At 58.3% G+C, this 57,671-nt stretch carries 52 protein-coding genes (1 of these 52 running past the window's edge); 35 read left to right on the top strand and 17 right to left on the bottom strand.

The features are described 5' to 3' along the window. The 4 genes from smc to HY29_RS05605 all read right to left on the bottom strand — a co-directional run. Positions 1-2,127, bottom strand: partial view of a chromosome segregation protein SMC gene (gene smc / locus HY29_RS05620; RefSeq protein WP_034793824.1) — the 5' portion only. 1,335 nt of this gene lie to the left of the window's left edge; the window shows 2,127 of its 3,462 coding nt (coding positions 1-2,127); its start codon is at positions 2,125-2,127; its stop codon lies beyond the left edge, outside the window. A gap of 17 nt (positions 2,128-2,144) precedes the next feature. Continuing rightward, entirely contained in the window at positions 2,145-2,867 is a 723-nt protein-coding gene (locus HY29_RS05615) for a thioredoxin domain-containing protein (RefSeq protein WP_162176678.1), read from the bottom strand. A 74-nt stretch (positions 2,868-2,941) separates the two neighbouring features. Continuing rightward, entirely contained in the window at positions 2,942-3,577 is a 636-nt protein-coding gene (locus HY29_RS05610) for a DsbA family protein (protein WP_051601174.1), read from the bottom strand. 25 nt (positions 3,578-3,602) lie between these two features. Further along, positions 3,603-4,190 (bottom strand): DUF721 domain-containing protein, encoded by a 588-nt coding sequence (locus HY29_RS05605; protein WP_081811246.1) that lies wholly within the window; start codon positions 4,188-4,190, stop codon positions 3,603-3,605. A gap of 38 nt (positions 4,191-4,228) precedes the next feature. Between HY29_RS05605 and mutY the strand changes: the two genes are divergently transcribed. Next, on the top strand, positions 4,229-5,275 hold the full coding sequence (mutY, locus tag HY29_RS05600) for an A/G-specific adenine glycosylase (RefSeq protein ID WP_034793818.1): 1,047 nt from the start codon (positions 4,229-4,231) through the stop codon (positions 5,273-5,275). A gap of 77 nt (positions 5,276-5,352) precedes the next feature. Next, the gene (locus HY29_RS05595) at positions 5,353-7,299 is read left to right on the top strand and encodes a sialate O-acetylesterase (RefSeq protein WP_034793815.1); all 1,947 of its coding nucleotides are present in this window, start codon (positions 5,353-5,355) and stop codon (positions 7,297-7,299) included. Between the two features lie 3 nt (positions 7,300-7,302). On the opposite strand, the gene HY29_RS05590 is transcribed toward HY29_RS05595, so the two are convergent. Then, the gene (locus tag HY29_RS05590) at positions 7,303-8,220 is read right to left on the bottom strand and encodes a fatty acid desaturase family protein (protein ID WP_034793812.1); all 918 of its coding nucleotides are present in this window, start codon (positions 8,218-8,220) and stop codon (positions 7,303-7,305) included. A gap of 51 nt (positions 8,221-8,271) precedes the next feature. Between HY29_RS05590 and HY29_RS05585 the strand changes: the two genes are divergently transcribed. After that, complete coding sequence (locus tag HY29_RS05585; protein WP_241765140.1) at positions 8,272-9,111, top strand: hypothetical protein; 840 nt, start codon at positions 8,272-8,274, stop codon at positions 9,109-9,111. A 39-nt stretch (positions 9,112-9,150) separates the two neighbouring features. On the opposite strand, the gene HY29_RS05580 is transcribed toward HY29_RS05585, so the two are convergent. Beyond that, positions 9,151-10,233, bottom strand: coding sequence for a site-specific DNA-methyltransferase (locus tag HY29_RS05580; RefSeq protein ID WP_034793809.1), 1,083 nt, complete (start codon positions 10,231-10,233; stop codon positions 9,151-9,153). A 337-nt stretch (positions 10,234-10,570) separates the two neighbouring features. Here HY29_RS05580 and HY29_RS05575 point away from each other — a divergent pair, with 337 nt between their 5' ends. Next, on the top strand, positions 10,571-11,551 hold the full coding sequence (locus HY29_RS05575) for a GAF domain-containing protein (RefSeq protein WP_034793808.1): 981 nt from the start codon (positions 10,571-10,573) through the stop codon (positions 11,549-11,551). A gap of 146 nt (positions 11,552-11,697) precedes the next feature. Next, positions 11,698-13,221, top strand: a complete 1,524-nt coding sequence (gene adh, locus HY29_RS05570) for an aldehyde dehydrogenase (protein WP_034793806.1) — start codon at positions 11,698-11,700, stop codon at positions 13,219-13,221. A 174-nt stretch (positions 13,222-13,395) separates the two neighbouring features. Here adh and HY29_RS05565 read toward each other — a convergent pair whose 3' ends face one another. Continuing rightward, complete coding sequence (locus tag HY29_RS05565; protein WP_155838214.1) at positions 13,396-14,160, bottom strand: YoaK family protein; 765 nt, start codon at positions 14,158-14,160, stop codon at positions 13,396-13,398. A 160-nt stretch (positions 14,161-14,320) separates the two neighbouring features. Here HY29_RS05565 and HY29_RS05560 point away from each other — a divergent pair, with 160 nt between their 5' ends. Beyond that, positions 14,321-14,704 (top strand): DUF779 domain-containing protein, encoded by a 384-nt coding sequence (locus HY29_RS05560; protein ID WP_034793801.1) that lies wholly within the window; start codon positions 14,321-14,323, stop codon positions 14,702-14,704. Between the two features lie 6 nt (positions 14,705-14,710). Here the strand turns inward: HY29_RS05560 and HY29_RS05555 are convergent, their stop codons facing one another. The 4 genes from HY29_RS05555 to HY29_RS05540 all read right to left on the bottom strand — a co-directional run bounded on the left by HY29_RS05555 (position 14,711) and on the right by HY29_RS05540 (position 17,689). After that, positions 14,711-15,844 (bottom strand): PA0069 family radical SAM protein, encoded by a 1,134-nt coding sequence (locus tag HY29_RS05555; protein ID WP_051601173.1) that lies wholly within the window; start codon positions 15,842-15,844, stop codon positions 14,711-14,713. A 72-nt stretch (positions 15,845-15,916) separates the two neighbouring features. Then, on the bottom strand, positions 15,917-16,324 hold the full coding sequence (locus HY29_RS05550; RefSeq protein WP_051601172.1) for a BLUF domain-containing protein: 408 nt from the start codon (positions 16,322-16,324) through the stop codon (positions 15,917-15,919). An 85-nt stretch (positions 16,325-16,409) separates the two neighbouring features. Next, the gene (locus HY29_RS05545) at positions 16,410-17,006 is read right to left on the bottom strand and encodes a TIGR04282 family arsenosugar biosynthesis glycosyltransferase (protein ID WP_034793799.1); all 597 of its coding nucleotides are present in this window, start codon (positions 17,004-17,006) and stop codon (positions 16,410-16,412) included. Beyond that, positions 17,006-17,689 carry a TIGR04283 family arsenosugar biosynthesis glycosyltransferase gene (locus tag HY29_RS05540; protein ID WP_034793797.1) on the bottom strand — a complete coding sequence of 228 codons (684 nt, stop codon included), beginning with the start codon at positions 17,687-17,689 and terminating at the stop codon, positions 17,006-17,008. Before HY29_RS05540 ends, HY29_RS05545 begins: the two co-directional genes overlap by 1 nt. Before the next feature lie 84 nt (positions 17,690-17,773). Here HY29_RS05540 and HY29_RS05535 point away from each other — a divergent pair, with 84 nt between their 5' ends. Beyond that, positions 17,774-18,250, top strand: a complete 477-nt coding sequence (locus HY29_RS05535) for a hemerythrin domain-containing protein (RefSeq protein ID WP_034793795.1) — start codon at positions 17,774-17,776, stop codon at positions 18,248-18,250. A 3-nt stretch (positions 18,251-18,253) separates the two neighbouring features. On the opposite strand, the gene HY29_RS05530 is transcribed toward HY29_RS05535, so the two are convergent. Beyond that, the gene (locus tag HY29_RS05530; protein ID WP_034793788.1) at positions 18,254-19,042 is read right to left on the bottom strand and encodes a uracil-DNA glycosylase; all 789 of its coding nucleotides are present in this window, start codon (positions 19,040-19,042) and stop codon (positions 18,254-18,256) included. Between the two features lie 93 nt (positions 19,043-19,135). Here HY29_RS05530 and HY29_RS05525 point away from each other — a divergent pair, with 93 nt between their 5' ends. The 8 genes from HY29_RS05525 to HY29_RS05490 all read left to right on the top strand — a co-directional run bounded on the left by HY29_RS05525 (position 19,136) and on the right by HY29_RS05490 (position 32,873). Further along, entirely contained in the window at positions 19,136-20,818 is a 1,683-nt protein-coding gene (locus tag HY29_RS05525; protein ID WP_034793787.1) for an electron transfer flavoprotein-ubiquinone oxidoreductase, read from the top strand. A gap of 136 nt (positions 20,819-20,954) precedes the next feature. Next, positions 20,955-22,871 (top strand): tetratricopeptide repeat protein, encoded by a 1,917-nt coding sequence (locus HY29_RS05520; RefSeq protein WP_034793785.1) that lies wholly within the window; start codon positions 20,955-20,957, stop codon positions 22,869-22,871. A gap of 101 nt (positions 22,872-22,972) precedes the next feature. Continuing rightward, complete coding sequence (locus HY29_RS05515; protein WP_155838213.1) at positions 22,973-25,624, top strand: penicillin-binding protein 1A; 2,652 nt, start codon at positions 22,973-22,975, stop codon at positions 25,622-25,624. 90 nt (positions 25,625-25,714) lie between these two features. Continuing rightward, a protein-coding gene (gene prfB, locus HY29_RS05510; protein ID WP_155838212.1) for a peptide chain release factor 2 occupies positions 25,715-26,828 on the top strand; the annotation gives its coding sequence in 2 pieces (ribosomal slippage) (positions 25,715-25,783 and positions 25,785-26,828; 1,113 coding nt in all). A gap of 142 nt (positions 26,829-26,970) precedes the next feature. Then, complete coding sequence (locus tag HY29_RS05505; protein ID WP_034793780.1) at positions 26,971-27,600, top strand: TetR/AcrR family transcriptional regulator; 630 nt, start codon at positions 26,971-26,973, stop codon at positions 27,598-27,600. 99 nt (positions 27,601-27,699) lie between these two features. Beyond that, positions 27,700-29,958: a TonB-dependent receptor gene (locus tag HY29_RS05500; protein ID WP_034793777.1), complete on the top strand. Its 2,259-nt coding sequence runs from the start codon at positions 27,700-27,702 to the stop codon at positions 29,956-29,958. Positions 29,959-30,124: 166 nt separating this feature from the next. Further along, on the top strand, positions 30,125-31,453 hold the full coding sequence (locus HY29_RS05495; protein ID WP_162176676.1) for a serine hydrolase domain-containing protein: 1,329 nt from the start codon (positions 30,125-30,127) through the stop codon (positions 31,451-31,453). Between the two features lie 277 nt (positions 31,454-31,730). After that, positions 31,731-32,873: a PepSY domain-containing protein gene (locus HY29_RS05490; RefSeq protein WP_081811242.1), complete on the top strand. Its 1,143-nt coding sequence runs from the start codon at positions 31,731-31,733 to the stop codon at positions 32,871-32,873. Positions 32,874-32,884: 11 nt separating this feature from the next. On the opposite strand, the gene HY29_RS05485 is transcribed toward HY29_RS05490, so the two are convergent. Further along, on the bottom strand, positions 32,885-33,184 hold the full coding sequence (locus HY29_RS05485; protein WP_034793771.1) for a hypothetical protein: 300 nt from the start codon (positions 33,182-33,184) through the stop codon (positions 32,885-32,887). Positions 33,185-33,352: 168 nt separating this feature from the next. On the opposite strand from HY29_RS05485, the gene HY29_RS18315 reads away from it, so the two are divergent. The 20 genes from HY29_RS18315 to HY29_RS05385 all read left to right on the top strand — a co-directional run bounded on the left by HY29_RS18315 (position 33,353) and on the right by HY29_RS05385 (position 54,592). Then, positions 33,353-33,703: a helix-turn-helix domain-containing protein gene (locus HY29_RS18315; RefSeq protein ID WP_051601169.1), complete on the top strand. Its 351-nt coding sequence runs from the start codon at positions 33,353-33,355 to the stop codon at positions 33,701-33,703. 6 nt (positions 33,704-33,709) lie between these two features. Continuing rightward, positions 33,710-34,576 carry a TolB-like translocation protein gene (locus HY29_RS05475; RefSeq protein ID WP_034793768.1) on the top strand — a complete coding sequence of 289 codons (867 nt, stop codon included), beginning with the start codon at positions 33,710-33,712 and terminating at the stop codon, positions 34,574-34,576. 328 nt (positions 34,577-34,904) lie between these two features. Next, the gene (locus HY29_RS05470; protein ID WP_081811241.1) at positions 34,905-37,796 is read left to right on the top strand and encodes a hypothetical protein; all 2,892 of its coding nucleotides are present in this window, start codon (positions 34,905-34,907) and stop codon (positions 37,794-37,796) included. A gap of 114 nt (positions 37,797-37,910) precedes the next feature. Beyond that, the gene (locus HY29_RS05465) at positions 37,911-40,517 is read left to right on the top strand and encodes a TonB-dependent receptor domain-containing protein (RefSeq protein WP_051601166.1); all 2,607 of its coding nucleotides are present in this window, start codon (positions 37,911-37,913) and stop codon (positions 40,515-40,517) included. A 104-nt stretch (positions 40,518-40,621) separates the two neighbouring features. Beyond that, the gene (locus tag HY29_RS05460) at positions 40,622-41,482 is read left to right on the top strand and encodes a type II secretion system protein N (protein ID WP_034793765.1); all 861 of its coding nucleotides are present in this window, start codon (positions 40,622-40,624) and stop codon (positions 41,480-41,482) included. Between the two features lie 2 nt (positions 41,483-41,484). Next, complete coding sequence (gene gspD, locus HY29_RS05455) at positions 41,485-43,437, top strand: type II secretion system secretin GspD (protein ID WP_034793762.1); 1,953 nt, start codon at positions 41,485-41,487, stop codon at positions 43,435-43,437. Next, positions 43,434-44,933, top strand: coding sequence for a GspE/PulE family protein (locus HY29_RS05450; protein WP_162176675.1), 1,500 nt, complete (start codon positions 43,434-43,436; stop codon positions 44,931-44,933). Before gspD ends, HY29_RS05450 begins: the two co-directional genes overlap by 4 nt. Next, positions 44,920-46,128, top strand: a complete 1,209-nt coding sequence (locus tag HY29_RS05445) for a type II secretion system F family protein (protein ID WP_034793759.1) — start codon at positions 44,920-44,922, stop codon at positions 46,126-46,128. Before HY29_RS05450 ends, HY29_RS05445 begins: the two co-directional genes overlap by 14 nt. 43 nt (positions 46,129-46,171) lie before the next feature. After that, positions 46,172-46,600, top strand: coding sequence for a type II secretion system major pseudopilin GspG (gspG, locus tag HY29_RS05440; protein WP_034793915.1), 429 nt, complete (start codon positions 46,172-46,174; stop codon positions 46,598-46,600). Then, positions 46,600-47,061 carry a prepilin-type N-terminal cleavage/methylation domain-containing protein gene (locus HY29_RS18305; RefSeq protein WP_051601165.1) on the top strand — a complete coding sequence of 154 codons (462 nt, stop codon included), beginning with the start codon at positions 46,600-46,602 and terminating at the stop codon, positions 47,059-47,061. The genes gspG and HY29_RS18305 overlap by 1 nt, the downstream gene beginning before the upstream one ends. A 1-nt stretch (position 47,062) precedes the next feature. After that, positions 47,063-47,464 carry a type II secretion system minor pseudopilin GspI gene (gspI, locus tag HY29_RS18300; protein ID WP_051601164.1) on the top strand — a complete coding sequence of 134 codons (402 nt, stop codon included), beginning with the start codon at positions 47,063-47,065 and terminating at the stop codon, positions 47,462-47,464. Further along, complete coding sequence (gene gspJ, locus HY29_RS05425; RefSeq protein ID WP_034793751.1) at positions 47,461-48,057, top strand: type II secretion system minor pseudopilin GspJ; 597 nt, start codon at positions 47,461-47,463, stop codon at positions 48,055-48,057. Before gspI ends, gspJ begins: the two co-directional genes overlap by 4 nt. Further along, a complete protein-coding gene (gene gspK / locus HY29_RS05420; RefSeq protein ID WP_034793749.1) occupies positions 48,054-49,037 on the top strand; it encodes a type II secretion system minor pseudopilin GspK in 984 nt (327 codons plus the stop codon). Before gspJ ends, gspK begins: the two co-directional genes overlap by 4 nt. After that, positions 49,037-50,140, top strand: coding sequence for a type II secretion system protein GspL (gene gspL, locus HY29_RS05415; RefSeq protein WP_034793747.1), 1,104 nt, complete (start codon positions 49,037-49,039; stop codon positions 50,138-50,140). The genes gspK and gspL overlap by 1 nt, the downstream gene beginning before the upstream one ends. Continuing rightward, positions 50,137-50,616, top strand: coding sequence for a type II secretion system protein GspM (gene gspM / locus HY29_RS05410; RefSeq protein ID WP_081811238.1), 480 nt, complete (start codon positions 50,137-50,139; stop codon positions 50,614-50,616). Before gspL ends, gspM begins: the two co-directional genes overlap by 4 nt. Further along, positions 50,613-51,359 carry a type II secretion system protein N gene (gene gspN / locus HY29_RS05405; RefSeq protein WP_034793743.1) on the top strand — a complete coding sequence of 249 codons (747 nt, stop codon included), beginning with the start codon at positions 50,613-50,615 and terminating at the stop codon, positions 51,357-51,359. Before gspM ends, gspN begins: the two co-directional genes overlap by 4 nt. Continuing rightward, complete coding sequence (locus HY29_RS05400; RefSeq protein WP_155838211.1) at positions 51,356-51,835, top strand: hypothetical protein; 480 nt, start codon at positions 51,356-51,358, stop codon at positions 51,833-51,835. Before gspN ends, HY29_RS05400 begins: the two co-directional genes overlap by 4 nt. A 126-nt stretch (positions 51,836-51,961) precedes the next feature. Then, positions 51,962-52,756, top strand: coding sequence for a CAP domain-containing protein (locus HY29_RS05395; protein WP_162176674.1), 795 nt, complete (start codon positions 51,962-51,964; stop codon positions 52,754-52,756). A gap of 237 nt (positions 52,757-52,993) precedes the next feature. Further along, positions 52,994-53,797 (top strand): formylglycine-generating enzyme family protein, encoded by an 804-nt coding sequence (locus HY29_RS05390; protein WP_034793737.1) that lies wholly within the window; start codon positions 52,994-52,996, stop codon positions 53,795-53,797. A gap of 321 nt (positions 53,798-54,118) precedes the next feature. Further along, the gene (locus HY29_RS05385; RefSeq protein WP_034793734.1) at positions 54,119-54,592 is read left to right on the top strand and encodes a hypothetical protein; all 474 of its coding nucleotides are present in this window, start codon (positions 54,119-54,121) and stop codon (positions 54,590-54,592) included. A 24-nt stretch (positions 54,593-54,616) separates the two neighbouring features. On the opposite strand, the gene HY29_RS05380 is transcribed toward HY29_RS05385, so the two are convergent. The 4 genes from HY29_RS05380 to HY29_RS19350 form a co-directional block, all read right to left on the bottom strand. After that, a complete protein-coding gene (locus HY29_RS05380; protein WP_034793731.1) occupies positions 54,617-55,489 on the bottom strand; it encodes a hypothetical protein in 873 nt (290 codons plus the stop codon). Positions 55,490-55,666: 177 nt separating this feature from the next. Beyond that, complete coding sequence (locus HY29_RS05375) at positions 55,667-56,884, bottom strand: Swt1 family HEPN domain-containing protein (protein ID WP_155838210.1); 1,218 nt, start codon at positions 56,882-56,884, stop codon at positions 55,667-55,669. Between the two features lie 132 nt (positions 56,885-57,016). Then, a complete protein-coding gene (locus tag HY29_RS05370) occupies positions 57,017-57,427 on the bottom strand; it encodes a hypothetical protein (protein WP_051601163.1) in 411 nt (136 codons plus the stop codon). Between the two features lie 6 nt (positions 57,428-57,433). Then, a partial coding sequence (locus HY29_RS19350) for a hypothetical protein (RefSeq protein WP_034793726.1) occupies positions 57,434-57,671 on the bottom strand: 238 nt, incomplete at its 5' end.

Raw genomic sequence — 57,671 nt, 5'->3', positions numbered from 1 at the left:
GCTTGTGTCGCGCTTCATGGCAGCACGTTCAGAGGCTTGCGCCTCCTGAGAGACCTTGTTGCGGGCTTCGCTGAGCGCGCGCTGGGCCGGGGCGATGGCCTGGCGATGCTCTTTCAGAGTGCGCTCTGTTGCCTCGCGGCGCTCCCGCGCTGTGACCAGCTCCGCTTCGCGGGCCTCGAAGGCCTGTTGCAGGGGAATCAGTTCTGCTTCGGCGGCCTCAAGACGGGCCTGCTGTTCAAGACGTGCCGCAGCGCTGACCGGAGCGTCTGGTGTGCGCGTGAACCCGTCCCAGCGCCAGAGATGGCCTTCGACGGAGACGAGGCGCTGGCCTGGCTTCAGCTCTGCCATCAGGCGTTCGCCCTCGGCGAGGTCCACGACGCCGCACTGAGAGAGGCGCGCGGCAAGCTCGCCCGGCGCTTCGGTAACTTCTGTCAGCGGTGTTGCGCCCATGGGCAGGGACTGGCTGGCTAGTGACGCGCCGCCCCAGAACATGGCCGCATTGCGATCGGTCGGCGCTTCGATGTCGTCGCCAAGGGCCGCTGCCACGGCCTTCTCGTAGCCATCCTTGGTGCGGATGCGTTCGACGACCGGCGGGGCGGTGGGGCCTTCGGCCTTGCGCAGCAATTTATGCAGGCCGGCAATCTCTGCTTCCAGCGCGCGCAGTTCCTGCTGGGCGGCATCACGCGGAGCCTGAGCCGAGGTTTCCGCGTCTCGGGCCGTAACCAGATCGGCTTCAGCGGTCTCGACGGCGCGTTCGGCATCCTGCAGCGCGGTCTCTGCCTGATCCTGTGCGTCTTTCGCCTCTTTCAGGCGGCGCACCAGGGTTACGGCATCTTCCAGACCGGACATTTCGCGCTGGAGGCGCTCAATTTCCGCGGTCAGCTGGGATTTGCGACGGTTTTGGGCTGCGGCGTTTTCTTCAGAGGCACGGCGCTGTGCGCGGACTTCGGAGAGACGCTCCTGCGCTTCATCGGCGCTCTTTTCGGCAGCAGCCAGACGCGTGCGGGCATTTTCCAATGCGGTGCGCGTTTCGGCCTCGATCTCTTCATTGCGGGCTTCATCCAGCACCGGCAGGGAGGAGAGTTCGAATTTGGCGTGGGCGAGCGCATCTTCGGCCTCCAGCTTGGTGGCCTGTTCGCGCTCAATGTCTTCCATCAGGCGGGTGGCCTCGGCATCGAGACGTTCAAATGTGTCGGCAGCAACCTGGCGCTCGGTTTCCAGCTTGGCGAGGGCAATACGGGCCTGGCCAAGTTTGGCGGCGGCAACGCTTTCGGCTTCGCGCAGCGGGTTCAGGCCTTCGCTGGCCTCGATCCGCTCGCGTTCGCGCATGGCGTCTTCGCGGGTCTTCTCTTCGACAGCGCGGCGGGCCTGTTCAAGATTCTCTCGCGCGGTTTCGCAGGCAAGCTTGGCCTCGTGCCAGCGCAGATGCGCGATCAGCGCGTCGAGGGCGTGGATCTCTTCGGAGAGGCGCTTGTATTTGCGGGCCTTGCTGGCCTGGCGCTTCAGGCTGGCGAGCTGGCGTTCGACTTCGGCAGAGACTTCCGTCAGGCGTTCGAGATTGGTCTCGGCGCCGTTCAGCTTCAGCTCTGCCTCGTGCCGGCGTGTATTGAGCCCCGAAATGCCGGCGGCCTCTTCCAGAATGCGGCGGCGGTTCTGGGGCTTGGAGCCGATCAGTTCCGAGATCTGGCCCTGACGGACAAGCGCCGGGGAGTTGGCGCCCGTGGAGGCATCCGCGAACAATAGCTGCACATCCTTGCCGCGTACGGTGCGGCCGTTCAGCTTGTAGGTGGAGCCCGCGCCGCGCTTCAGGCGGCGGATGATTTCCAGCGTGTCGGCAGAATTGAATTCCGGCGGCGCGGTGCGCTTGGAATTGTCCAGCACCAGCGTGACCTCTGCCGTCTCGCGGGCCGGACGACCGTCCGCCCCGGAGAAGATCAGATCGTCCATCTCTCCCCCGCGCATGGCACGGGCAGAGCTGGCGCCCATGGCCCAGCGCAGGGCTTCGAGCAAATTGGACTTGCCGCAGCCATTCGGGCCGACAATGCCTGTCAGCCCTGGCTCTACGGGAAAATTCTGCGGGTCAACGAATGACTTGAAGCCAGCAATACGGAGTTCAGTTATCTGCATTCCGGCTCCTTTCCCGTCTATTCGCTATCGGTCGTGTCTGTATCGCCTGATTCTGCCGGATCTGCAGCGGCAGGCGCATCAACGCCCTTGGCTGCGAGCGCTTCATTCAGGCTCGCCTTAACGCGGTCAGCCGAATTCATGCGTTCGAATTGCTGTACATTGCCATCGATCACGAAGGTTGGCGTGCCGGTGACATTGTATTTCTCGGCGGTGGCGTAGATGTCGGCCATCTGCGTGCGCAGGCTGGTATCATTCATGCACGCATCGAACTGCTCTTCTGTCTCGATGCCGTGACGCTTGCCGATGGTCTGCAGGGCCGCTTTCAGAACGCCATTCTGGGCAGCGTTCACGATGCCGGACTGGTATTCGAACAGCTCGTCCAGAACGTCGAAATACTTGTCCTCGCCTGCGCACATGGCGACCAGATAGGCCGGTACATCAGGCTGGTGCAGCGGGTATTCACGATAGATCAGCTTCACCTTGCCGGTGGAGATGTATTCTTCCTCAACGACGGGAAGGATCTGGTCGTGCCAGTATTTACAGGCCGGGCAGGTAGGGGAGGCATATTCGATCAGCGTGACAGGCGCGTCGGGAGAGCCTTTAAGGTGGCCCAGTTCAGCGTTCGCGGTCTTGTCCGCCGTGTTCGTGGCCGGGGTTGAGCCCTTGGCGTCATTGCCACATGCGGCCAGCGCAAGCGCCGACATGGCAACAATGGCAGTGCGTCGAGAGAAGAAGTTCATGATCATAACCTTCGCGTTAAGAATTGAGTCGGTTTGGTTGCCAATTCGTTAACTGCAACCCCGTGTTCTGTTAACTATTGTGCCTGTTGCTCAGGCGTATCTGAGGCCTCGGGCATCTGTTTGTCGAGCCAGGCGGAGAAGGTTTCGCCAGAGCGGAAATCATCATCCACATATTTCTCCTCGCCATTAACGATGAGCGTGGGCGTGCCGTGAAGCTCATAGGCGTCGGCGCTCTTTTCTACCTCGATGATGTCGAGCCGGATGTTCATGTCCCTGTAGCAGTCATTGAAGGCATCCTCGCTGTCGATGCCGTAGGGCGTGCCGATCTCAACGAACTTTTCCATCGCCTTTCCCTGGCTGGCGGCGGACAGGATGTCGGACTGGTTCTCAAAGATTGTGTCGGTGATCTCGAAGAATTTGTCTTCCGGTGCGCAGCGGGCGAGCGCAACAAGAGCGACATCGAGATCATTGCGGAGCACTTCGCGGAAGATGAAGCGGACCTTGCCGGTGTCGACATAGTCTTCCTCAATCGTCGGCTGGACCTTGTCGTGGAAGTATTTGCAGCCGCCACAGGTGAGCGAGCCATATTCGATGATCGTGATCGGGGCATCCTCGGCGCCCTTGCTGTGGCCGATGGTGTAGTCTTCAGCGAGCGCCGGGGCCGCAGCGAGGCAGATGGCCGTGGCAGCCGTGACAATGGATTTCAGCATGGGCATGGGTCCTCAGCGCAGTCTCTCAGAAAGGCAGCTCGCCGCCGGGTTTGGTCGGTGGCGTGGCCTCTGGTTCATCATCTTCGGTGGTTAACATGGCGGTGCCGAGCGCAACAATTGCGGCGCGCAGTTTCTCGTCCTGAATGCGGGCGGCGTGGCCTTCCAGCTCCTGACGCTCTTTCGGGGTCAGCGGCCGGGTCTTGCGGCGCAGCGGTTTGACGTCGCTGGACTGCAGCTGGCCCTGCACGATCTTGATGGCAGTGATGTCTCCGCCAGCCGAGACCGAGACGCGCTGGCGCAGGGTTTCGGACTGGTGCTGTACCATCGGCGCGGCCTGGGGCAGGACTTTCAGGGTCAGCACGCGGCCGGCCTTGCCGCCGCTGAGGCGCTCAGGCCGGCAGTATTTGTAAAGCTGCTCTCCGGCGATCTCCCGCCAGCGCTGGCGCAGCACCTGAATGGGCGGCAGCTTTTTGGCGCCGGACTTGCGGCCAATCCGCTCTGCGGCCAGGCCGATCTGGTTCATGCCGGGATGCGCGCGGCGCGCCCGCATGTAACGCAGGCGGACCCGGGCCCGGGCTTCCTCTATGGGATCAAGACTTGATCTCGTGACCATTCCAACGAGATTGCACGGCTTGCACGCGAGGGAAAGTCATGGGCCGATCAAAGCACGCAGATTTGAACAGCCTGCCTGACAGGTTGCTCGCCTGGTATGAGCGTCATGCCCGTGACCTGCCCTGGCGGATCGGCCCGGCAAACCGCGCGGTGGGAGAGCGCCCGGACCCTTACCGTGTCTGGCTGTGCGAGATCATGATGCAACAGACGACCATTCCGCACGGCACACCATATTTCTTCAAGTTCACAGAGCGCTGGCCGACGGTCGAGGCGCTTGCGGCGGCGAAGGATGAAGAAGTGATGAGTGCCTGGGCGGGGCTCGGCTATTATGCGCGGGCGCGCAATCTGCTGAAATGTGCGCGGGAGGTGGCGGCGCGCGGCGGCTTTCCGGAGACAGAGGCCGAACTGCGCAAGCTGCCCGGGGTCGGGCCGTACACAGCGGGCGCGATCGCGGCGATTGCGTTCGACCAGGTGGCCGCGGCGGTGGACGGGAATGTCGACCGCGTGTTCGCGCGGCTGTTGGCGCTGAAAGGCGACTGGGCGGCAGAGAAGAAGGTGATCGCCGAGCGTGTGCGCCAGCTGGTGCCAGAGGAGCGGCCGGGTGAGTTCGCCGAGGCGCTGATGGATCTGGGCGCGACGGTGTGCACGCCGACAAAACCGAACTGCCTGACCTGTCCGCTGTCTGAGCTCTGCGCCGCGCGGGCCGAGGGCAATCCGGAGCGCTATCCGATCAAGCCTGCCAAGGCGGCAAAGCCGGTGCGCCATGGTATCGCCTATGTGCTGCAGTCCAAGGGCGAGGTGCTGTTGGTGCGGCGGCCGGACAAGGGTTTGCTTGGCGGGATGCTGGCTCTGCCGACAGGCGACTGGGTGGAGGGTGACTTCCCGGAGACGCCGCCGCCCGCCAAGGCCGACTGGGAAGAGGTGGGAGAGGTGCGCCACGTGTTCACGCACTTTGCGCTGCGCTTCAAGGTGATGCGCGCGGAGCTGGCCCGGCGTCCCAAGGCGGACGGCCAATGGGTCACGCTGAACGCGGTGGAAGGCCTGCCCAGCGTGTTCGCCAAGGCCTTCAAACTGGCGACGAAATAAATTTAGTTACCGCTAACACTGGACTTTCTGTCCGGGCTGTTGAACCTTTGCCGAAAATCAAAAGGGCGGAGTTTCAGATGGCATTTGGCAAATGGAGTTTCACAAGCGCGACGGCTGTGCTGCTGGCGGGCAGCGCACTGGCAGAGGCGCCGAAGCTGGCCGATGTGTTCGGCGATCACATGGTGATCCAGCGCGATGCGCCGGTGACGATCTTTGGCGAGGCCGAGCCGGGCGACCTGCTGATGGTAAAGCTGGACGATGCCGCCAAACAGGTGACAGCCGGGCGCGATGGCCGTTGGTGGGCGGAGTTTCCGGCGCTTGAAGCCGGCAGCGCGCACACGATCACGCTGGCGCAGAATGAGGCGTTGGTCGATTCTGCGGAGGATGTGCTGGCAGGCGATGTGTTCCTGTGTTCCGGCCAGTCCAATATGGAATATCCACTGTCGCGCGTGAACTATGGCGCGCGCGAGGTGGAGGCGGCGAGTCATGAGCGGCTGCGCCTGCTGCAGGTTTCCAAAGTGTTGTCTCTGACGCCGGAGCGGGACTTGCCGGAAGGCGATGCGTGGGCGGTCTCTTCGCCGGACTCTGCCAAAGACTTTTCGGCGCTGTGCTATTTCACAGGCCGCGACTTGATGAAGGCGCATGATGTGCCGGTCGGCCTGATCAATTCCAGCTGGGGCGGATCCCGCATCGAGCCCTGGATCGATGGCGACCTGATGCGCGCGCAGCCAGACTACAAGGCGCAACTGGACCTGCTGGAGACGTATCGCGATGACCCGCTGGCCGGGATGAAGACCTATGCCGACATGTGGCAGACCGCCTGGCTTGCAGACCCGGCCAATGAGGGCGTGAAGCCGTGGGAAGATGATACGGCCGGAACGTGGAAATCCGTACCCGGTTCAATGTCTGACTGGCAGGCCTGGGGAGATCCGGACCTGGAGCATCATTACGGCATGGTGTGGCACAAGGTAAGCTTCACGCTGACGCCGGAGCAGGCGAAACAGGATGCGACAATACATCTGGGCGCAATGGATGATACGGACTTCACCTGGCTGAACGGCACGCCGATTGGCTCGACATTCAGCTGGGGTGGGAACCGGGATTACAAGGTGCCGGCAAAGCTGTTGAAGCCGGGCAAGAACACTTTGTTGGTGAACGTCCATAATGATTGGGCGAGTGGCGGGATGAGCGGCCCGGATGAGGCGATGAAGGTGGAGCTGGCAGATGGCTCTGCGGTCTCCATCGCAAAGGGCTGGTCTTACCAAAAAGTGCCGGCGAGCGTGAAAGTGCCGCCGCCCGCACCCTGGTTCACGATCAAGGGCTATACGATGACCCACAATGCCATGATTGCGCCTCTTGCGGGGATCCGCCTGAAAGGGGCGATTTGGTATCAGGGCGAGTCCAATGCCGGGGATGGCGAGGCGTATGAAGAATTGCTGGGTCTGCTGATGAAGGATTGGCGCCAGAAATTCGGCGCGGATTTGCCAGTGATGGTCGTGCAGCTGCCGCGCTTTGGTGCGCTGCCGGTCAAGGCGGGTGAACCGGGCTGGGGCGTTATCCGGGAATCGATGCGCCGTGCGACCGAGGATGATGACAAGGCGGGCCTGGTCGTGACGATTGATCTGGGCGACGCTGTGGATATTCACCCGACCAACAAGCTGGCCGTGGCAGAGCGCGCCGTGCGGTTGGCCAATGATCTGATCTATGAAGAGCGTGTGACCGGGCCGTCCGGCCCTGAAATGGCATCTGTCTCACGGGATGGCGATGTGATCCGCGTAACGTTTGATGGCGTGGAGAAGGGGCTTCAGACCATCAGTTCCGGGACGGTCTTCGGGTTTGAGGTCTGTCTGGAAGACGGCATGTGCCGCTTTGCCAATGCATCCCTTGTGGGAGATGCGGCGGTGATCGAAGCAGAGGGCGAGCCGGTGACAGAGATACGCTACTGTCAGGGCGACTCGCCGCTGTGCAATCTGTTCGACGGCAATGGCCTGCCGGCCGGGCCGTTCTGGGCCGCTGTGGAGTAAGCCTTATTCCGCAGGCACCATGCCGGGCTCATCGCGCCGGACCGCGCGGCGGAGCACCTGTCCATAGCCATGCGAGATGCACTCATAGCCGTCATAATATCCGCGGGATGAGAGCAGCTGGTGCAGGCGCTTAAGCCGGTAGGGCGGGATCGACGCGAACATGTGATGCTCCAGATGGTAGTTCACATCGTTCGGGGCGATCAGCACACGCTGCCAGAAGGGCGCAATTGTGGTGCCGGTGTTGAGGCGCGGGTCAAGCTGGCTGCGGTCTGCTGCTGTGCCGTGCTCGCCAATCTGGCGCAGGCGGACAATGGCAGGATAGACGAACAGCTCTGCCGCCCACCACATCAGATAGGCCCATGGTGCGCCAATAGCCGTCAGTGTGCCGAGCAGCAGGACGTGAAAGGTCAGCCACGGCCAGTTCCGCGACAGGCGGAAACTGCGGATCTTGCGCAGCGTATCGCGAAAGCCGGTCTGGCCTGTGAGGTCGCGGATGAATTTGCGGCGCAAACTGTCCTTTGAGACGGGATAATTCTTCACGAAGATGATGTCCGGATCATCCGGCGTACCGGCATATTTGTGGTGCTTCAGATGATAGGCGCGGTAGGCGGGCAGAGAGATGTTCATTGGTGCGCCGACCAGATAATGGCCAACGAATTCGTCGACCTTCGGGCTTTTGAAGAAAGCGTGGTGGGCGCAATCATGATTGATGATGCCGAGGCCGAGCTGACGCCCGCCCAGAATGATGATGCCCGCCAGAATGGTCAGCGGGTTCGGCCAGATGATCGCAATGGCGAAGGCACCGATAATGAGGCCCCAGTTCCAGGAAAGCGTTGCAAGTGCGTGAAGGTCTGATTTCTTACGCAACTCGCGAAGTTCTTCCTTCGTGACTGCCTCTGACAGTTTCATCGGCGTGGACATGCCCTTCCCTCCAATTATGTGATTTAATAGTTTATTACACAAAATAACAGTATGAGTCAATTCGTGTATTATTTTGAGCCTTTGAAACCGGAAGACGTGTCTGCCCGCGCGCTGGTGCTGTCTCTGATGAGCAGTACGGGCGCGGCCGAACACCCTATCGGCCAGCTGATCAACGCTGCCGCGCTGTTCGGAATCGAGGCGGCGACCCTGCGTGTAGCGGTGACGCGCCTGATGAAGGACGATTTGCTGGAAAGCGCTGAACGCGGCGTCTATGCGCCGGGGCCGAAATCCCGCGCGCTGACGCGCCGTGTGCAGCAATGGCAGCATGTGGCTGACCGTATGGTGGACTGGAATGGCGACTGGCTGGTCGCGCTGGTGCAGCATTTGGGGCGCAGTAACCGCAAGCAATTGCGGGCGCGCGAGCGGGCGCTGGCGCTCTCTGGCTATCAGGAGACAGATGACGGGCTGTGGGTGCGGCCGGCCAATCTGGCGAGCGATCTGGACCGTCACCGCGCGGATCTGACGGATATTGGCGCGGATGACGATATCATCCTGATGCGAGCCTCAGGCGTCGCGAAGCAGGGCGATCAGAACTGGGCGCGCCTGTGGTCGCCTGCGGATCTGTCCCGCTCCTATGCCCGTGCCGTGGAGGCCATCGAAGTGAGCCTGACGCGATTGCCGGGTTTGAGCGTGGAGGCGGCGGCGCGCGAGACATTGCTGATCGGTCAGCCGGTGATCCGGGCGATCAACTTCGATCCGCTGTTGCCGCCGGAACTCGGCGATCAGGCGGGCTTCCTGCGCATGGCGGAGAAGATGCTGGAATATAACAAGACGGGCCAGGCCTGCTGGCGGGCTTATTATACGTCGCTAGAAGAAACGGCGCAGGACTGATCCCGCGCCGCTTCAGGCATTCAGATGTCAGGCTGGGCGCTAGTTGAGGCCCATTTCCTCACGATAACGGCGGCGCAGCAGGTCAATCGGAGCGAGATTCCGCTTCGGGTCTTCGAAGTGCCAGTACGTCCAGCCATTGCAGGCCGGCGCCTGTTGCACATGTGCGCCGAGGCGGTGGATCGAGCCGGAAACGCTGCCAGTGGTCAGCGAGCCATCGACGCGAATGCGGGCCTGGTAGCGGCGCTGCGGGCTGAACAGGCGGTCGCCGGGCTTCAGCCAGCCGCTTTCCAAGAGGGCGCCGAATGGCACGCGCGGCAGGGATTTCTTGCTCTTTTCCGTTTCGAGTACGGCGCCTTCGATGGGCTCAATCGCTTTCAGGCGGGCGCGTGAGAGGCGGGCATAGGCTTCATCACGCTCGATGCCGATGAAATTGCGGCCGAGGCGCTTGGCTGCAGCAGCCGTGGTGCCGGTGCCGGAGAACGGGTCGAGGACCGTATCGCCGGGATTGGTCGTGGCCAGCAGGACGCGTTGGAGCAGGGATTCCGGCTTCTGCGTCGGGTGGGCTTTCTTGCCGTCTTCATCCTTCAGGCGCTCTCCGCCGGTGCAAAGCGGGATCAGCCAGTCGGAACGCATCTGCTTGTCATCATTGAAGACTTTCAGTGCGTCATAATTGAATGTGCACTTCGACTGTTCGGACTTGCCAGCCCAGATCAGCGTTTCGTGGGCGTTCTGGAAGCGGGTGCCCTTGAAATTCGGCATCGGGTTCGACTTCAGCCAGATCACGTCATTCTGGATCCAGAAGCCCTGGTCCTGCAGGATCGAGCCGACGCGGAAGATGTTGTGATAGGAGCCGATCACCCAGATCGCGCCATCATCTTTCAGGACGCGGCGGCACTCTTCCAGCCATTGATGGCAGAACAGGTCATAGGCGTCGAAGCTGTCGAACTTGTCCCACTCATCATCCACGCCATCCACGACAGACTGGTCCGGACGGGTCAGGCCGCCGCCAAGCTGGAGGTTGTATGGCGGATCAGCAAAAACGAGATCGACAGACTTGTCCGGCAAGCGCGACAGGATATCAATGCAATCGCCCTGCATGATGACGTTTTTCTGTAGTTCCATTTCAACGGCCCCGCTCAACAATAATCAAATACAAAACTGAAGAACGAATCAGTGCCGGGCATCGGTTTCTGAAACCCTAATCGTTGCCCTGCCGAATCAGTTCTGGATTGTTGCGCATCCGAAACTATCAGGCTGTTCGGCCTGTGGATAGAGCTGTGGATAAATCTGTGGAGAAGGATGTGAATTCGCCCTGAATTCTGGATAAGGCCCTTATGGCATGGGGCGTTTTTCCTTGGGTGTTTGGTGCGTGCCAGCCGGCGGCACGCTGTGGGAGCGGTGGAAGAGGCCGTATTGAGGTGGCGTGCACGGGGCGCGGCCATGTGCTAATATTTGGGGGATGAGCAAGGAAAAGACCCCCACAGACCCCGCGGCACATGCAGAACGCGTGCGGTCCATCGCTCTGTCTCGCAGCGCGGCGGCGCAGTCGAGCCTGGCGGCATCCTGGGCGCGATCCATGAGAACCTATGGCCTGGAGCCTGACGCCAGAAAAGTCGAGGCGCGGCTTGGCCAAGCCGAATTGCGGGAGCGCCGCGATGCCCTGGGCCGCATTCTGGCAACTTCTGCCCCTGTCATGGACCGGCTGCATGCGAGTCTCGGCCTGGCGGGCTGCAGCGTGTTCCTGTCAGACACGAAGGGCGTTGTGGTGGACCACCGCACGCCGGATGGCGATGAGGAGGCATTCCGGGCGGCGGGGCTGTACGAGGGCTGGGTTTGGTCTGAAGCGGTACAAGGCACCAATGGCATCGGCACCTGCATCGCCGAAGAGCGCGCCGTCACGATTTTCCGCGACCAGCATTTCAAGGACAGCAACACGGTGATGAGCTGTATGGGCGCGCCGGTATTTGATGAGCATGGTAGCCTGGCTGCGGTGCTGGACGTGTCATCCTGCCGGGAAGACCTGACGCAGCCCTTTGCGACGCTGATCGCGCAGACCGTGATGGATGCGGCGCGCCAGATAGAGGCAGACCACTTCCAGACGGCCTTCGCCAATCGGCGGATTATTCGCGGCGATGGCGACGGCCAGCGTGGCACGGTCCTGCTGGCGGTGGACGGTGATGATCTGGTTGTCGGCGCAACGCGCATGGCGCGGCATGTCTATGGGCTGACTGAGGAGGCGTTTCAGTCTCCGCGTCCGGCAGGTGATGTGTTCGGCGATTCCGAGCATCGTGGGGTAGGCCTGGACAGTGCAGAGCGCCGAGAATTGAAGCGCGCGATCGCCCGCGCCAATGGAAACATGACGGCTGTCGCGCAGATGCTGGGCATCAGCCGGGCCACGCTTTACCGCCGCATGGACCGCCACGGACTGACGCGCGGCTGATTTTCCGTCTCACACTGTCTCAACCCTGAGACAGTTTCCTCTTCTTCTCGTTCCCGTAATGATGACAGCGGCCCGTCGCCGCCGGACACTGGCCCCAAGTCTTCGCACCTATGACGAAGAATGCCAGACACCGGAGGAAATTTCAGATGGCCGACACTCAGATTCTTGATTCCACATCCATGACTGCTCCGTTCAAGGAGAAGTATGACAACTTTATTGGCGGCAAATTCGTCGCCCCTCAGAATGGACGGTATTTCGATAATACGTCTCCCGTCACGGGCAAGGTGATCTGCCAGATCGCTCGCTCTGATGCCGGAGACATCGAGCTTGCCCTCGACGCAGCCCATGCCGCGAAGGAGGCGTGGGGACGCACCTCGCCGGCAGAGCGCGCCAATATTCTGAACAAGATAGCGGATGTGATGGAGGAAAACCTCGAACATCTCGCCACTTGTGAGACCTGGGACAATGGTAAGCCAATCCGCGAGACCATGGCAGCAGACCTGCCGCTGGCCGTGGACCATTTCCGCTATTTCGCAGGCTGCATTCGCGCGCAGGAAGGTGGCATTTCCGAAATCGACCATGACACGATTGCCTATCACTTCCATGAGCCGCTGGGCGTGGTGGGTCAGATCATTCCCTGGAATTTCCCGCTGCTAATGGCGGTGTGGAAACTTGCGCCGGCCCTGGCGGCCGGGAACTGCGTTGTGCTGAAGCCGGCAGAGCAGACACCTGCCGCCATCATGGTGCTGGCAGAACTGATCGGTGACCTCCTCCCCGCCGGTGTTCTGAACATCGTGAACGGCTTTGGCCTGGAGGCGGGCAAGCCGCTCGCCTCCAGCAAGCGCATCGCCAAGATTGCCTTTACAGGTGAGACGACAACCGGGCGCCTGATTATGCAGTATGCGTCTGAAAACCTGATCCCGGTTACGCTGGAACTTGGTGGCAAGTCTCCGAACATCTTCTTTGAAGACGTGATGCGCGCCGATGATGACTATCTAGACAAGGCGATTGAGGGCTTTGTCATGTTTGCGCTGAACCAGGGCGAGGTCTGCACCTGCCCATCCCGCGCACTGATCCATGAGAAGATCTATGACCGCTTCATGGAACGCGCCCTGAAACGCGTCGAGGCGATCAAGCAAGGCAACCCTCTGGACCCGGCGACCATGATCGGCGCGCAGGCCAGTTCGGAGCAGAAGGAAAAGATCCTCTCCTATTTCGACATTGGCCGTCAGGAAGGCGCCGAAGTGTTGATCGGCGGCGAGGCGGCAAATCATGGCGGAGAGCTTTCAGGAGGCTTTTACGTCAAGCCCACGGTTCTGAAAGGGCACAACAAGATGCGTGTGTTCCAGGAAGAAATCTTTGGGCCAGTCGTTTCCGTTACGACGTTCAAGGACAATGACGAGGCGCTCTCCATTGCCAATGATACGCTGTATGGCTTGGGAGCTGGCGTGTGGAGCCGTGAGGCGAATACCTGCTATCGCTTTGGCCGCGCCATTCAGGCAGGGCGCGTGTGGACCAATTGCTATCACGCCTATCCGGCCCATGCGGCCTTTGGCGGCTATAAGCAATCCGGCATCGGACGTGAAAACCACGCCAAGATGCTGGACCATTACCAGCAGACCAAGAACATGCTGGTGTCCTACTCTCCGAAAAAGCTCGGCTTCTTCTGAGAGATGGTGTGATGCGTGGCGGTGCCGGTTTGTGGCCCGGCGCCGCCTGTATGGCCAGTTCTTCCTGCTTACAGTCGCAGTGCAAGAATAGCGGCGCAGCTTTCCTTTACGTTCGCGCTTTAGAGTATGGCCTGAATTCCGCATTATACGGCGAAATCGGGTGCCCGGCAGGCATCAGTCCTCCAGCGCCTCGTCGTCTTCGGGCCTGACCAGCCCGGTCAGCAAGGCGATGACGACGATTGTGATCACGGCGGTCGGAAGGGAGATCGAGACGGCAAGAGGCGCGTGGATGACCATCAATGCCCCTGCGAACGCCCCGCTCAGGACGCTGAGCAATGTGGCCAAAGGGACCACCATCTCACGCCAGTTCGCGCGCCCAGCGATTACATCGGCCACCGTTCCCGCGAGCGTCACCAGCATTCCGCTCAGGAACGTGCGAACATAGAAATCCATATTCCCGCTGAAAGAATGATTGATCATGCCCATTGCCGCGGCCAGAGCCACCAGCGTCAGGTATTCGTGGCCGCCCATTACCAGATTGACTGTCGAGGCACCGAGAACCCCCGCGACCAGCGCCAGCGACGCCGGATCGCGCCGCGGTTCGCCCGCATTCACCAGGCGACCAATGACGCTCCCCACAAAGAAGGCGAGAACCGCACCGGTAATTTTCAAAGACGTTGTACCGTCGCCATTCGCGACACTGGTCACGATTTTGGTAAGGTTGCCGCTCATGAAAGAGGGAAACATCCGGATCGAGGACAGCAAGGCAAGATATCCGACCGCATCGACATATCCGGCAACAGAGTTGAGTATCAGCGATACAAATCCTTGCGGCACAGACAGGCGCGCGAAATGTTGTCTCATTTCGGTATCCCGCCTACGGGATTCGGAATTCTGCGGCATCAAGATGTCCCGACTGTTTTTCGTTTCGTCGGACACCGGCAGGTCCGCCTGGATATGTCTTAGGCCCAAGGTACCGCGTATCAAAAGCACTATGTCATCGCAGACCAATAATTATATTGACCATTTGCCAAAGGATATTTCCTTTATCTGGAAGAGATCAATGATGTCTTCGGCAAAATGGTGGAAGGACAGATAGATGGACGGATCGTCCTCGACTTCGCCTGGCATACCGGAGCGTGTGATTGCGACAGACGCGGCACGCGGACTTATTGCGGAGATCCGGCAGGACCATCCCGACATCATTTTTCATCAGTCGGGCGGGTGCTGTGATGGCTCCAGCCCGATGTGCTATCCAGCGGATGAGTTCAGGATTGGCGAGGGCGATGTGAAGCTGGGCGACATTGATGGTGTGCCGGTCTATATTTCCGGTAGCCAGTTCGAGGCGTGGAAACACACGCAGCTGATCCTGGATGTCGTGCCGGGTCGCGGTGGCATGTTCTCTCTGGATAATGGCCGTGAGCGGAGGTTTCTGTCGCGCGGGCGGGTCTTCACTGCGCAAGAACTGGCGGCGCTTGGCTGAGGCGCGCTAGACGTCCAGGCGCAGCTGGCCGCCTGCATCTTCCATCGGACGGAAAATGTCTGTGCGCAGGGGCTTACGGTTCTGGTTCATGCCCAGCTTTTGCGCGGCGCGGGCAAAGCGCTTGGAAATCAATTCCGCCATCGGTCCACGGCCCGTGCCGCGCTCGAACCATTTGGCGTCATAATCCTTCCCGCCCCGCATTTCGCGCAGCAGGTTGATAACCCGGGCCGCCCGGTCCGGCACGTGCTGGGCCAGCCATTCATGGAACAGATCCTTGATCTCATAGGGCAGGCGCAGCAGCACATAGCCAGCACCGGTCGCGCCATGATCGGCGGCGGCCTCCAGCAGGGTTTCAATCTCGTGATCATTGAGGCCGGGAATGATCGGCGCCGTCATCACGGTGACAGGAATGCCTGCATCCGTCAGGGCCTTGATTGTGTCGAGCCGGCGCTGGGGCGTGGCGGCGCGCGGCTCCATCTTGCGGGCAAGCGTGCGGTCCAGCGTGGTGAGGGAGATGCCGACACGCACAATCGGCGCGTGGGCCATCGGCGCGATCAGGTCAATGTCCCGCTGGATGAGGGCTGACTTGGTCAACAGGCTGACAGGGTGGCGATACTTTGCCAGCACTTCCAGCAGGCTGCGGGTCAGGCCAAGCTCGCGCTCGATGGGCTGGTAGGCGTCGGTATTTATGCCAAGCGCGATAGGGCGGGGCAGGTAGCCGGGCTTTGACAATTCCCGCTTCAACAGCTCCACCGCATTGTCCTTGAAGAACAGCTTGCTCTCGAAATCGAGCCCCGGTGATAGACCGCCCCAGGCATGAGAGGGACGGGCGAAGCAATAGATGCACCCATGCTCGCAGCCGCGATACGGGTTTACCGAGCGGTCAAAATGGATGTCCGGTGACTTGTTGAAGGTGATGATCGTGCGGGCGGTATCCTTCATCAGCTGGGTTTCCAGCCGCCCGGCGTCTTCCTCTATAGTGCCCCAGCCATCGTCAAAAGCCTCATGCGTTTCCTTTTCGAAACGGCCTGTCTGATTGGAGATGGCGCCGCGACCGCGTTGCTGAAAGCGCTCGCTGACCTGCTGCGTATCGAGCAGGGTGATGCGGCCTTTGGGCTGGAGTTTCTGACCTGTCCTCATGGGCGGGAGTTCGCCACAAGGAATGGAACAAATCAAGAACAAATGTTTGGGCAGTCTGGATTTCCTGTGAAATCAGATGCCCTTCAGCTGCTCAAAATTGTCGAGCACACGCCGCACATGCTCTGGCAGCTCACCCTCAAGAATGTCTGACATGTTCTCAGCTGTGGTGCGGCCGGGAGCCTTGCTTTGCGGTGAAACGCGGTGAGCCATGGCCCATGTCTTGAAGATGCGCTCTTTCATCTCTTCCTGCAGCACAGTCACCACGGAGACGTGGCGTCTATCCATGTTGATGTGCATGAAGAGCTGTTCGATCTCTTTTCGAGGGCCTTCCAGGACCTGCAGGAAGTTGAGCCCGTTGAAGAGAAGGACACCGGTAATGTCTCGCGTTGCATTATTACGCTGAGCGGTGGCTATGATATTTTCAAGATCGTCAGCCGCAATCGCATCAGACGCCGTGCTGACATAAATCAATCGATACATAATGTGCCTGTAAATTCCTAACCTGACGATAGTTTGGACACGTCTTTGCGGGGCATGGCCATAACATGGATTAAATACAGAGCGTTCAGCAGTGAAACCAGTTCTTCCAGTCTGTTTGCTCATCAATATCCTGAAGCTGTTGCATTATTTGCACGCACCAGTGAGCGGGCAGATTTTCCCGGAGGTCTGCCATGGCGTGGGGGCCTGACCAGCGGACGTTCTGGAAGATCGCGGGCAGGCTAGGGCGCTTGTTGAGGCCGAACAACCAGAAGCCACCATCCTCTGCCGGACCAAACACTGCGTCATTGCGGGCGAGCGCCCTTACGGCCTGACGGATCAGGGCAGGCGAAATGTCTGGCGCGTCCGTGCCGATGAAAAGCACGGGGCCGTTGGGCGCTTCGGAGAGGCCTTTGGCGAGTTTCTCCGTCAGTGTGCCGGGCCCTTGGTCATGACGGGGAATGTGTGCGGGCCACAGGCCACCCAGGCTCTCCCCCAGTGCTGAGCGCGGCGAGAGATAGAGATGTGTGTCGCATCCGCTGGCGAGGGCGGCGCGCATGGTGCGGGCCAAGGTAAAATGGGCGATCCTGCGCGCTTCGGTCAGGCCGACACCCGCAGCGAGGCGTGTCTTGGCAAGGCCCATGCGGGGCGGCTTGGCATAGATCAGAAGTCGCGCCCGGCGCATCAGCGATAAGCCTTTGCAAGCGTGTCCGGCTTGGCGCCCATCATGAAGCGCGTCAGCAGGAAGGCGTTGCGCCATGCCCGCTTGCGCCAGCCATCACGCTCATACTTTGCGGCAGATGTGCGGGCCTCTGCATCCAGGAAAACGAGGCGAGACTTTCCGATGGCGCGCATAATCATCACGTCTTCCATCAGGGGCGACTCCGGGTAGCCGCCGATCTGTTCGTAGAGCTGGCGGGAGATCAGCAGGCCCTGATCGCCATAGGGCAGGCCGAGCCAGCGGGCCCGGCGGTTGGCGCGCTTTTCCAGCCAGCGGGCCGCGCGGGCATCTGAGCGGTATTTCAGGGTGAAGGCAGCGGCTTTGTCCGGCCGCGTGTCGATATGATTGCCGACGCGCTCTGCCCACTCTCTTGAGAGCTGCGTGTCGGCGTGGAGAAAGAGCAGCCAGTCCCCACGCGCAGCCCCGGCCCCGGCGGCAAGTTGTGCCCCGCGTCCCTTCACGCCCGTCACCAGTGTCGCGCCCGTGTCACCGGCAATCCGGGCCGTGGCATCTTCCGAGCCTCCATCGGCGACAATCACCTCACGGATCAGCCCCAACTCCAGCCCCGGCATCAGGCATTGGAGGCACTCCGGCAGTTCGTCCGCGGCATTCAGTGTGGGGATGATGACGGAAAGTGGAGCAGGCATGCGGGCGGTCTATCAGGAAGCGAAGGGGAGAGGAACAAGTCGCGGTTTTAAGCATTATTCAGGCAGACGGAAGGATTCCCTCACATGCCTACGATTTATGAAACCCTGAAGACCGATCATGACAAGCATCGCCACCTGCTTTCGCGCCTCGCAGAGACAGAAGGCGACTCCCCGGAGAGGCAGGAACTCTGGAAGGAATTCTACTATGATGTCGGGGGGCATGCCGCTGCGGAGGAAGAGACCTTCTACAGCCCGCTAATGGAGACGGAAGACGGCCAGCCCAAGGGCCGGCACTCAGTTGCAGAGCACAAGGAGCTGGACGACATCATCCAGGAGCTGGACGAGATGGAGATGAGTTCCCCGGGCTGGCTGACACGCTTCAAGACGCTGCGCCATGATTACGAGCACCATATTGATGAGGAAGAGACGGAAATCTTCCCGGTTGCCAAGGAAACCATTGGTAATGATGAATTCGGCGAAATGGCCGCCGCCTTCAAGAAACGCAAACAGGAAGAGATGGACCTGGTGGACGAGAAGGCCGAGGGCGCGCTCGAAGAATAGGTCTTAGCCGCCCAATTCGTTCAATCGCTTTTCAACAAGCAGCAAATCCCGCCATGCGCGGGATTTGTCTTGTGGGCGACGCAAAAGATAGGCGGGATGCAGAATCGGGATCAGGGGAACGCTGAAGCCGCTTGCTGTCGTGTAGACATGTTCCGTGCCGCGCAGACGCATGATGCCGTTTGAGCTGTCCAGCAGGTATTTGGCCGGAACACCGCCCGCCGCCACAATCAGGGTGGGCTTTGCCAGTTCGATCATTCTGTCCACAAAGGGACGGCAGACAGCCAGTTCCTCGTCTTCCGGATTGCGGTTTCCGGGCGGGCGCCAATAGTTCACATTGGTGATGAAGGCATTTTCGGTGCGGTCGCGGTGAATGGCGGCCAGCATCTTGTCCAGCAACTGACCAGCCTTGCCGACAAAGGGCAGGCCTTTGCGGTCCTCTTCTGCGCCGGGGCCTTCGCCGATAATCATCAGACTGGCGCCTGGTGTGCCATCATAGACGACGGTGTTTTCCGCACCCTGTTTCAGGGGGCTGCCGTCAAATTTCTCAATGGCGGCTTTGAGCGTTTCGACCGAATCACAGGCAATCGCGGCCTTTTCTGCCTCTTCGACCCAATTGATTTTCTTGCGGCGGGGGCGGCGGACAGGTGCTGCCGCAGCGGTTGCGGCAGGTGGTGCAGAACGCTCAGCGACCTTCAAATACGCCTGTACAGAGGCGTCATCGACCTCCACGCCCATGTCATCCCACCACTCGGCAAGTGCTTTAAATGCATCAATTGACGCAGGGGCTGGCATATGGACGCTCTGGACCTTCCTGATAGACGCTGTAATTGCTTAAACAAATGGGCTTAGAGCGGGCACCTTATCACCCGCAAGGAGGAGAAACCAATGGCTGATGACGCTATTGAGCGCGAGTCGATGGAATATGATCTGGTCATTGTCGGTGGTGGACCGGCTGGCCTGTCGGCAGCAATTCGCTTCAAGCAACTGGCTAATGAGGCTGGCGAGGATCTTTCGGTTGTCGTGATCGAAAAGGGCGGCGAGATCGGCGCGCACATTCTTTCCGGCGTGGTGATGGATCCGGTCGGTCTGGACAAGCTGCTGCCTGGCTGGCGTGAGCGCGATGACCGCCCGCTGAAAACCGAAGTGACGGCTGATAAGTTCAAATTCCTTGGACCGAACGGCGAGGCCGACATTTCCTGGCTGCCAATGCCAGGCTTCATGAAGAACCATGGCAATTTCACCGGCTCGCTGGCAAATGTCGCGCGCTGGCTGGGCCAGGAAGCCGAGAATCTCGGCGTGGAGGTCTTTCCGGGCTTTGCCGCGTCTGATGTGGTTCTGGGCGAGAATGGCGAAGTCAAAGGCATTGTGGCTGGCGTCATGGGCATTGCGGCCGATGGTTCCCACAAGCCGGACTATGAGCCAGGCATGGAATTGCTGGGCAAATATGTGCTGTTCGCTGAAGGCGCGCGGGGCTCTCTCACCAAGCAGCTGATTTCCAAGTTCAATCTGGATGAAGGCCGTGACCCGCAGAAATTCGGCATTGGCCTGAAAGAGCTGTGGTCTGTTCCGGAAGAGAATTTCCAGGAAGGCTATGTCCAGCACACAATGGGCTGGCCGCTCGACAACTCAACTGGCGGCGGCAGCTTCCTGTACCACTTCCGCGACAATGGTGAGCCGTTCATCTCGGTCGGCTTTGTGGTTCACCTTAACTATGCCAACCCGTACATCTCACCGTATCAGGAATTCCAGCGCTTCAAGCACCATGATGCCGTGCTGCCTCACCTGAAGGGCGGCAAGCGCGTGGCCTATGGCGCGCGGGCGATCACCGAGGGCGGCTTCCAGTCCGTTCCGAAGCTGGCCTTCCCAGGCGGCGCGCTGATCGGATGTGGTGCTGGCTTTGTGAACGTGCCGCGTATCAAGGGCAGCCACAATGCCATCCTGACCGGCATGATGGGGGCTGAAGCGGCATTTGAGGCTATCAAGGAAGGCCGTCAGGGCGACGTGCTGACCGCTTATGAGGACGCCTACAAGAAGTCTTCCGTCTACAAGGAGCTGAAGCAGGTGCGGAATGTGAAGCCGCTCTGGTCGAAGCTCGGCACAGTCTTCGGCATTCCTATGGGCGGTCTGGAGATGTGGATTTCCAGCCTGTTTGGTGGTTTCTCCTTCTTCGGCACGCTGAAGCACGGCAAGACCGACGCGGCGAGCCTGAAGCCGGCGAAAAACTTCAAGCCGATCGATTATCCAAAGCCCGATGGCGTGATCAGCTTCGACAAGCTGACCAATGTTTCCTTCACCAACACCTATCACGGGGAAGACCAGCCGGTTCACCTTGTCGTGAAGGACATGGCCCTGCAGAAGGCCTCTGAACATGATGTCTATGCGGGCCCGTCCGCGCGCTACTGCCCGGCAGGCGTGTATGAGTGGATTGAGGAGGGCGGTGAGCTGAAGTTCCAGATCAACTCCCAGAACTGCATCCACTGCAAGACCTGTGACATCAAGGATCCGAATCTGAACATCAACTGGACCGTGCCGGAAGGCGGCGGCGGCCCGGCATATCCGAATATGTAATCTGTGAGATTACAATGACTTCAGATAAGCGCGGCAGGCCAGAAACCTGCCGCGCTTTCTCCATCTAATGCCTTGCTCTTGCCGCATGGCACTGCTTCACTCACGGTAGAACCCGAACCCGGAGTGACTCATTCACATGCACCGTCGACTGCTCATCGCCGCTTCCGCCCTGTCCATCTCTCTGGCTCTGGGCGCCTGCGCCACGGAGCCTGCCCCTGCGCGGCCTTCCGTGGAGACCGTTCAGGCGGAATTCTCAATCCCGCTATCGGATGCCGCCCTGGCGACCGCAGTGCTTGATGAGGCCGGAAAGCCTGTCGGCGCGGATGGCTATGATATGCCCGTCGACGCCGTAAAGGCGGGCGACATGGCGGCCTTCCTACAGATGATCAAAGCGCTGCCGGAGGAAGACCGGAATGTGAGCCCTCTGTTTGCGGCTTTCCTAGCGATTGACCGTGCAGCCGCTGGGGATACTGAATCGGCCCGCGCCATTCTGGATGCGTCGTCTGTTGCGACAGGCGAGGAGGGCGAGACCAGCTTCTACGCCTATCTGGACGCCTGGCTGCTGGCCCTGGAAAACAAGCCGGATGAAGCAATTGAGCGCCATCGCATGGCGTCATCTTCCATGCCAGGCCTGACGGGAGACCTGTCTCTGGCAGCCATGCTGGAAGCCCTGGGCCGCCCGGAACAGGCGCTTGCGGTGTATGAGTATCTGACGCCCAGCAAGATTGAGGCGCCTGAGCACCAGTTCGACCCCAAAGGACTGCTCTATGGCCATGTGAAGACGGTGATCCAGCGTCATGCTCTGTTGCTGCAGCGTCTTGGCCGCGTGGAAGAAGCGCAGGCTGTTTACCAGCAGTTGGCCGATGCTGAGCCGGAGGAGGCGATCAGCTATGCCGCAGCAATCGAGAGCCTGAAGACCGGCAAGAATCTGGACAATGATCCGCTGAATGTCCGCTCCGCCTTTACCCAGTCTCTGGCGGATGTGTCGCGTGCCCTGCAGGAGCAGCGCTATATCCGCACCATCATGATGGGCGGGCGGATTGACGGTTTCGATGACCAGCGTTCGTCCTTCGATCAGATCGCACTGCTCGTCTATCCGGGTGACAATGATCTGCGCGCGGCTATCATTGCAGAGATGTATCAAAGCGCCCTGTATGAAGGCGTGGCCCATACCGCTCTCAGTGCGCCAGAGCCGACGCCGACGCTGGAGATTTCGGCCGCGCAGGCGCTGATCATGCTGGACCGCAAGGATGAGGCCCGCAAAGCGATCGATGCGGCACTCGACCTTTCAGATGAGGATGATCGCCTCTCGACCCTCTACGGCGCGCTACAGCTGACAACGCTGTTAGAAGACGAAGAGCAGTCCGTTGAACTGGTCGATGAAGTCATCGAACTGGCGGAAAATCCGGCCGAACTTGCTGCGGCCCATGGGCTGGCGGCTGAGATTAACGGCCAGTTCGGCGATTTGGAACAGGCGGCAATCCATGCCGAAAAAGCTCGCGAGCTGGACGATACGCATGATCGACGCATGATGCTGGCAGATGCGCTGGGCAAGATCGGCAAGATCAATGAAGCGCTGACCATCCTGCGGACAGAGCGGCTGGCCCGCCCGAATGACCCGTACACGCTGAACTCGCTCGGCTATTTCCTGATCATGCATACCGACAAGCAGGATGAGGGCTTCAAGGTGCTGCACCGTGCCCGCGCACTGGCGGACCGCGACCCCTACATCACGGATTCTCTTGGCTGGGCCTATTTCAAACTGGGGCACCTTGATGAGGCGCGCAAGCTGATCGAGATGTCTCGCCAGGAATTGCAGCCGCACCGCCATTGGGAAATCGAGACGCATCTGGGCGATATCTATTGGTACCAGGGTGACAAGGAAGCGGCCCGTGAGGCCTGGCAGTACGCGCTGGATAACCATCCGCCTGCAAAGGAACGTGCTGATCTGGAAGCGAAGCTGGCCGATGGCCTGACAGAGCCTGCGCCTGAAAAACGTAAACTGCCGGATGTCTCCATAAGTGATGGCGCGGTTGATCGGCAGGATATCTGACGCAATTGTCAGGCAGCTGAACCCTTCCACAGGCCATAGGTGCGCCTTACTATCGCCGGAAACCAATGCGATTCCGCGAAGCGTCAGCTGACGGGAAGATTATGTCGAATTTCTCAAATCCTCATATGGAAGAGCCGGAAGGCGAAAAGCGGTTCCTGCCTGGTCCGCCCTGGGTCTGGACCTGGGCACGCCGCCTGATCATTCTGGGCTTTGTCCTGGGCGTCATAGGCATGATCGCCTTGTGGCTCTACTTTGCTGCCCTTGGCCGGTCGGTGCCTTCAGTGGAAAAGCTGAAACAGTATGAGCCGCCGATTACCTCGCGCGTTCACGCTGGCGATGGAACGCTGATTGCGGAATTCGCGGATCAGCACCGGGTCTTCGTGCCGTATGAATCCATGCCGACGCATGTCGTGCAGGCATTTGTGGCGGCCGAGGACAAGAACTTCTTCACTCACCATGGCCTCGACTATGTCGGCATTGCACGTGGTGCGGTGAATTCTGCCAAGAACAAGATTACCGGCTCAGGCGGCCTGCAGGGCGGGTCGACGATTACCCAGCAGGTGGCCAAGAACATGCTGCTGACTCGGGACCAGAACCTCCAGCGCAAGGCGAAGGAAGCCATCGTTGCGCAGCGTATGGAGAAAGAGTTCACCAAGGAACAGATCCTGGAGCTGTATCTGAACGAGATTTATCTCGGTTATCGCTCCTATGGGGTTGGCTCCGCCGCGCTGAACTATTTCGACAAGTCGCTTCCGGAACTGGATCTGTCCGAAGCTGCTATTCTGGCCTCACTGGCCAAAGCGCCTTCCGCCGTGAACCCGTACAGCCGCCCGGAACGCCTTCTGGCGCGCCGCAACTATGTGCTCGGCCGGATGGTGGAAGATGGCTACATCACGCAGGAAGAAGCGGACGAGGCCATGGCCCAGCCGCTATCGACCACACGGCGCTTGAAAGGTCCGGAATATGCCGCTGCGACCTATTTCGTGCAGGAATTGCGCAAGGACCTTATCAAGAGTTATGGCGAAGACACGCTGCAACAGGGCGGCCTGTCCATTCGCTCTACCATCGATACGCGGCTGCAACTGGCCGCGCAGGAAGCGCTCCAGAACGGCCTGATCGCCTATGACCGCCGCCATGGCTGGCGCGGACCGATTACGACGCTGAATCCAAAGGATGGTGATGTTCTGGAACAGCTGCAAGCGGTTGAGCTGCCCGGCGGCTATGGCACCTGGGAAGCTGCCCTTGTCACAAGCGTTGGCTCGAATGGAGCTGAACTGACGCTGACAGATGGCGAAACCATTCCGATGCCAGCTGAAGAAGTTAAGTGGGCGGCCACCTACAAGCCGGAAGGCGCGAAGGCTGGCCTGCAGGTCGGTCAGGTCATCCTGGCTGAATTCAAGCGCAAGGAAGTCGACACGTCCAAGTCAGAGAAGGCGCAAAAGCCGGCAAAAGAAGAGGGCGACCTGGCCGAGACTGCAGATGAGGATGACATCAAGCTGGTTCCGATCGGCAATGCCATTCTGCGCCAGGTCCCGGCCGTGGATGGCGGCTTGGTCGCGCTGGACCCGCATACCGGCCGTATTCTGGCGATGCAGGGCGGTTATTCCTTCTTCAAGTCCAGCTACAACCGCGTGACACAGGCCAAGCGCCAGCCGGGGTCCAGCTTCAAGCCCTTTGTTTATGCGGCGGCGCTTGAGCGTGGCTATACGCCAGCCTCTCGCATGCTGGACGCTCCCTTTGTGGCCTTTGACGTTTCTACGAATGATTACTGGCGTCCGTCCAACTATACCGAAGGGCGCACCTACGGCATGGTGACCCTGCGGATCGCGCTTGAGAAATCGCTGAACCTTGTGACGGCTCGCGTCGCGCAAGATATCGGTATGGAAGCGGTGTCGAATCTGGCCGTGCGCCTGGGCGTCTATGAAGAGCTGCCGCCATATCCGGCGATGTCTCTGGGCGCAGGCGATGCCTATCTGATTGACATGGCGCGCGGCTATGCCGGCTTCGTCAATGGCGGCAAGAAGATTACCCCGACGCTGCTGGACCGTGTGCAGGACCGTCACGGCCGGACCCTGTTCCGCCATGATGAGCGTGCCTGCGATGGTTGTGAGGCCGAGGAATGGGACGGGCAGGAACCGCCTCAGCTGGCCGAGATTGGCGAGCAGGTTCTGGATCCGATCGTCGCGTATCAGGTGACCCATATGCTGGAAGGCGTTGTCGAGCGCGGCACAGGCCGCCGGGCACGGCGCGTGGGCAAGCCGCTCGCGGGCAAGACGGGTACGACGGATGATTATCGCGATGCCGTGTTCATGGGCTTCTCACCTGACCTGGTGGTTGGTGTGCGCGTTGGTTTCGATGACAACCATTCTTTGGGCGAAGGCGAAGCGGGTGGCTCGGTTGCCGCACCCATCTTTACGGACTTTATGGAAAAAGCGCTGGAAAATGAGCCCGCGATTCCGTTCCGTATTCCCCCCGGCGTACGGTTGGTGAAGATTGATGCTCGCACAGGAGATCTGCCGGGACCGAGCACGGATGTCATCATTGATGAAGCTTTCCGCCCTGGAACCGAGCCTGGCATGAATGCTTTCCGTGATACCAGCGATTGCCTGTCTATCTCTGGCACCTGTGGCAATACAGGCGGCGTTTCCAGCGGCTTTGACCCTGAGCGTGACGCAGGCATTGTCGATGAGCCCAACCCGCTGGGCCCGCAGGCGGAAAAACCTGCGGACGACAATCTGGACGGTATCTTCTGACGTAATTACGATTTTGACGCTGTGAGGTGGGCAGGCTATAGCCCGCCTCTCAGATTTTGGACCGACACATAAGAACAAGGGGCTGATCACATGTCCGCAGAAATCAAATCGCTCATCGACCAGATCCGCCAGTCGGCCGACTTGCTACGGAGGCGTCTTTGACTGGGACGTTGCCACAAAACGCCTGGATGAGCTGACCGCTCTTTCCGAACGCCCTGACTTCTGGGACGATCCGCAGGCCGCACAAGGCATGATGCGTGAGCGACAGCGTTTGGCCGAAGGCATTGAAACCGTTCAGTCTCTGCAACAGGAAGCCAGTGACGCAGAAGAATTGCTCGAACTCGCCGAAGGCGACGAGAGCATGATCTCGGACATTGAGGCGACTCTGAAGAAGGCTGGTGCTCGGGCCGAAAAGGCCGAGTTGGCTGCACTGCTCTCTGGCGAAGCTGACGCCAATGACTGCTTCATCCAGATCAATGCCGGCGAAGGTGGCACGGAGAGCCAGGACTGGGCCTCCATTCTGCGTCGCATGTATGCGCGCTGGGCCGAAGCGCACGACATGAAGATTGAGGAGATGGACGAGCGTGAGGGGGAAGAAGCCGGCATCAAGTCTGCCACCCTCCAGATCAAGGGTGATAACGCTTATGGCTGGCTGAAGTCTGAAACCGGGGTGCACCGCCTGGTGCGGATTTCACCCTTCGACAGCTCAGCGCGCCGTCATACCAGCTTCGCATCTGTCAGTGTGACGCCGGTGATCGATGACAATATTGATATCGAGATCAACCCATCCGATGTGCGTACAGATACATATCGTGCGTCAGGCGCGGGTGGTCAGCACGTCAACCGGACCGACTCTGCCGTGCGCCTGACGCACGAGCCGACCGGCATTGTGGTGCAGTGTCAGAACGACCGGTCTCAACACCGCAATCGGGACCAGGCCTGGCAGATGCTGCGCTCAAAGCTTTATGAGCTTGAATTGCAGAACCGCCGGTCTGTTGCAGATGCCCAGTATGCAGAGAAAAGTGCGATCGGCTTTGGCCACCAGATCCGGTCCTATGTGCTGCAGCCATATCAAATGGTGAAAGACCTGCGGACCGAGGTGGAAACCTCTGACACGTCCGGCGTGTTGGATGGGGATATCGACCTGTTCCTCTCCGCTGCGCTGGCGGCATCCGTTGCGAAAGGCGAGGGCGACGAAGCCTGACCTAGGGTGAGTGCGAAGCGAAGTGTTGGCTGCAGCGCAATACCTGCTAGTCTTGGACTGTAGGGAATAAACTTGAATGGATATGGTATCATCCAGGGTGTGCCTGGATGCTGTCTCCTCTTGAGTGTGAGCCGAGGCCGACATGTCCGAAAAATCAAGTGTGCACGAAGCAGGTGATGCAGAGGCTGGGGTAGCCCGGCGCGGCCGGCCGCCAAGCGACAAGATTCTTGAGCGCCTGACCAGCGCCGCGCTAAAGATCATTGAAGATGAAGATGTAAGCTCTCTGACAATCGAGCGCGTATGCAAGCTGGCCAAGGTATCACGCGCGACCTTTTACCGGCGCTGGGATTCCATCAATCCGGTTTTTACGTCCACGGTTGCCCGAATCCTGAAGGAATCCAGCCCGCCCGTGATCGAAGGCAGCAACCTGAGGGAGAATCTTGAGCGGGGCATGCGGAACCGCGCTGAGCTTCTGGCAGACAAGCGGATCGGTGGACTTTTCCGGCATGCCTTCTCCGTTGCCGGTACGGATGAAGAGCTGCGCCACCTGATCCAAGGGCTGGACCGGGAGCGGAACGCGCCGCTGATAGACCTGTTGCAGCGCGCACAGGATGAGGGACGAATCAAACCAGGCATCCATCTTGATTATGTGGCTCACCAGATATTCGGGCCCATATGGCACCGGTCGCTTCTGCTGCAATTGCCATGTGGTGAGGACTTCATTTCCGCCATATTGGATGGGGTTCTCAAAGACATATCCCTTGAGGATTGAATGATTACGAAACAGTATTGTTTCGTAATTGCTATTGTGTCATTTTCCTGACCGAGGAATGCGGATGGACCCGCGTGTTCCAGAGGAAAGGTTATCTGTATGCAATTGTTTTCCGTACGCCGTGTTCTGCTCAGCAGCTGTGCTTTGGTTCTGCCCTTGTCGGCACAGGCTCAAGCGCTGGAAGAGACGACGCCAGCCCAGGACGCAGAGGTCAGCTCCGTTGAAGCTGAACCGAAAGACGCGGATAAAGTCTATGACGCGATTGTCGTTGTAGCTCAGCGCCGCGAAGAGAATCTGCTCGACGTGCCAAGCTCGATTGCTGCTGTCGATAGCGCACAGCTTGAAGCGACGTCGTCTCAGCGCGTCCAGGATGTTGCCAATTATGTGCCCAATGTGGACATTGCTTCCACATCTGCACTTGGCGCGACTCTGACGATCCGTGGTGTCGGCTCCAGCAGCCGGAATATCGGCTTTGATAGCCGGGCCGGTCTTTACATTGACGGTGTTTATCTCGGCCAGTCTCCGGCGCTTGACCAAGACCTTCTCGGTCTTGAGCGCGTCGAAGTGCTGCGCGGCCCGCAGGGTACGCTGTTCGGGAAGAACAATGATGCCGGCGCCATCAACCTGATTACGAAGCGCCCCGGCAAGACATTCACCGGCGAAGCCTTCGCGCGCATCGGCAATCTGGGCCAGGAGCAATACGCGTTCCGGGTTTCCGGCCCGGTCACGGAAACGGTCTCTGCCAGCTTGGCAGCGTCAAGCGTCAAGCGCGACGGCTATATCCGCAACATCACCGATGGCGCAGAAACGCCGAGCCGGGATTCACAGAGCGTGCGCGGCCAGATCAACATTGATGATGGTGGCCCGTTCACACTGTATCTCTCTGCCGACGCGCTTTTCGCCAATGATCGTCCGAACAATGGTGATCCGCTCACGAACTCTTTCGGGTCTGCGCTTGATACAGCTGCACCAGAGAGGAATGTCATCAGCTATACGCCGGGTCGTATCAAGGATGATGACCGCACGATCTGGGGTGTCTCTGCCGAGGCTTCCTATGAACTGCCCAGCAACCACATCCTGAAGTCCATCACGGCCTATCGGGAAACGGAATTCAGCACGAGCTTTGACGCTGACCGTTCCGCGCTTGACCTTCTCAATGTCAATTATGAGGATAATTATCAGCAGACGTCTGAAGAGCTTCAGCTGATTTCCCCCGATGATGGACGCTTCACATACCTTGTTGGTCTGTATCTCTATTCGCAGGATAGCGATACGAAGCGTGATGCGTTGGGTGGAGCGCTGGGAGGCGCGCTAGGGCTGGCACCAGGAACCGGTGCGCTAAGCGGGGGTGAACTGAAAACCGAAAATGCCGCGATCTATGGCAATGTTGCCTATGACATTCTGCCCAAACTGGAAGCGAGCCTCGGCCTGCGCTGGTCATGGGAGAAGAAGACCGTCGACTGGTCAATTGATGGAAGCGCCGCACCGGCCTTCGGCATCGCCACCGGGACTGTCGATGATGACCGTGTAGACCGTGACGTCTCGCCAACGCTGACCCTGACCTACCGAATTACGCCAGAGGTCAATACCTACGCCCGTTATTCCACGGGTTACAAAAGCGGTGGGTACAATCTGGACTTCATTTCTGCATCCATCTTCCCGGACGGTGTAGAATTCCGCAAAGAGACGGTCGACAACTATGAAGTTGGCCTGAAAGGCGCATTTTTCAACAACCGCGCGACTCTGAACCTCTCCGCGTTTACAGCGGATTATACGGACTATCAGGTTAATCAGTATCGTGAGCTTGGGGGCGGTCAGACGGTCATCGCTATCAGTAATGCCGGCTCTGTACGCAGCCGGGGTATTGAGGCAGAGGGCATGTTCCATGTGAATGACGACCTGCGTATCCAAGGCGGTATTGGTCTGCTTGACACGACCTTCACAGACTTCCCGGGTGGGGGAGCTGGAGGTGTGAACGTGGCTGGCAATCGTTTGCCACGCGCATCCAAGTTCCAGGGAACAATTGGTCTGGATTATGATCGCCAGATCAGCCAGGAACTCAGCCTGTTTGCAGCTGCTCAGTATAGCTACCGTTCCAATTATTATGTGGAAGAGAATAATCTTTCCACGCGCACGGTTGGCGGTGATGTCATCTCCTGGGGCAAGGTGCCGGGATACGGGCTGCTGGATGCACGCATAGGTGTTGCGGGGTCTAAAGGTTGGGAGCTTGCGCTCTATTCCCGCAATCTTACAGATGAAGACTATGTAGTCAGCTATGGCCGTGAATTCCTGGGGGCGCTTCTCGAATACAGAGGCGAGCCAATGAGTTGGGGGGCAGAAGCGCGCATCAGATTCTGATGCGCCTTCAGGCCTCTCCATATAAAATCTGATCTCCGATAAAGCTTAAAAAGGATACCTCATGCGGATTCGAACATCTGACTTTCAGTCATCTAGCGTGTCTTCACGACGGAAATGTCGTTCTGCATGGCGTTCCCTTTTGCTCTTTTCCGGTATGATGATGGCTGTGACGCAAGCTGGTGCCCAAGAGGCAAACTCTGAAGCAGGTTCCGCTGAGAGTGAGATTGCCAAGGGCGCGGCCATTGCGACTGGGGTTGGCGCCAAGGTGCTATGTTCGGGTGTCTTCATATCCGGTCGTAGCCAGGAAGATGTCGTAACGAACGATATTGCGCCCCTCTGGCCGCCAGCTTCGATCATCTCTTATGACGTTGATCAGGCAAACCATTCGGTTAAGGCTCAGGTGGGCCCTTATTTTAGAGTGGCCAGCTTTGACCCAGTCTCGGGGTGCACGCTTGATGCAGAGCCGGCGGATTTGGAGACCGCTTCGGAGCATGTTTCAGAAGCGCCAGAAATTGTCTCTGCTGACGGGGCGCTTCAGGCCGCCTTCGACGCGGCCATGCTGGATCCTGAAGGCGATTTGCGGACCCGCGCGCTTGTCGTGATCAAGGATGGTCAAATTGTCGGCGAGCAGTATGCAGAGGGCTTTGATGCCTCCATGCCGCTGCTTGGCTGGTCCATGAGCAAGAGTGTTACGTCCGCGCTGGCGGGCCTGGTGGTGAAGGACGGCCTTCTGACGCTGGATGCGCCACTGCCCGTTCCAGAATGGAAAGGGGACGACCCGCGCGCAGAGATTACGTTGCGCAATTTGCTGCAGATGAGCAGTGGCCTAAGCTTTGTGGAGGAATACACGCAGAACAATGACAGTGTTCGCATGCTCTTCCTGGAGCCGGACATGGCAGCTTTTGCTGCCAACAAACCGTTAGAGGAGGAGCCCGGCACGTTCTGGTCATACTCTTCAGGCTCAACCAATATTGTTGCCCGCGCCCTGACAGAGACGCTGGGCGGAAGCGCGGCGACCCAGGCTTATCTGCGCGAGCGCCTGTTTGGACCGGCCGGCATGAAGAGTGTTACCTTTGAGCAGGATACTGCCGGAACACCTGTGGGCAGTTCCTATGTCTATGCGACGGGCCGTGACTGGGCGCAGTTCGGTCTGCTGTTCCTGAACCAAGGCAAGGCGGACGGACACGAGATTCTTTCCTCTGACTGGGTAGACTTTGTCCGCACCCCGGCACCTGCCAATGCGCAGGGCATTTATGGAGGTAGCTTCTGGCTAAATGGCAAGGCAGAGGACGGAGATGGCAGCTATATGCCGGACCTTCCAGAAGATGCCTATTTTGCACTCGGCCATAATGGTCAGGTCGTTGGAATTTTCCCATCGCAGAATGTTGTGATTGTCAGACTTGGATGGACCACGGGCGACAAGACGTTCGATGCGAACACACATTTCAGCGCGATCCTGAAAGCTGTCTCAGGCACATCGCCCAAGAAGCCGTAACTCAAAAGCGTCACTGTAGCTTGGCATAGCCATAGCGTTTGAGACTTCATCTGCCAGTGCGTGGCCAGTGCCATGCGCTGGCATTTCTATTTGTGTCCAGCAGGCATGCTCTATGCCAGTTCTGCCATGGATAGGGTTTGAAGTTCCGCGACAAAACTGAATTTGCAAATCATTCGCATTGTCCTGTAAGACGTCTCTTGCATGTGTAATGAAATCTGCGCGAGCGACGGATTTCACCAACGCGCCCGTTTAAGGGCAGGAGCTGTAACAGGGGCATATGATGCGACGCTTATTTTTCTGGACGCACTTTGTAATGGGAGCGGTCGCTGGGGTTTTTATCCTTCTGATGTCGGTCACCGGCGTACTGCTGACCTATGAGCGCCAAATTATCCACGCGGCTGAAAATTCAGCTGTCGTAGCACCAGAGGGCGCTGACCCGATGACGGTCGATGCGCTGGCGGACGCCAGTATTGCGATGGGCGCCGAACCGGGAAACACGCTGGTCATATCCAAAGACCGCACCGACGCGGTAACCCTCTCTAAGGGGCGTCGCGACAACACCTTGCTGAACCCGTACACCGCAGAGACCATGCCGGAGGCGGGCGAGAAGACAAAAGCCTTCTTTGGGCGCGTAATGCGCATTCACCGCTGGCTGTCCTTCTCCGGTGGACGCAGTGAGTTAGGTGGGGCGATCAATGCCGCGGCCAATCTCATTTTTGCGGGACTGCTGATCACGGGGGCTGTCCTGTGGTGGCCGAAGACGTGGAAGTGGGCCTTCGTCAAGACGCAGCTCTTCTTCCGCAAGGGGCTGCGGACCGCACAGGCAAGGGACTATAACTGGCACCATGTGCTGGCGGCCTGGTCTCTGTTGCCGCTGATTGCCATCGTCGTGTCTGGCGCTGTCTTCTCGTATGGCTGGGCCAATAATCTGGTCTATGCCGCCTTTGGCGAGAGCCCCGGCAGGAATGGCCCACCAGCTGTGGCAGAGCAGGAAGCGCAGCCCTCGGAGATTCCGACAGACTTCACTGCGGTGTCGCTGGAAACCCTCTTGGGACAGGCGACAGCCGACTACAAAAACTGGAAGCGTGTCTCGGTCATTTTGCCTGAGCCAGCAGCAGAGACGGTGACGATGACGGTCGATATGGGCAATGGAGCCCAAGCGGGCAAGAAGCGGACGCTGACGCTCGCGCATGATGGATCTGGCGTAATTGGGGAGCCTGCTGGCAGTGATGCCACTCCCGCACGCAAGGCGCGGATCTTTCTTCGCTTCATCCATACTGGCGAAGTCTATGGATGGATCGGGCAGACGATTGCCGGTCTGGCCTCTCTTGCAGGCGTTATCCTCGTCTATACAGGCATCTCTCTTGGCTTCCGGCGTCTCATCCGGATGCGTAAGCAGGCGAAAGCAAAACGCGCCTAGACACTTGTCCTTCAGGCGAAGAGATCGCCTGTTTCAGTGTCGCGCTCCGGGGCCATATCTTCACCCCTGTAAAAGCATGGGTGCTTGATGCGGCTGAAATTCTTGTGGCGCTCATAATGTACCCAGCCGCCATTTGGCATGCGCTGGCTCAATATGGGCGCATCACAAACCGGGCAGGCGGAGTGAAAGGATTTCTCCGGCCCAGCAGAATCGCTTCGCTCCACAGGCACCCAGGAGGACGCCACCTGAACAACCTGGCCGGAAGGTAGTTTGCGTGCATGCGCACGCCTGCGAACCCATTTTATGGACATGGGACTCTCCATTATTTGTCCATGGAGAAGGCTTTGCCGATTCGGTTAAGCGAAGGTGGCTACAGGTTCCGTGGATATGGAAGCGCGTGTCACAGAACTTTATCAAAGCCGACACTAAACCGTGCACAATCCGGAATATCGCTGCGCCTGTAACAAAGGGGTGCTGGCGTGTCTGGTGATTTTGAACTGGTTTATTCCCTTGAAATCAAGGTTTTGGATCTTGAGAAAAAGGTATCTGACCTTGAGCGGGAAATAGCCGAGCTGCGCGATCAGTTTCGAAGTGTCGAAGAGGACGCTCCACTGAACTTGCCGGAGGAGGTCATTGAGAAAATCCGTGAGGGTGAGAGTGCCGTGAGGGCTGTGCGCCAGTTCAGGCTGATGACCCAGAAGGATCTGAGTGACGTTTGCGGTATCCGCCCGAACCACATCTCGGCCATAGAACGCGGTATGTCCTATGGTCTGAAAACAGCAAAGCGTCTGGCCGAAGCGCTGGATGTTCCTGTCGATCTGTTGACGTGAGGCATCATGACTAAAGAGATTTTTCTTGGCGCATTCCTGGCGGCTCTGACCGTCACGTCTTGTTCCGGCCAACAAAGCGACGAACCGCGGCCCGTGTTCCCGGATGCGGAAGCCCCCACCCAGTTTACACGAGCCTACTCATTGACGGAGAGCGCGGACGGTCAGGTGCGTGTCTTCGCCAAGGAGAATGGCGATGAGACATGGCTTTATGAAGTGCGGCGCGAAGGGAAAGGCTGGAGCGAGCCCAAGCGGATGGAACTACCCGCGCGCAAAATGCTCACTGGGCCGAGCTTCAGTGCAGCCGATGGCGCGCTGTATTATGCAAGCGATGAAGAGTTGGCGGAAATGCCGGGCCGCAAGGATCTGAATTTGTGGTACGTGCCGCTTGAAGATGGCGTATGGGGCACACCCAAACCTGTTCCGGGAGATATTAATACAGGTGCGAATGAAACCATGGCCGCCATTTCTGCCGATGGCTTGATGGTGTTTGTCAGCAATCACAGCCAACTGGGTGGTGGCGGCTATGAGATGGCTGAGGCGCGTCAGGATGAGAACGGCAATTGGGTCATGGAACGCCCTCTGGATGAGTTGAATGATATGCGCGCAAATGACCATGTCGCGCTGACTGCGGATGGAAGACGACTGTTCTTTTATTCTCACCGGTCCCCCAAACTGGGCGTCGTCGATATCTGGACCTCACAGAAACTGGATGATGGCTCCTGGAGCGAGCCTGTGAACCCTGGAGAGCCGCTGAACACCGCCGGAATAGATTTTGGTGCAGGCCTGTCGGCTGATGGGGAGACCCTGTTCTTTTCACGTGATGGTGCACTCTACGAAATGCCTTTCAAGGCATTGGACCTTACTCAGAACTGACCAGCCATTCACAGGCTTGTTAATGGGCGGCCGCGTGTCTGTCCGTCTTCTTGATGTCTCGAAACCTACCGGTTTCTGGAGTTAAATCCGTATTCGGATAGTTGGGTATACGCGCTTCGGGATCATTCGTGACATTTATGTGATGTGTGTGCCGTCGCTTACCTGGCGGCCGTCATAAAAACTTTGCGGAACTGTTCAGAAATCGTCGCTGGCCACTGCCATAAGCCGCCTCGGGTGAGGCGTACGGGGAGAATCGTTAGCCGCTCACCTGACAACGGATTTTTGCTGAGACCGGGCGCTCTTGAATGGGGCCTTGAAGGGGTTAAGAATGAAACTTGGGAAGACTTTGAAGCTGGCGACCATGGCGAGCATCGCGGTGCTCACGCTCGCGGCATGTTCTGATACGACGATCTCATCACCGGGCTCGTCTACTCCGCCGGCAAGCCCTCCGCCACCACCACCGCCTCCGCCACCGGCCGCTTCCACAATCGATCTGATCCCGACATCTGGTTGCCCAACTGGCACCGCGGCAACTACGTTTAATGCGGTCGCCCAGGATGGCTTTTCTGATGTAGATGTTTGTGTGCTCGGGTCCGACGCCTCCGGCGGCACATCAATCACCACAGATATCGAGATCCCGGCGAATACGACGATCGCCATTCAGGGACCGGTCTTCATCGGGGAAGACAACAAAGACAATGCTGGAACGCCGGTAACGCTCACCGTAAACGAGGGTGTGCGCTTCTTCGGTGCTTCTGCAACGGGTACAGCAACAGCGACGGATGATTATCTCGTCATCACACGCGGCTCCAAGATTGAAGCCGTCGGCACAGCGACGAACCCGATCCGCTTTACAGCGCGCGCAGCGCTGAACGATGAAGAAACCGGATCAAGTCTAGTTGAGGAAACCACGAATGCCCAATGGGGCGGCCTGGTTCTCAACGGTTTCGCACCAATCAATGCCTGTGATGATGGTAATGCAACAGGCGGGACAGCTGCCTGTGAGAAAGTGGGTGAGGGATCTTCCGGCCGGTTTGGCGGCAGCATCGCTGACGACAATTCCGGTACGCTGCAATATGTCATCGTCGAGTATGCAGGCTCTCGCCTGACGAATAATGATGAACTGAATGGTATCGCTTTCCAGGGCGTCGGTTCCGGCACGACAGTGGATCACATTCAGGTGCACAACAATCTCGATGACGGCATCGAATGGTTTGGTGGCACTGTGAGTGCGAAATACGTAGCCATCACGGGCGCCGGCGATGACTCTCTGGACTGGACCGATGGCTGGACCGGTAAACTGCAGTACGCTGCGGTTCGTTCCAACATACCGTCTTCTGGCGATCCTCGTGGTATCGAAGCTGACAATCTTTCGTCTGACCCTGACAAGACGCCGTTCTCAAACCCAAGCATCTCCAACTTCACGCTGGTTGGGACCGACGGAAACGACCAGGGCATCCTTCTGCGTCGTGGCACCAAAGGCCGGGTCATCAATGGTATCGTTGTCGGATATGGCAGTGGTCTCGACATCGATGATGGAAGCAGCGACACTCAAACATCTGACAACTATGCAGACGGAAGCCTCGTCGTAGAGAGCATCCTGCTGGATACAGCAGAGAACATCGTCAATGATGGCGATACGCCCGCAATCAAACCCGGAACGAATATTGTTGGACGCGGAAACAGCCTGACGGATGGCTTCTTCCCAGGCACCGCAGAGCTCACTGTTCCAGTGTCCACTGCGCTGTCCGGAGACACCTTCTTTGATGCGACAACCTATATTGGTGCCTTCTCTCCGACTGAGACGCTCGATAGCAACTGGGCGACCTTCACATTGCCGGGCACACTGTTTGAGGAGGTCGAGGCGACGTGCCCGACTGGCACGACGACCAATGGCGAGTTGGCGGGTAAGACGCTTTGTGTCATCTCCGGTAACAATGCCATCACGAGTGACGTGCGCCTGTCGAATGGTGACAAGCTGATCTATGAACTTGATGGCTCAGTCTTTGTCGGTGTTGATCTCGGTCCCGATCCAGCCGCACCTCTGGGTAGCGGTGTTGCCGCGACGCTGACCATTGATCCAGGTGTGACAATTGTTGGCGCTGGCAATGACGACTATCTGGTGGTCACACGCGGTTCCAAGATCTTTTCCAACGGCACAGCGCAGAACCCGGTTGTATTCACTTCCAAGGGAGACATCGACGGCACCGCGACCATAGATCAGGATACGAAAGGTCTCTGGGGCGGCGTGGTTCTTAATGGCCGCGCGCCAATCAATGCCTGTGATGACGGTACCGCAACGGGCGGGACCGTCGGATGTGAAAAGGTTGGTGAAGGGTCTTCCGGACGCTTTGGCGGCGCGACATCCGACGACGATTCAGGCCAGCTCTTCTATACTCGCGTTCAGTATGCCGGTGTGGCCCTGACGAACACGGACGAGTTGAACGGCATCGCCTTCCAGGGTGTCGGCTCGGCGACTGAAGTTGACTATGTTCAGGTCTACAACAACTTCGACGACTGCTTCGAATGGTTTGGCGGTACGGTCAGTGCGTCTCACATGGTTGGTCTCGGCTGCGGTGATGACACGTTTGACTGGACGGATGGTTGGACCGGGTCCCTGCAATACGCCATCGCGTATACGGGCGTCGCAGGACCAACGGGCGGTATATCTGACAGCCATAACGGCATCGAGGCTGACAGCTCTTCCAATGCTGCTGCCACGCCGATCTCCAGCCCGAATGTGTCAAACTTCACAATCATCTCCGGTGGCGATAGTGATGCGCTTGTAGGGGCCCTGATCCGCCGTAACATGCAGGGCGTTCTGGCAAACGGCATCATTCTTGGCTGGCCAGAGGCAGGTATCGATATTGATGGTGCTAATACGCAGGCCAACTTCAACAATGGTGACCTCATCATCCAATCCTTGTTCCTTGCCGATAATGGTAAGCCTGTTCAGGATAGCGATGGGGACGACGTTGCCTTCACAGCGGCCAACGATGTCGAAACCACACTGCCCAACACGATGAGCGGATTTGCCTTCCGGGCCGGCCGCCCAGGTGTTGTTCCCGGTGCGAATGAAGACAGCGTTGATGTCTATGATGTCACCGGTCTCGGTCAGCTTGAAGCCACGACGTATATCGGTGCTGTAGAGGACGCGAATGACAAGTGGTTCCTCGGATGGACAGTCGATCAGCAGGGTAACCTGACATCGGCAAACTAAGTCCGCCTCGAACCTGATCGGGTGGGGCGGCCAAGAAGGCTGCCCCATTCCGCCATTCAGAGACACAGACTTTGGCGGATCAGCACATTCCCGCCTTTCACAGGAACATCCAATATGAAACGCATCCTGTCTGCCCGTACCTTGCTACTGTCCGGAGCATGCCTTGTCTGGCTATCGCCCGCGCTTGCACAGGAAGAGCTCCAAACCGCAGAACCTGCGGCTCCAGTTGAGGCTGAAGCCCGGCAGGAAACTATCGTCGTCCGGGGCGCTTTCATCCCAGACGAAAAACGCTCCACTTCAGAAGTGTCCAGCCTTATTGATGAAGGTGATTTCTCCCTCCAAGGTGATGGAGACGCCGCCGCTGCTCTGGCACGTGTGGCGGGTATTGCGACTGCTGAAGACGAATTTATCTATGTCCGGGGTCTGAATGAGCGCTATTCTACGGCTCTTCTCAATGGCTCCCCACTGCCGAGTCCGGCCCCACTGCGTCGTGTCGTGCCGCTAAACCTGTTCCCGACATCTGCGCTGAAAAGCGTTCTGGTGCAGAAAACATACTCGCCAAATCTGCCGGGTGAATTTGGTGGCGGCATTGTGGACCTTCGTACCAAGACCGTTCCAGACGAGGCGTTTGTCACCATAGGTGCGAAATCCTCCTACGATACGGAAGTGTCGCTTAAAGATGGTCTTCTTTATGATGGCTCTGATACGGACTGGACCGGTTTTGATGATGGCTCGCGAGATCGTCCATCTCTCGCCGATGGTCTGACACCGGAGTTTGGCCGCCAACTGACGGACAACTCATCGCTTCTCGTTATGCAGGAAGGGGAAGTACCGCTGAATTTCTCCGTCGACCTCTCCGGCGGCAACCGGTACGATTTGAATGATGATATTTCTATGGGCGTGATCGCTGCTGCAGGCTATTCGAACTCCTGGAAGCAGAAACAGGGCCGCCGCGGATATGCTTTTTCAAGCGGTGACGGTCTAGGTCAATTCTATGACCAGGATCGTCGCAGCACTGAAAACACGATTGAGCTAAATGGTCTTGCGACCGTTGGCCTGGAACTTTTCTCCGACCACGAGATCAAGTTTACAGGTCTGGTAACGCGTTCGACGGACAAGGAAGCGCGCATCATCAGCGGCTTGAATGAAGAGTCTGTTGAAGAACGGGTCGACGCGCTGGAATGGTTTGAACAGCAACTCTGGAGCACTCAGGTACAGGGGGAGCATTTCTTCCCGCAGCTGCATGACCTGAAGGTTAACTGGAGGGGGTCATATTCCGAAGCTCTGCGGGACGCGCCTTACCAGCTTTCGAACATCTATATTGTCCGTAATGGTATGACGCGTCTGTCTTCCAGTTCTGCAGCAAACCGTTTCCAGTTTAGCCGTGTGGACGATGACACAACGGACTTCGGTTTTGATGCCGAATTGCCGTTCTCGCGCGGCGGTGATTGTAACTATTTTTGCGAGACAGACCTGAAGTTCGGCTATGGCTACGTAGAGAATGACCGCGCTGCGCGCTCCTTCATTTACGATATCGGCGGTGTGGGCGGTACGGATGGCCTGAGCCGTCTCGATTACATCTACAACTACCTGTTCCAGAGCGGACAGGGTAGTGTTTCGGCGATTGCGGGTGAGCAATTCCCGGAATTCTATCTGGCAACTCTCGAGGTCGATGCCGCTTATGTCGGGATTGATACACAGTTGACGCCTTACATGCGCGCCTCTGTCGGTGTGCGCTATGAAGATGCCATTCAGGCTGTCGATACCCAAGTTATCGGTGCAGATTTGTCCGATAATACGGTTGAAGGTGTGATCGACGAGGCTGACTGGTTTCCGGCAGTGACGATTACCTGGAATCCTATTGAGGATTTGCAGGTGCGGGGGGGATATTCCGAAACCTTGACCCGTCCGCAATTCCGAGAGCTGGCGCCGGCGGTATTTGTCAACACGGAAACCGATGCGAACTTCTTCGGTAACCCATACCTCGTAAACGCCAGCATCAAAAACTATGATCTTCGTGCAGAGTATTACTTTGCACGCGATCAGTTCCTGACATTCGGTCTCTTTTACAAAGACCTGAAGAACCCGATCGAGGAAATCCTTGTTCCGGCCGAAACCCTCCAAACGACTTTCATTAATGCGCCCGCCGCGAAAATGTACGGCTTTGAGGTTGAGTATGAGCAAGTGCTGCCGATGGAGCGCTGGACCGGGCTCGGTTTCTTTGACTCCCGCGACATTCAGATCAAGACCAACTACACGTGGTCGGATTCTGAAATCAGCGCAGATGGTGAGGTGGCCTTCAATGTCGGCACAAACCTGAATCCGGTTCGTGGCACAACAGACGCTGCCGGCCGTATTGAAGATGGCCGCCGAATGCAGGGACAGTCCGAGCATATTCTCAACTTCCAGCTCGGGCTGATCAATGAAAGCGCGCAGTCAGAATTGAACCTGCTGGTCAATTATGTCAGCGATCGTATCCGGTCGGGCGAAATTCTGGCCCGGAACCTGCCGGCTATCCTTGAGCAACCGCCTGCCACGGTTGATCTGGTGTGGAACAAGACGTTCGAGGCAGGCACTGGTGAATATCAATTCTCCCTGAATGTGCAGAACATCTTCCAGGAAGGGTATGAAGCCTATCAGGAGCGTGGCGATGATCGCGTGTATGTCGATACGTACGGACAGGGCATGATCGTCAGCGTCGGATTGAAGCGAATGTTCTAGGCTTCAATTCGTGTTTAAGTGGCAAAAGTCTTGCGGGTCCGCGGCGTAAGTGCGTTGCGGACCTGTTGGTGTTGAAAGTATCCTCTCAGAAGAGGGGGAGCAGTTTGGATGAACGTCTTGAAAGCCTGAAAGGGATGGCCCGCCGCGCCGCAGGGCCAGCCTTGCGTATTGCCGAAACGGGTATGGTTGTGGCGTTTGGGTTGGTCTGTGCCAGATTGGTATGGCTGGTGGTTGATCCCGGCGGTGCCGTGTCGCCGAACATCCCTGTAAGAGCGGCGTCTGCGCCTGCAGGAGCGACGGTAATGGCTGTCGAAACGGATATATCTCGTCTGATGCGCGAGAATCCGTTCGGTACGGGGCCTTCAGTGATTGCCGATATTCCGGATGCACCTGAGACGAGCCTGAATCTCAAATTGCGCGGGGTGCGTGCCTCAAGTCAGAAAGATGACGGGATTGCGCTCATCACCACGCCGGACAATCGTACAGCTGCTTACACGCCAGGCGACGCCATTCTTGATGGTGTTGTTTTGCACAGGATCTATGGCGACCGTGTCACTCTTCGCAAGGCAGGGCAGATTGAAACTCTGATCATGGTTGGCGGCGCGGGTCTTTTGTCTGTTCTGACCGTTCCCGGCGAAGAGGCACCTGAAGCTTTCCGGACAACGGGTGATGCATCAGCCCTGATTGCCCGGGCTGATCTGATCTCAAATCTGACGATTGACCCGGTACATCGGGAGGGCGCCTTCATTGGCTATCGCATCGGTACGCACGGCGACACCAGTGTGCTGACTTCCGCTGGCTTGCAGCCGGGCGACATTGTTGTCGGCATGGATGGTGGTTCGATCACCGACATGCCACCGGCAGAACTCGCGAAAAAATTCTCCCGGCCGGAGGCTCTTCGCCTTCGCATCGACCGCGATGGTCGCATTGTTGAACAAACGCTCGTGCCTGAGGAGGCTCGATAGCCATGAAACTGAAGACATTTCTCTCGGCGGCAGCCCTGCTCGCGGCGTCACCAACTGCCTTCGCACTGGCCAATGAGACGCCTACGGACAATGCGCGTCACATCCTGAATTTTGAGGATGTGGAACTGTCTGCCCTGATAGCGGATGTTTCAACTGTGACAGGGTACACCTTCGTTGTGCACCCTGATGCACGGACCAAGCGGATTACAGTATCATCGACATCGCCGCTGACGCGCGATCAAGTGTTTGATGTTTTCCTGTCTGCCCTGCGCGTGCATGGCTTCACTGCTGTGGCAGCAGGCAAGGCAACTTACCGCATTGTGCCGGAGCAGAGCGCGGTCGGTGAGGCAGGGATGGGAGCCTATGGTTCCAACGCCTTCACGACCGAGATCTTTACACTCAGCCATGTGAATGCACTGGAAGCGGCAAAAATGCTGAAGCCTGTGATCGACGAGCAAGGCCAAGTGATCGCAAACAGCCAGTCCAACACATTGGTCGTAGTGGACTATGCCTCCAACCTCCCGCGCTTACGGCAGATGGTTGAGACCTTTGACAAGGATCCTTCCGTCACCGAAACGGTCAGCTTGAAGAATATTGCGGCGAGTGAGCTTGCCGGCATTCTTACCACGCTGAATACTACGAATGGGGAGGATGCCTATAAGAGCAATTTCAAAGCCGTCGCTTCTGAGGCTGGCAATTCCATCGTGCTGTACGGGTCTGAGGCGGCAGTCGAGCGGGCCCGGCGGGTGAGTGAGCAGCTTGATAGTGCTGACCGTATTCAGGATACGCTGCGGGTCATTCCGTTGAACAATGCCGATGCTTCTGAAATTGTACCGATCCTGCAAGAGGTTGCTGCGGCGATGGATGCACGCCGTGGCTTTACCGATAGTTCTGTTCCCGGAACGACGATCGCGCATCACGATTCCACGAACTCTCTCGTTATCAGTGCGCCGCCAGAAACGCTGGTCAGCTTGGAAAGGGTGATCAATGATCTTGATCGCCGCCGCGCGCAGGTGCTGGTCGAGGCCATCATCGTTGAGATGTCCGATGACACCGCTCGAGAGCTGGGGCTTCAATTCCTGTTGTCTGGGACGGAGAACAGCACGGTGCCGTTTGCCTCAACTAATTTCTCCCGGTCGGCCCCGAACCTGCTGGCGCTTGCAGGGGCGCTTAGCAAGGATACGCCTTTTTCCAGTGGCACCGATGATACCTCAAAGAACCCGTTTACTCAGGCGGCCATCAACTCGTTGCTCGGGCTGACGGGACTTAGTGTTGGTGTGGGTGGGCAGAATGGAGACACGCTCTTTGGTGCTGTCCTGACGGCTGTCGAAGCGGATACCAATTCCCGCATTCTCTCAAAGCCATTCAACATGACGCTGGATAATGGGACATCCAGCCTGCTGGTCGGACAAAATGTTCCGATCACGACAGGATCTGTCCTGGCCGACAATAACACCAACCCATTCACGACGGTTGAGCGCAAGGATGTTGGCATCGGGCTGACGGTAACGCCCCGCATCTCCAATGACGGCACGATCCGTCTGAACATCGAGCAGACCGTTTCTGCCATTGCGGGGGTCGTCGGGGACGCCACGACAGACCTGATCTTCAATACCAGAAACATCACGACCAGCGTCATCGCCGATGATGGGGAGATCATTGTCCTTGGCGGACTGATCGAACAATCCGAAACGCTCAAGAATGAGAAGGTTCCTCTCTTGGGGGATGTGCCGATCGCCGGTCGCCTGTTCCGCTCTGAAGGCAAGGGGCAGGTGCGTACCAATCTGATGGTATTCATTCGACCGACCATCGTTCGCGATCGGGATGATGCCCGCGTGGCAACGGACCGATCCTATCAATACATTCGCGCTGAAGAACTCTGGAACGGAGCAGACAGCAGCATCACGATTGATAAATTCGTCAATCAGGTGTTGGGGAGTCCGCCCCCGCAATGATGGATCGCGCCACCCCTTCCCAGTTCACATATGCCTTCGCCAAAGAGAAGGGCCTGGTCGTCCTGCCTGAACGGGACGCGCTGACTGTCGGGGTCAGGCAAGGGGCAGATCCCCTCAGCCTGGTGGAGGCAAGGCGAGCTTTGGGCGCAGTCTTTGTACTCGAGTCCCTGGATAAGGAAACATATGACCGCACTCTGGCAGAGGCTTTCGCGCAAGGCCCCATGGCGGACGGGGATATCAATGCAGCGGTGGAAAGCCGGGGAGGGCTGGAAAGCCTGATCGATGATATTCCGAAGGCGGCTGATTTGCTGGAGGGGCAGGATGATGCCCCTGTTATCCGTCTGATCAATGGTCTGATCCATGAGGCCATCAAGCGCCGGGCTTCCGACATTCATATCGATCCCTTTGAGAGCCATCTTTCCATTCGCTACCGGATTGATGGGGATCTGGTAGAGGTGCTCACGCCGCCCAGGAAACTCGCGGCGCCGATTGTTTCCCGTATCAAGGTCATGGCACGGCTTGATATCGCGGAGAAGCGTCTGCCGCAGGATGGGCGTATCTCGCTCTCTGTAGGCGGGCGGTCCATTGATGTCCGCGTGGCCACACTTCCGACGCGCTATGGGGAACGTGTCGTTTTGCGCCTTCTCGATACCAGGAATGCCCTTGTGGGCTTGCCGGAACTGGGCATGGATGAAGACACATATGCCCGCTTCACGGATGCGCTTGGCCAGCCCAATGGCGTTATTCTTGTGACGGGGCCGGTCGGCTCAGGCAAGACAACAACACTGTATGCGTCTCTTTCCCGCCTCAATAATGGCCGGGAGAATATCATGACGCTGGAAGACCCGGTTGAGTATGGTCTGCCGGGTATCAGCCAGACGCAGATGGATCACAAGGTAGGACTGACCTTCGCGGCAACACTGCGCTCCATCCTGCGACAGGACCCGAACATTGTGATGGTGGGGGAAATCAGGGACTCTGAAACTGCAGAAGTCGCCTTTGAGTTCGCCTCGACCGGGCGACTTGCTCTTTCCACACTGCACACGAATAGCGCGGCCGGTGCCATCACACGCCTGCGCGATATGGGCGTTGAAGCATATCTGCTGGCCTCAACCCTGAGGGCTGTGATGGCACAGCGCTTGGTGCGCCGGTTGTGTCCGTCCTGCAAGACCGAGCGCCCGGCAACTGCCGTAGAGCTGGAAGGTCTGGGGTTCGATCCGCATCAGGAGATGGTGGTGGCAGAGCCTCAAGGCTGCCTCTCATGTGGCAATACCGGCTTTGACGGACGTATCGGGATCTATGAATTGCTGCTGGTCGATCAGCAAATCCGGCAACTGCTGGGAGAGGAGGCCAGCGAAGACAAGATCGAGCGCGCCGCCTTTGCCGCGCATGACCAGTTGCTGGACAATGCCCGGCGCTATGTCGTTTCCGGCGAGACGAGCCCCGCTGAGGTTCTGCGCGTCTGTCGCAGGGAGGTCCGCGATGCCCGCATTTGAGTATGTGGCTGTCGATGGTGAGGGACGGCGGCAAAAAGGGATCATCTCAGCTGACAGTCCCAGGTCCGCTCGCAAGGAGTTGCGCCTGCGCGACCTGATGGCGCTGGACGTGACGCCGGTTAGCGAGCAACGCGGCCATTCAAGCCTGATCGGTGGGCATATCAGTGAGAAACAGCGTGTACTGCTCGTGCGGCAGCTATCAGTTCTGTTGCAGTCTGGCTTGCCGGTGGAGCAGGCACTGGCTGCGGCAGCAGAAGATGCCAGCACGCCGCAGGTTCAGCGTGTCTTGCACGCAGTTAAAACTGAAGTGACAGAGGGCGCCCGTCTGGCAGATGCGATGAATGTCGCGCCGAAAGCGTTTCCTGTTTTGTTGCGCTCGGTCATCTCGGCCGGTGAACTCTCCGGGCATCTAGGCGATGTGATGGAGCGTTTGGCCACTTATCTGGAGCGCAGTCACCAGCTTCGTCAGAAGGTACAGGCGGCTCTTATCTATCCTGCCGTTCTGGGCGTGATGGCGCTGGGCATGATCATCGCGATGATGCTGTTTGTCGTGCCTCGTCTTGTCGAACAGTTTGACCTCTTCGATGCGGACTTGCCCCTGATCACACGCATGGTGATTGGAATATCTAATACGCTTCAGACACATGGCCTGCTGATTGTTCTGGCCCTGGCCACCTTCGTCTTTACGGCAATCCGTATGATGAAGTTGCCCGCTATCCGACAAATGCTTGACCGTTCCAGCCTAAACCTGCCGGTCATTGGCGAGCTGAATCGGACAGTCTGCGCGGGCCGCTTTGCGCGCGTCTTCGCGACTCTTTCCGGGTCTGGCGCCACAGTGCTGGAAGCTCTGAGTGGCGCTAAGGGGGCTTCGGGCAATCTGGTTTTTGCGGAGGCAGCAGACGTCATTGCAGAGCGTGTTCGCGAGGGTGGCTCCTTTGCCGGCGCGCTTAAGGCGACTGGCGTGTTTCCGCCCATGATGGTGCATATGGTTTCCAGCGGTGAGGCAGGCCGCGACATTCCCGGCATGATGACGCGCGCTGCAGACTATCTGGACAATGAATTCGAGACCGGTTCAGCGACGCTGCTGTCGCTTCTTGAGCCGTTCATCATAATCATTCTCGGCGGCATTGTCGGCTTGATCGTACTCTCGATCATGCTGCCGATCTTGCAGCTGAATACACTTGCCATAGGATAAGGAGGAAGGGCTCATGAGAAAGCCGGTATCAACGGATAGCGACATGAAACGCCACAAGGAGGCGGGCTTTTCATTGGTCGAGCTGATGGTGGTGGTGTTCATTATGGGGCTGCTGGCGACACTGATCGTTATCAATGTGGCGCCCGCGACGGACCAGTCTCGCATTGGCAAGGCTCATTCCGATATCGCTGCGCTTGAGAGCGCCCTCGATATGTATAATCTGGATATGTACAGATATCCGTCAACAGAGCAGGGGCTTGCAGCCCTGACGCAGGCGCCGACGGGCGGGCAGTCCGCGCAGTATCGTCCTGGCGGTTACATCAAGCGAATGCGGACAGATCCCTGGGGGCAACCCTATCAATACGTGTTCCCCGGCACGCGCTCTGGTGGAGCCTATGATGTCTTTTCGGTCGGGCCGGACGGTCAGGCAGATACGCAGGATGATATAGGAAACTGGGATACGCCAGCCTGATGCTACGCCTATCTTCTTCCAACTCTGGCATGTCTCTGGTGGAAGTGCTTGTGGCGCTTGCCATCCTTGCGCTCGCGAGTACCGCGATCGTCATGACCATGCCCCGGCGTGAAACGCGCCTGGACCGTGAGGTCAGTCGGCTGGAAGGGATAATTGAGCGCCTGTCGGGTGAGGCAATAGCCTCCGGAGAGGTGCGAGGGCTGCGCCTTGAAGAAGGCGGGTATATTATGGAAGTTTGGCGAAACGGTCGCTGGCAAGCTCTGCAGGGCGCTTATGAATTGCCGAAGTCTGTCGAGCTGAAACTGCAGCGGCCAAGTGTGCAAAAGCGGGCCAAGGTGTGGCCAGACATAGTAGCGGACGAGACCGGTTTTGTGACGCCAACGCGGATTGTGATTCAGGATGGCACGAAAAGACGTGCCCTGATCATGGATGCTGCCGGTGCAGTCAGTGTGGAGAGCTGAGATGATTTCGGCACGCTCCCAACAAGGCTTTACTCTCGTCGAAGTTCTCGTGGCACTCGGCGTCTTCAGTATCGCTGCGATGGCGTTGGCGCATCTGGGCAATGAAAGCCTGTTGGGCGCACGGCAGGTATCGCAACGCTTTCTGGCATCCGTAGAAGCAGATAACATCATGGCGGAGACGCTGGTTCGGCCAGATGTTATTGCTCCCGGCATTGAGACGGGACGCGTTGTTCAGCGGGGACGGGAGTTTGACTGGAACCGCGCGATCATTCCAACCGGCCGGGACTCCCTCTTTGCCGTGACCGTTCTGGTTAGCGATGCACAAACAGGGCAGCAACTCGTGTCGCGGCAGACTCTGGTACTTAAACACGTGACGGAGCACTCAGAGGAGCCCGAGGAATGAGACAGTCTGACGGGTTCACGCTGATAGAGATGCTAGTCGCCCTGGCTGTGAGTTCGCTCTTGCTTGTCGCGGGATCAACACTGCTCATACAGACCTTGCGCGCGGGAGATGTGGTTGAAAGGCATACGGGCGACGTGCGCGCGCTGGATATCGCACATAGTCTGCTTCGGGACGATCTGGCCGGGGCTACGCTGCGCAAGACACGTGCTCCGAACGGACTCGACGCGCCACAAGCGTTTAGCGGCGGGCAATCGCTGTCGCGTCCCTTGCTGGCGTTTACCCGCGATGGCTGGCTGAACCCGGCTGAGGCAGACGCGCGGGGGGATTTGCAGAGGGTCGAGTATTTTGTGCAGGGAGGAGCATTGCTACGCCGTGCCTGGTTGAGACCGGATCCCGTGCGGGAAACTCCCTATGCCGACAGAGTTGTCGCGGATGGATTTGACAGCATCGGGCTGCGTTTCTTTGCAGGCAATAGCTGGCAGCTGGACTGGTCAGGTCAAGCTGAAAGCCTGCCAGAACTGGTAGAGATGACTTTCGTTTACGGTGAAGGGGATGAGCTGCGCCAGGTGTTTCTTGTGGGAGGCAATGGATGACGCCGTCTCGTCGGTCTCGTGAGCGTGGCGCGACACTGCTGAGTGTCTTGCTGATCATTGCCCTCATGTCGGCAGCCGCTTTGGCCGCGACGGATGCTCTTGCGCGATCTGTATCTGTATCGCGCACGTCGGGCTATCGTGCGGATGGCTTCTGGGCAGCTCGAGGAGCTCTTGCGGCCGGCGAGCAGGTCGTGAACGAAGTCCTGGCCCAGGTGCAGGGAAATCTCACGGCCGAGTCCAGTGTGCTTATGGAGCCTATGATTTTTCCTTATGAGCGGGCGACGATCACGATCTCTCTGAGGGACGCCTCAAATTGCTTCAACCTGAACTCCATTCAAGGAGATGATGGGGAAGGAAACAGCGGGAACGCGCCTCTCAGGAATTTACGCACGCTTTATGAAGAGACTGGCTTCTATGGAAATGAGGCGCGGCAACTTTCCGAGAGCCTGGCAGATTGGATAGATGCGGATACCAGTACGCGCCCATCCGGGGCTGAGGATTCGATCTACCGGTCACGTGCCGTTCCGCACCTCACCGGTGGCCAGAAATTATTGTCGGTTGGAGAGGTTCGGGCAGTAGAGGGCTACACACCCGAAGTGATTGCGCGCCTTGAACAACTTGTCTGTGTACGTCGACCTGAAGACGAAACACGCCTGAACATAAATACTCTGACGCTTTCGCAAGCACCTCTTCTGTCTGCCCTGTTCTCTCATGAATTGTCTGTCACGGAGGCGGAGCGGATTATTTCCTCTCGTCCTGAAGGCGGCTGGGTGAGCGTTGAGGAGTTTCTCTCTCTGCCTGACATATCGAAGATCGTTCCCGAAATGCGGTCTGATCACTTTCTGTCCACCACGGCTAATCATGTTGAGGCGGACATCCTGATTTCATCTGCTGCGGGCTCGATGCGTATGGTTGCGGTCTATGGTCGTGCGGTAGATGGGTCATTTGTTCTCAAGGGCTCACACAGGAGATCCAGTTGATGCGCCCGTATTATTCAGAGATACCCAGGCCGGGAGAGGCGTGGCGCTTTGCGCGTCCCGTCCCGTCTGGAATGGAGCTCTTGCCGGAAGGAGAGATGCCTCCGGCGGGCAGCGAGCTTGTTGTTCTTGTTCCAGGAACTGAAGTTACAGCGCATCGCGTAAAGCTCGCTGCGCGCCGACCTGCTGAAATTATAAGGCTCGCCGCTTTTGCGGTTGAGGATGAACTGTCCGTGCCTGTGGAAAGTACTCACGCGGCCGTCTCACCGGGAATGACTGACACGAGTGTCCGTCAGGTTTATGCCGTGAGTAATGACCAGATGGAGCGTTGGCTGGAGCAGATTTCTTCATTGGGTTTTGAGAAGGCACGCCTCGTTCCGGATCTGTCTGTGCTGCCGATCGGGGCCTTTGTCGATGTTGGCGACCGCCTGCTGTTTGCCGGTGGTGAGCATCTAATGGCCATCGATACAGCGTGGCCGTCTGATGTCATAGCTGCGCTGCTCAAGCAGGCCGGGATTGATCAGCAGGCTCAGCGAGTTGATGCCCTGCTGAAACTCGCTGAATGGGCGGAGCAGGCTGGAAAGCTGACTGATCTTCGGCAGGGGTATTTCGCACATGCCAGCGAAGCGGCCCTGCCGCTGAAGCAGTTCAGACCTCTTGCGATCATGACGGCTTCAGCGGTCGCCGTCTGGGTGGCATTCCTGGCGCTCTCTACGCATTCCATGCGGAACCTTACGGGTATTCTGAAGGCGCAGGCCAAGGCAGATTACGCTGCGGCCTACCCCGGCAGCCCAGTGCCATCAGACCCTGCTGCAGCTCTGCGCAGCGCCCAAGGCGAAGGAGTTGTAACGGGCACCCCAAGCTTCATGGATGCGAGCGCTGTTCTCTATGGTGCAGTCGAGGCTACGCCAGGAGCAAGCCTGATCAGTGTGCGGTATGATCGCAGGACGGGCGAATTGAGAGCCACATTGACCTATCCCGCTTTCGGGACGGACCTTGATGTCAAGAAAGCGGTAGAGGCTGTGGGGCTAAGTGTCGATTTGGGCGATACGCGGCTTGAGGACGGCCGTGTTGTCGGAGACCTTATTGTTGGAGCGCGGTCATGAGCGAACTATGGACAGCGCGGACGGATCGCGAAAGGGTGCTCATACTTTCGGCCATGGTCCTGTTAGGACTCATGATTTTGCAATTGGCCGTCATCTCGCCTCTGCGCGCATCCCATGTTCAGGCAAAAGCTGACCTTGAAGTCGCCTCCCGCCAACTGGATGTGGTGAATGCCGAACTTGCGTCTGCCCGTGTTCCGCGACCTGCCTTCGGGCCGTCTGCCATTGTCAGTGGGGAGCAATTGCGCAAGGGCCTGTTGCAGCTTGCCAATTCACGAGGACTGAAAGTCTCACGTCTCCAGACAGGAGAGAATGGCAGGCTGACACTGCAGTTTGAAAGCGCGCCCCCGACACTCGTTTATGCGTGGCTAGCGGAGGCGGGCAAGACGTATGGCGCAGAACCAGAGCGTGCCTCTCTGTTTGCAGATGAGGCGGGCACGGTCCGTGCGAGCTTTGAATTTGCGGGAGCGCCGTCATGATGCGCTTGCGGACTTTCTACGTAGTTCTTTTCTCGCTTTGCCTGCTCGCTGGGCTCGTCGCTTTCGCGCCTCTCTCCTTTGCCATGCGTCAGTCCAGACTGGCGGAGCAGGGTATCGGCTGGCAACAGGCGCGTGGATCGATCTGGAGCGGACAGGTCACCGGCATGGTCTGGAAGGGGCAGCCAGTCGGCGCCGTCAATCTGCAGGCGCGGCTTGGCCGGCTATTTAGCGGTGCTCCCTTGCATGAGGCCCGCTGGGCCGGACCAGCCGGGCAGGGGCGCGCGCTGGTCGGCATGAAAGGACGGGCACTAAATGCCCGTGCTGTCTCAGCAAGCCTTTATGTGGACAATCTGAATGGTCTTGATCCATCGCTCTTGAACCTTGGCAGCACAGTCAGGCTGTCCAAGGGCCACCTTCTCATGGAGGGCGAGCGTTGTAGGACTGCCTCGGGAACAATCACGACCGATCTCGCTAGACTGGCCGCTATGGCATACGATCGGGACTGGCCCATCCTGTCCGGCCCGCTATCGTGTGAGCAAGGCGAGTTGGCCGCCAATATGATCGGGCAGGCAGCTGATGGGACGATCATTTCCTTTCAGGGGAAACTCTCTACCGGGCTTCGGTTGGAGATTGAAACACTTGATGAAGATCTGCGTGCGGCCTTGAAGCTTGCAGGCTTTAAGGCTGAGGGAACCAAATTGGTTTATGCTCGTCAGATGGGCCAGCAGGAGAGACTTCAATGAAACGGAAACTTGCCCTGCTAGGGGCCTGTCTACTTCTGGTCGCGTCATGTAGCTCGGCGCCGCAGCAAAAGGTTTCTGTCACGCCTGCGCCTGAAGCCCCGGAACCTGGTAATCTTCCCGCGCAAACGTTGGAGCCTAGTGAGTGCGGTTTGTTTTTGTGGACGCAAGGCACGCCGCGGCGCTTCATCTTCTTCTCCCGTGCGGCAAGCGGTCAGGCAATTGCAATGCTGGAAGCGGGCAAGCAGGAACAGCTTACGCTTGCGGCTCAGCGCGGTGATCTGTTTGGCCAGTTCATGACGGAAATGGACTATGCCATGTCTGGAGACGGGGCGGTCTTCCTACACCTGATGCCCGGTGAGTCGGTCGAAGGAGGACAGAAAATCTCTTCAGGCCGTATCGAGTTACTGGATGCTGGAGGTTGGTCCACAATTATTCCGGTCGTTGGTGTACGCGCATGTCAGCCGGATCCTGAATGATTACAGCGTATAATCTGTTGTTTTTCAAAAACCCATACAAAACAAGTACATAAATCTGTAGTTACTTGACGCAAAACTGTCACACAAAGTATTGTGACAGTTATGTTGCAGATAAATTACAAATACTTGTCAATCTCGGCTCTGGCGCTGGCGGCGCTGGGACTGACGGCCTACGCAGACTCTCCATGTGACCTCACTGATGGCTTGTCAGCGCAACCCGCGGCCTTCCAACTGGAAACAGATGCCTGCTTTGAAGGTCTAAATGGCGTCAAATCAGATTCCTACATGCAGACCGAGCTCCGTCGACTGACGGCATCTGCACGAAGCGAGCGTGGCATCAAGGAGCTTGCCAACCTTGCATCGCTTAACAAGGCAGCCCGTATACATGGCTACGATATGGCGGTCCGGGACTATATCGCACATGATGATCCCGAAGGCCGTAGCCATCTGGATCGCGTCGGCCTGCTGGATCGGCGCGTTCTGATCGGCGCGTTTGGCGCCAATATGGCCGTTGTCGATGAGAATGCGACAGCAGAAGAGGCATTTGCGGCATTGATGGCAGATCCGGCGAATGTAGCCAATCTCAACCGCACTGCGTTTGACCATATGGGGATCGCAGCCATCAGGGCTGATGGCCGCATTTACCTGATCCAGCTTTTCGCGCGTGTAGAAGGACAGCTTGAGGCACCTCTCCCTGCGAACATGTCTCAGCGTACGGACCTCAAGGCAGTCTTCGCGGAATCCCGCGCAGAGCCGGTTGGGTGGTCCATTGTATCGGCGGATGGCGATGTTCTCGCAAAGGGGATTGGAGACACAGCGCCAGCTTCGTCCTTGAAGGGCCAGTCAGGGTATCTCAATATCGACATGGCGCTCGGCAAGGATCTTTACACCCTGAAAGGTCCTGCCGTTTCCCTTTTCTAGGCCGCGTCCCCTTTTGGCCCGGAAGCATAGGCCGGCTCTGCAGAGAGCCGGCCTTTTTCGTGCGCCATTGCCTACATAGAGGTTCGCGCGTTAGGTGGTTGTTGTTAGCCTCCTTCAGAAAGGCCTGAAAAGAGTTCCATGCGGTTCAGAGCCCTCGCTGTTTTCTGTTGTCTCCTCTCAGGAGCAGGCTTGGCGCACGCAGATGTGCGCAGGGTATGCGAGGTGCCAGGCGGGCCAATGATCCGGGAGTTGCCGGCAGGCCGCTTCATGATGGGGAGTGAGGGTTTCTATGTAGAAGAAGGCCCGGTTCATGAGGTCGCTATAAAGCCATTCCGCATGGATGCCTTCGAGGTGACCAATGAGCGCTTTGCTGAATTCGTGAAGGCAACCGGCTATGTCACCGTGGCAGAGCGCCAACCAGATCCACAGCTTCATCCTGATATTCCTCAGGACATGCTGCTTCCCGGTTCAGCCGTATTTGTTCCGCCCTCTGTGAAATCGGCGAATTGGTGGCATTTCATTCCGGGGGCATCCTGGCGGCATCCTGAGGGGCCTCAGTCTTCACTGGAGGGGAGGTGGCAGCATCCCGTCGTACATATTGCCTATGAAGACGCGGCTGCCTTTGCCGAATGGGCGGGCGGCCGTCTGCCGACGGAAGCCGAATGGGAGTATGCGGCGCGTGGTGGTCTGGATGGGGCCACCTATAGCTGGGGAGAGACGCCCCCGAATGATGAGCCTTATCGGGCCAATACCTGGCAGGGTCCATTCCCCCTCGTGAATACAGGCGGCGACGGATTCGTCAGAACCTCTCCGGCAGGATGCTATGAGGCAAACGGGTATGGTTTGTACGACATGACGGGCAATGCCTGGGAGTGGGTGGCCGATACGAACCCCGAGCAAAATCAGGGCCTGCTCAAAGGCGGCTCTTTTCTCTGTGCAGAGAATTACTGTTGGCGCTACCGCCCTGCCGCGCGCCATCCGCAGGAGTTGGACTTCTCAGCCAGCCATGTAGGATTCCGTGTCGCATATGATGTGAAGTGAGCTGGAGCGGGTGAAGTGAGCCACCCGGAAAAAATATCAGAACAAAACCAATGAGTTGCGGATTCTGAGATTCAAAAATGTAGCCCGATTTGTACCCAATTTGTAGCCCACTGAACCATCGAATTGCACCGAAATCGATCTTTGGAGCGGGACAGTAGATCACAACGCCGCGCGACCCGCGTCCAGCGCGTATCAAAAGCAGGAGGTGCCACTTCCTATGCGCGGTCTCCCGGCAATTCCCTGACCTAAGAAGACTTGCCAGTTGGCAAGGGACTGCTTGTATTGAGGCATTGCTTCGGAATCGATCGGGAAGATTTCACCATGACACTGCGCATCTGCACGTCGGCAGAGATGACGGATCGCGAGAGGCAGGCTTTCATCGCATTTGTCCGGGAAGGGGCGCAGGTGAACCCGGCAACGCTTTCGGACCTTGTAGATCGCGCTATCGCCTTGGTGACGCTTCATGACGGGCCGATTCTTATCGGAAGCGCGGCCATAAAGACGCCAAACGCCGCTCATCGTGAAGGCGATTTCAGGAAGGCAGGCGTCTTGGAGAGAGGCTCTGACTTCCCGTTCGAACTCGGATGGGCCCGCTCCTCCCGTGAAGGTGGAGGGAACGGCCGCAAATTGGTAGCCGCTGCCGTCCGGGCGGCTGGGAACAAGAGTATCTATGCCACGACTAAGACCGACCAGATGAAGCACATCTTGCCAGACTATGGCTTCGTACTGTTGGGCCAGTCGTTTCCGTCGGTTCAGGATCCCGAAGCCAAACTTAGTCTGTTCGTCCGCGCGTAAACGCTTGGCCTGATGGCGGGTGCCTCAGTCAGCGGACCGTTTTTGGATTACAAATGTCGAGGCGAGAGGATGAAAGCCTCGAATGTGACGTTCGAGTTCATCGCCAACCGCGACGGTTGTGCTGCTCGCTGGCAGCGCGCCGACGGGCAACGGGACCAAGGCATGCGGATTCAGACTCAACCCGACGCCTTCAAACCATGTTTCGGGAGGCGTCGCGGGGTGTCCGATTTGATAGCGGAACTCGAAAAGTCCGCCTTTCTCTTCAAAAAGCGCGTGACCGTGACGTTGTGCGACAAAGTTGGCAGCGATGAACCCGGGATCAGCCATGCGCCACAATTTTGAAACTGTGAACGTGTTGCAGTAGGCAACCGCACTGATGTGCGTCGCCTCCTCTCTTACAAAGAGGGGGGGATCACTTCCATCTTCGGCGAGCGGATAGAGCGCGGGCAGCAGCAGGTCTTCAATGTAGAAATTTGAACCTGGCTCATGGAATGGTGCAATCATGAGCACGATCGGCCGGCCAGCAACATGGGTGTGACGTTGGTAGTTTTTGCGAACTTTCGTCGAGAGACTTCTCAGCAATCGCCGCGGAAACTCGGTCTCCGCTTTCGCATACATTTCCTCATCGGAGAGCGGCGTCAGCTGCCCAACCGAAACATCTAGATTCGTGCCGTCGGTGGGGTTCGGAGTGACAACTTCGATAGCAATGTCGACACCGTTCGCATTTACGAGAAAATCCGGATACCGATGTGAGCGATCGATCTTGAGACCGGCGGCTTCGAGGTAGGCGAAGCAGCAAAGTTCGAATACGCGCGCATGGAACCCCACGCCCTGGAAGTCTGGTCGAAAGTTCCGATCCGGGTCTCCCATGCGCTCGAACAATGCATTCATCAGCATACGAGCTGGCGCATGCGCCTCTGAGTTTCTCAAATCTCGAAACTGGGGGTGAAATCGATCCGCATCAATAACAGGGTCAAATAGGTCTTTCGGCACAATTCAATCCGATTCAACACTGTTTCCCTGCTTTAGGGAGGCAGCGGGTTCGCGTCAAAACCCGATCATACACCCTAAAGGTCAATCGCTCCCGTATTCTGGTTCTTCATCTTCCAAGAGGAATGCCTGCAGCTCCAACGCCGCTTGCAGGATGCAAATGAGTTGCTCGGGCGTAACGGCGCGCGAGTGGAATTCGTAATTGCGATGGGGCGCCAGCGCGCGAATTCGGCTCGTAACCTTCGAAGACTTGCTAAACTGGCCAGCAAAGCCATCATTCCAGCGCTTATCGATTATTGTCGCGAGATCGGCGAAGTCCGAATACTCGATCAGTCCATGTGTCGTCAGCCCGTGCCGGCGATCGTCGGAGCGCTTCTGCGCCCAGGCTTCGGCTCGATCAGGCATCAAGGCTTCCAGCCAGCCCTCTCCGTGCTTCGCGGCAAGAACACGCACGATACGGGCGCGTAACGCGCGCTCGACGCGACGAATAATTCTCGCCGCGGCGTCATCCGGATCTTGGGTAAGAACAATTCCGACCGGCTCACCCATCAAAGTGATTGGCACGCCTTCACTGTCGAGACTTGTCTCCTCTACGAGCGCCACAACCTCTTCTGTACTGACATGGAGGAAGGCCTCGTCGGCATCGACTTCCTCAAGAACTTCGCGGCGGGCGCCGGGATCAGAACCATACGCCGCCGGTAGCTTTTCAATGCGCGTCCAATCGCCGAAGAAGGGATCGAGGATAGTTCGATAGTCGAGGTCTGTGAGGCGATCTGCTACAAAGGCTCCAGACGCTGCATCGATCGCAAAGCCGAGCCTGGCAAAACTGGTCGTATCGTGGAGCGTTTGGAAATGAGAGGCCGCTGCACCAATCGAGGCGAGAGAATCTGTCTCGGGACGAGCATATTGGTGAAGAACTGCGAAGCGTGCTTCCTTCAAAGCGTTGGCTGCGCTGAGCGAGGCGATCATTGCCGTGGCGCCCGCAGCTGCATCCGCGAGACCGCCACGCTCAACTAGATCGAACTGCCGTTCTTGGGCGCTCGCGAGTTCGAGAGCGTGACGAAGTCCGTCTACGCCGCCCAGAGTACTGAGAATGTCTTTGTAGCGGTCGCGCCCCAATTGAAGGTCTTCAACGTAGCGGCTCAATCCACCGTGATGACCGAGTACCGTACTGGCGGCATTCCGAGCGCGCTCGACCTCATCGAGCATCGCACGGACGCCGCCTAGACCGTCCCACAGCCGCCGCTGATGTTCCATTTGGCGCATCGCGCGACCGAACGGTGTGTCGAAGGGATCGTCCACGGTCTTGTGCTCGTAAATAGCCGAAATCTCAGATGAAAATAATCCTATGGCGCGCCCATTGGAAGCCCCGTGGAACGTCGCCGCCGGCAAATGGTGATTTCGATGCGGATTTCAACAGATGCTCGCCGCAGACTACCGGTCAGACTCCGCCGAACTTCGATGCGATTGCAGTGTGTGGGCCGCACCAATTTTTTGCGCCACCTGGTCGAGAAAAAAATCGAACCGCCGCTTGCCAAGCGCATGCGCAGCGTCCCGTTCTCCATCGGGAAGCGGCTCGGTTCGGGTGAGCCAATAAAGGACATAGTGGCAAAATGCCTCGAAGGTGAAAGAAACTTCCCGTTCAATTTCGCTCTGGCGCAGGTCGAAGGCATCTAAGCGTTCGAGAAGGCGCGCCTCCATCGTGGCGCTCGATTCAGGATTGAACCAGGCGCGCAGGGCCAGTTCGACGATGGTCGCCTGAGACGCTCCCGACTTGCCGGCCTCTTCGCAAAGCCGCGCATAGAGATTTGTCGGAAGCCGGACGTGGACGCGCGCCTTGGTCACGGTGCGTCAGAAGTCCGGAAGAAAGTCCGCGTCTTGCCGATCGAGCCCGGCAGCGCGGCGGACGGCGTCGAGGTGCTTGTCACCGACGGGATCGACCGGACCGTCCTCTTTCAGTTCCGGCGCCGGCTCAGGCGCAGGGCTCTTGGCGGCGAGGTCTAATGGGAGTTCCGGCTCCTGAACTTGCTTGCGTTCCGGGCCGTCCACCGCTCCCTGACCGCCGTCACCGCCGTCACCGCCGTCACCG

Origin of the sequence: Hyphomonas beringensis (assembly GCF_000682755.1) — a bacterium.
GTDB lineage: Bacteria > Pseudomonadota > Alphaproteobacteria > Caulobacterales > Hyphomonadaceae > Hyphomonas > Hyphomonas beringensis.
This window is presented reverse-complemented; position numbering and strand designations above follow the sequence as displayed.

What these genes read in the sequence shown, in the direction of transcription:
- HY29_RS05615 (WP_162176678.1), bottom strand. Translation starts at nt 2,867, where the DNA reads ATGAACTTCTTCTCTCGACGCACTGCCATTGTTGCCATGTCGGCGCTT.
- HY29_RS05610 (WP_051601174.1), bottom strand. Translation starts at nt 3,577, where the DNA reads ATGCTGAAATCCATTGTCACGGCTGCCACGGCCATCTGCCTCGCTGCG.
- HY29_RS05605 (WP_081811246.1), bottom strand. Translation starts at nt 4,190, where the DNA reads ATGGTCACGAGATCAAGTCTTGATCCCATAGAGGAAGCCCGGGCCCGG.
- mutY (WP_034793818.1), top strand. Translation starts at nt 4,229, where the DNA reads ATGGGCCGATCAAAGCACGCAGATTTGAACAGCCTGCCTGACAGGTTG.
- HY29_RS05595 (WP_034793815.1), top strand. Translation starts at nt 5,353, where the DNA reads ATGGCATTTGGCAAATGGAGTTTCACAAGCGCGACGGCTGTGCTGCTG.
- HY29_RS05590 (WP_034793812.1), bottom strand. Translation starts at nt 8,220, where the DNA reads ATGTCCACGCCGATGAAACTGTCAGAGGCAGTCACGAAGGAAGAACTT.
- HY29_RS05585 (WP_241765140.1), top strand. Translation starts at nt 8,272, where the DNA reads ATGAGTCAATTCGTGTATTATTTTGAGCCTTTGAAACCGGAAGACGTG.
- HY29_RS05580 (WP_034793809.1), bottom strand. Translation starts at nt 10,233, where the DNA reads ATGGAACTACAGAAAAACGTCATCATGCAGGGCGATTGCATTGATATC.
- HY29_RS05575 (WP_034793808.1), top strand. Translation starts at nt 10,571, where the DNA reads ATGAGCAAGGAAAAGACCCCCACAGACCCCGCGGCACATGCAGAACGC.
- adh (WP_034793806.1), top strand. Translation starts at nt 11,698, where the DNA reads ATGGCCGACACTCAGATTCTTGATTCCACATCCATGACTGCTCCGTTC.
- HY29_RS05560 (WP_034793801.1), top strand. Translation starts at nt 14,321, where the DNA reads ATGGACGGATCGTCCTCGACTTCGCCTGGCATACCGGAGCGTGTGATT.
- HY29_RS05555 (WP_051601173.1), bottom strand. Translation starts at nt 15,844, where the DNA reads ATGAGGACAGGTCAGAAACTCCAGCCCAAAGGCCGCATCACCCTGCTC.
- HY29_RS05550 (WP_051601172.1), bottom strand. Translation starts at nt 16,324, where the DNA reads ATGTATCGATTGATTTATGTCAGCACGGCGTCTGATGCGATTGCGGCT.
- HY29_RS05545 (WP_034793799.1), bottom strand. Translation starts at nt 17,006, where the DNA reads ATGCGCCGGGCGCGACTTCTGATCTATGCCAAGCCGCCCCGCATGGGC.
- HY29_RS05540 (WP_034793797.1), bottom strand. Translation starts at nt 17,689, where the DNA reads ATGCCTGCTCCACTTTCCGTCATCATCCCCACACTGAATGCCGCGGAC.
- HY29_RS05535 (WP_034793795.1), top strand. Translation starts at nt 17,774, where the DNA reads ATGCCTACGATTTATGAAACCCTGAAGACCGATCATGACAAGCATCGC.
- HY29_RS05530 (WP_034793788.1), bottom strand. Translation starts at nt 19,042, where the DNA reads ATGCCAGCCCCTGCGTCAATTGATGCATTTAAAGCACTTGCCGAGTGG.
- HY29_RS05525 (WP_034793787.1), top strand. Translation starts at nt 19,136, where the DNA reads ATGGCTGATGACGCTATTGAGCGCGAGTCGATGGAATATGATCTGGTC.
- HY29_RS05520 (WP_034793785.1), top strand. Translation starts at nt 20,955, where the DNA reads ATGCACCGTCGACTGCTCATCGCCGCTTCCGCCCTGTCCATCTCTCTG.
- HY29_RS05515 (WP_155838213.1), top strand. Translation starts at nt 22,973, where the DNA reads ATGTCGAATTTCTCAAATCCTCATATGGAAGAGCCGGAAGGCGAAAAG.
- HY29_RS05505 (WP_034793780.1), top strand. Translation starts at nt 26,971, where the DNA reads ATGTCCGAAAAATCAAGTGTGCACGAAGCAGGTGATGCAGAGGCTGGG.
- HY29_RS05500 (WP_034793777.1), top strand. Translation starts at nt 27,700, where the DNA reads ATGCAATTGTTTTCCGTACGCCGTGTTCTGCTCAGCAGCTGTGCTTTG.
- HY29_RS05490 (WP_081811242.1), top strand. Translation starts at nt 31,731, where the DNA reads ATGATGCGACGCTTATTTTTCTGGACGCACTTTGTAATGGGAGCGGTC.
- HY29_RS05485 (WP_034793771.1), bottom strand. Translation starts at nt 33,184, where the DNA reads ATGTCCATAAAATGGGTTCGCAGGCGTGCGCATGCACGCAAACTACCT.
- HY29_RS05475 (WP_034793768.1), top strand. Translation starts at nt 33,710, where the DNA reads ATGACTAAAGAGATTTTTCTTGGCGCATTCCTGGCGGCTCTGACCGTC.
- HY29_RS05470 (WP_081811241.1), top strand. Translation starts at nt 34,905, where the DNA reads ATGAAACTTGGGAAGACTTTGAAGCTGGCGACCATGGCGAGCATCGCG.
- HY29_RS05465 (WP_051601166.1), top strand. Translation starts at nt 37,911, where the DNA reads ATGAAACGCATCCTGTCTGCCCGTACCTTGCTACTGTCCGGAGCATGC.
- gspD (WP_034793762.1), top strand. Translation starts at nt 41,485, where the DNA reads ATGAAACTGAAGACATTTCTCTCGGCGGCAGCCCTGCTCGCGGCGTCA.
- HY29_RS05450 (WP_162176675.1), top strand. Translation starts at nt 43,434, where the DNA reads ATGATGGATCGCGCCACCCCTTCCCAGTTCACATATGCCTTCGCCAAA.
- HY29_RS05445 (WP_034793759.1), top strand. Translation starts at nt 44,920, where the DNA reads ATGCCCGCATTTGAGTATGTGGCTGTCGATGGTGAGGGACGGCGGCAA.
- gspG (WP_034793915.1), top strand. Translation starts at nt 46,172, where the DNA reads ATGAAACGCCACAAGGAGGCGGGCTTTTCATTGGTCGAGCTGATGGTG.
- HY29_RS18305 (WP_051601165.1), top strand. Translation starts at nt 46,600, where the DNA reads ATGCTACGCCTATCTTCTTCCAACTCTGGCATGTCTCTGGTGGAAGTG.
- gspI (WP_051601164.1), top strand. Translation starts at nt 47,063, where the DNA reads ATGATTTCGGCACGCTCCCAACAAGGCTTTACTCTCGTCGAAGTTCTC.
- gspJ (WP_034793751.1), top strand. Translation starts at nt 47,461, where the DNA reads ATGAGACAGTCTGACGGGTTCACGCTGATAGAGATGCTAGTCGCCCTG.
- gspK (WP_034793749.1), top strand. Translation starts at nt 48,054, where the DNA reads ATGACGCCGTCTCGTCGGTCTCGTGAGCGTGGCGCGACACTGCTGAGT.
- gspL (WP_034793747.1), top strand. Translation starts at nt 49,037, where the DNA reads ATGCGCCCGTATTATTCAGAGATACCCAGGCCGGGAGAGGCGTGGCGC.
- gspM (WP_081811238.1), top strand. Translation starts at nt 50,137, where the DNA reads ATGAGCGAACTATGGACAGCGCGGACGGATCGCGAAAGGGTGCTCATA.
- gspN (WP_034793743.1), top strand. Translation starts at nt 50,613, where the DNA reads ATGATGCGCTTGCGGACTTTCTACGTAGTTCTTTTCTCGCTTTGCCTG.
- HY29_RS05400 (WP_155838211.1), top strand. Translation starts at nt 51,356, where the DNA reads ATGAAACGGAAACTTGCCCTGCTAGGGGCCTGTCTACTTCTGGTCGCG.
- HY29_RS05390 (WP_034793737.1), top strand. Translation starts at nt 52,994, where the DNA reads ATGATCCGGGAGTTGCCGGCAGGCCGCTTCATGATGGGGAGTGAGGGT.
- HY29_RS05385 (WP_034793734.1), top strand. Translation starts at nt 54,119, where the DNA reads ATGACACTGCGCATCTGCACGTCGGCAGAGATGACGGATCGCGAGAGG.
- HY29_RS05380 (WP_034793731.1), bottom strand. Translation starts at nt 55,489, where the DNA reads ATGCTGATGAATGCATTGTTCGAGCGCATGGGAGACCCGGATCGGAAC.